32 protein-coding genes and 2 pseudogenes (1 of these 34 only partly in view) are annotated in these 41,862 nt (G+C 67.5%); 12 read left to right on the top strand and 22 right to left on the bottom strand.

What is annotated here, in order from left to right; genetic code table 11:
• Positions 1-105 precede the first annotated feature (105 nt).
• The gene (locus CEF10_RS13430) at positions 106-414 is read right to left on the bottom strand and encodes a hypothetical protein (RefSeq protein ID WP_101068685.1); all 309 of its coding nucleotides are present in this window, start codon (positions 412-414) and stop codon (positions 106-108) included.
• Between the two features lie 1,492 nt (positions 415-1,906).
• Between CEF10_RS13430 and CEF10_RS13425 the strand changes: the two genes are divergently transcribed.
• Both CEF10_RS13425 and CEF10_RS13420 read left to right on the top strand, forming a co-directional pair.
• A complete protein-coding gene (locus CEF10_RS13425) occupies positions 1,907-2,857 on the top strand; it encodes a response regulator transcription factor (protein ID WP_101068684.1) in 951 nt (316 codons plus the stop codon).
• Between the two features lie 17 nt (positions 2,858-2,874).
• The gene (locus CEF10_RS13420) at positions 2,875-3,231 is read left to right on the top strand and encodes an Hpt domain-containing protein (protein ID WP_101068683.1); all 357 of its coding nucleotides are present in this window, start codon (positions 2,875-2,877) and stop codon (positions 3,229-3,231) included.
• 45 nt (positions 3,232-3,276) lie between these two features.
• On the opposite strand, the gene CEF10_RS13415 is transcribed toward CEF10_RS13420, so the two are convergent.
• From CEF10_RS13415 to CEF10_RS13390, 6 genes are all read right to left on the bottom strand, one after another.
• On the bottom strand, positions 3,277-3,666 hold the full coding sequence (locus tag CEF10_RS13415) for a response regulator (protein WP_101068682.1): 390 nt from the start codon (positions 3,664-3,666) through the stop codon (positions 3,277-3,279).
• Positions 3,667-3,675: 9 nt separating this feature from the next.
• Positions 3,676-5,292: a PAS domain-containing sensor histidine kinase gene (locus CEF10_RS13410; protein ID WP_101068681.1), complete on the bottom strand. Its 1,617-nt coding sequence runs from the start codon at positions 5,290-5,292 to the stop codon at positions 3,676-3,678.
• Between the two features lie 255 nt (positions 5,293-5,547).
• Entirely contained in the window at positions 5,548-8,442 is a 2,895-nt protein-coding gene (locus CEF10_RS13405) for a sensor histidine kinase (protein ID WP_198586204.1), read from the bottom strand.
• 148 nt (positions 8,443-8,590) lie between these two features.
• On the bottom strand, positions 8,591-9,082 hold the full coding sequence (locus CEF10_RS13400; RefSeq protein ID WP_198586203.1) for a YbhB/YbcL family Raf kinase inhibitor-like protein: 492 nt from the start codon (positions 9,080-9,082) through the stop codon (positions 8,591-8,593).
• A gap of 65 nt (positions 9,083-9,147) precedes the next feature.
• Positions 9,148-10,866, bottom strand: a complete 1,719-nt coding sequence (polX, locus tag CEF10_RS13395) for a DNA polymerase/3'-5' exonuclease PolX (protein WP_101068679.1) — start codon at positions 10,864-10,866, stop codon at positions 9,148-9,150.
• 4 nt (positions 10,867-10,870) lie between these two features.
• Positions 10,871-11,266 (bottom strand): hypothetical protein, encoded by a 396-nt coding sequence (locus tag CEF10_RS13390; RefSeq protein WP_101068678.1) that lies wholly within the window; start codon positions 11,264-11,266, stop codon positions 10,871-10,873.
• A gap of 232 nt (positions 11,267-11,498) precedes the next feature.
• Between CEF10_RS13390 and CEF10_RS13385 the strand changes: the two genes are divergently transcribed.
• Both CEF10_RS13385 and CEF10_RS13380 read left to right on the top strand, forming a co-directional pair.
• Entirely contained in the window at positions 11,499-12,479 is a 981-nt protein-coding gene (locus CEF10_RS13385) for an efflux RND transporter periplasmic adaptor subunit (protein WP_101068691.1), read from the top strand.
• Complete coding sequence (locus CEF10_RS13380; protein ID WP_101068677.1) at positions 12,472-15,699, top strand: efflux RND transporter permease subunit; 3,228 nt, start codon at positions 12,472-12,474, stop codon at positions 15,697-15,699. Before CEF10_RS13385 ends, CEF10_RS13380 begins: the two co-directional genes overlap by 8 nt.
• Positions 15,700-15,708: 9 nt before the next feature.
• Here CEF10_RS13380 and CEF10_RS13375 read toward each other — a convergent pair whose 3' ends face one another.
• The 5 genes from CEF10_RS13375 to CEF10_RS13355 all read right to left on the bottom strand — a co-directional run bounded on the left by CEF10_RS13375 (position 15,709) and on the right by CEF10_RS13355 (position 23,415).
• Complete coding sequence (locus CEF10_RS13375; protein ID WP_101068676.1) at positions 15,709-17,769, bottom strand: dipeptide ABC transporter ATP-binding protein; 2,061 nt, start codon at positions 17,767-17,769, stop codon at positions 15,709-15,711.
• Between the two features lies 1 nt (position 17,770).
• On the bottom strand, positions 17,771-18,709 hold the full coding sequence (locus tag CEF10_RS13370; protein WP_232796509.1) for an ABC transporter permease: 939 nt from the start codon (positions 18,707-18,709) through the stop codon (positions 17,771-17,773).
• Positions 18,696-19,640, bottom strand: a complete 945-nt coding sequence (locus CEF10_RS13365) for an ABC transporter permease (protein ID WP_101068675.1) — start codon at positions 19,638-19,640, stop codon at positions 18,696-18,698. The genes CEF10_RS13370 and CEF10_RS13365 overlap by 14 nt, the downstream gene beginning before the upstream one ends.
• A 64-nt stretch (positions 19,641-19,704) precedes the next feature.
• The gene (locus CEF10_RS13360) at positions 19,705-21,270 is read right to left on the bottom strand and encodes an ABC transporter substrate-binding protein (RefSeq protein WP_157933034.1); all 1,566 of its coding nucleotides are present in this window, start codon (positions 21,268-21,270) and stop codon (positions 19,705-19,707) included.
• Positions 21,271-21,393: 123 nt separating this feature from the next.
• Positions 21,394-23,415: a CocE/NonD family hydrolase gene (locus tag CEF10_RS13355; protein ID WP_101068673.1), complete on the bottom strand. Its 2,022-nt coding sequence runs from the start codon at positions 23,413-23,415 to the stop codon at positions 21,394-21,396.
• A 137-nt stretch (positions 23,416-23,552) separates the two neighbouring features.
• On the opposite strand from CEF10_RS13355, the gene CEF10_RS13350 reads away from it, so the two are divergent.
• The gene (locus tag CEF10_RS13350) at positions 23,553-24,365 is read left to right on the top strand and encodes a helix-turn-helix domain-containing protein (RefSeq protein ID WP_101068672.1); all 813 of its coding nucleotides are present in this window, start codon (positions 23,553-23,555) and stop codon (positions 24,363-24,365) included.
• A gap of 7 nt (positions 24,366-24,372) precedes the next feature.
• On the opposite strand, the gene CEF10_RS13345 is transcribed toward CEF10_RS13350, so the two are convergent.
• The 8 genes from CEF10_RS13345 to CEF10_RS13310 all read right to left on the bottom strand — a co-directional run bounded on the left by CEF10_RS13345 (position 24,373) and on the right by CEF10_RS13310 (position 31,580).
• Positions 24,373-24,753 (bottom strand): Na+/H+ antiporter subunit G, encoded by a 381-nt coding sequence (locus tag CEF10_RS13345; RefSeq protein WP_101068671.1) that lies wholly within the window; start codon positions 24,751-24,753, stop codon positions 24,373-24,375.
• A gap of 9 nt (positions 24,754-24,762) precedes the next feature.
• Positions 24,763-25,032 carry a K+/H+ antiporter subunit F gene (locus CEF10_RS13340; protein WP_101068670.1) on the bottom strand — a complete coding sequence of 90 codons (270 nt, stop codon included), beginning with the start codon at positions 25,030-25,032 and terminating at the stop codon, positions 24,763-24,765.
• On the bottom strand, positions 25,029-25,520 hold the full coding sequence (locus tag CEF10_RS13335) for a Na+/H+ antiporter subunit E (protein ID WP_101068669.1): 492 nt from the start codon (positions 25,518-25,520) through the stop codon (positions 25,029-25,031). The genes CEF10_RS13340 and CEF10_RS13335 overlap by 4 nt, the downstream gene beginning before the upstream one ends.
• A gap of 3 nt (positions 25,521-25,523) precedes the next feature.
• Positions 25,524-27,065, bottom strand: coding sequence for a monovalent cation/H+ antiporter subunit D (locus CEF10_RS13330; protein WP_101068668.1), 1,542 nt, complete (start codon positions 27,063-27,065; stop codon positions 25,524-25,526).
• Entirely contained in the window at positions 27,062-27,424 is a 363-nt protein-coding gene (locus CEF10_RS13325; protein ID WP_101068667.1) for a Na+/H+ antiporter subunit C, read from the bottom strand. The genes CEF10_RS13330 and CEF10_RS13325 overlap by 4 nt, the downstream gene beginning before the upstream one ends.
• Complete coding sequence (locus CEF10_RS13320; protein ID WP_101068666.1) at positions 27,424-30,291, bottom strand: monovalent cation/H+ antiporter subunit A; 2,868 nt, start codon at positions 30,289-30,291, stop codon at positions 27,424-27,426. The genes CEF10_RS13325 and CEF10_RS13320 overlap by 1 nt, the downstream gene beginning before the upstream one ends.
• 501 nt (positions 30,292-30,792) lie before the next feature.
• Positions 30,793-31,062 carry an amidohydrolase family protein gene (locus CEF10_RS13315; protein WP_101068665.1) on the bottom strand — a complete coding sequence of 90 codons (270 nt, stop codon included), beginning with the start codon at positions 31,060-31,062 and terminating at the stop codon, positions 30,793-30,795.
• Positions 31,063-31,145: 83 nt separating this feature from the next.
• Positions 31,146-31,580, bottom strand: a complete 435-nt coding sequence (locus tag CEF10_RS13310; RefSeq protein WP_101068664.1) for an amidohydrolase family protein — start codon at positions 31,578-31,580, stop codon at positions 31,146-31,148.
• A 292-nt stretch (positions 31,581-31,872) separates the two neighbouring features.
• Between CEF10_RS13310 and CEF10_RS17455 the strand changes: the two are divergent.
• The 6 genes and pseudogenes from CEF10_RS17455 to CEF10_RS13280 form a co-directional block, all read left to right on the top strand.
• A pseudogene (locus CEF10_RS17455) lies at positions 31,873-32,361 on the top strand (4-hydroxyphenylacetate 3-hydroxylase N-terminal domain-containing protein); the annotation flags it as partial.
• Positions 32,362-32,703: 342 nt separating this feature from the next.
• Positions 32,704-33,978, top strand: a pseudogene (locus tag CEF10_RS17450) (flavin-containing monooxygenase).
• A gap of 59 nt (positions 33,979-34,037) precedes the next feature.
• Positions 34,038-34,463, top strand: coding sequence for a RidA family protein (locus CEF10_RS13295; RefSeq protein WP_101068663.1), 426 nt, complete (start codon positions 34,038-34,040; stop codon positions 34,461-34,463).
• Positions 34,460-35,287, top strand: a complete 828-nt coding sequence (locus CEF10_RS13290) for a DUF1028 domain-containing protein (RefSeq protein WP_101068662.1) — start codon at positions 34,460-34,462, stop codon at positions 35,285-35,287. Before CEF10_RS13295 ends, CEF10_RS13290 begins: the two co-directional genes overlap by 4 nt.
• Before the next feature lie 107 nt (positions 35,288-35,394).
• Positions 35,395-36,564, top strand: a complete 1,170-nt coding sequence (argE, locus tag CEF10_RS13285; RefSeq protein WP_101068661.1) for an acetylornithine deacetylase — start codon at positions 35,395-35,397, stop codon at positions 36,562-36,564.
• Positions 36,565-36,677: 113 nt separating this feature from the next.
• Positions 36,678-38,429 (top strand): PAS domain-containing protein, encoded by a 1,752-nt coding sequence (locus CEF10_RS13280; protein WP_101068660.1) that lies wholly within the window; start codon positions 36,678-36,680, stop codon positions 38,427-38,429.
• Positions 38,430-38,493: 64 nt separating this feature from the next.
• Here CEF10_RS13280 and CEF10_RS13275 read toward each other — a convergent pair whose 3' ends face one another.
• The gene (locus CEF10_RS13275) at positions 38,494-39,114 is read right to left on the bottom strand and encodes a TetR/AcrR family transcriptional regulator (protein ID WP_101068659.1); all 621 of its coding nucleotides are present in this window, start codon (positions 39,112-39,114) and stop codon (positions 38,494-38,496) included.
• A gap of 2 nt (positions 39,115-39,116) precedes the next feature.
• Positions 39,117-40,292, bottom strand: coding sequence for an acyl-CoA dehydrogenase family protein (locus CEF10_RS13270; protein ID WP_101068658.1), 1,176 nt, complete (start codon positions 40,290-40,292; stop codon positions 39,117-39,119).
• Between the two features lie 89 nt (positions 40,293-40,381).
• Here CEF10_RS13270 and CEF10_RS13265 point away from each other — a divergent pair, with 89 nt between their 5' ends.
• On the top strand, positions 40,382-41,862 hold the 5' portion of the coding sequence (locus CEF10_RS13265; RefSeq protein ID WP_101068657.1) for a carboxyl transferase domain-containing protein. The gene runs 61 nt beyond the window's last position; only the first 1,481 of its 1,542 coding nucleotides appear in the window; its start codon is at positions 40,382-40,384; its stop codon lies off the right edge, out of view.

The raw sequence follows: 41,862 nt of genomic DNA, 5'->3' as shown, positions 1-41,862 counted from the left end.
GGTTTCGAGTGTTGCAACCCGAACCTTTGCCGAAGATCGACGGTGGCCGCCAGCGTCACCACCGGCCGCGCGCCGCGCTACGCCGGGGGCGCCGCGCGCGGCCTCTTACACCAAGCGTTGGGACACAGCCTCGACGCTTGTAGCGGCGCGTAGAAACGAGGCCATGAAGCAAACCTGCTTCTCGATGTTCTCGGCTTTCGTCTTGCTCACCTTGAGTTCTTCGTCTTGGGTCGCTGGGATGGTCACGCCGTCCGGCAGAGTCCCTATCTCTTTAAGGAGTTGAAGGACGATTTGGCGGGTCTCCCGGTCCGCTGCGGTGTGCTCGCCGTTCACGAACAGTTCCGCTTTCCCAGTCGAGGCAATAGGAAGTTTGGCCCCGCGCGAGAGCGCAGGGTCGGGCATGATGTCGAGCATTGGAGGAATCCTCTTTCAACGACACCAAGGCAGACCCGAGAGACACTCCGTCTCCCGTCGGAATCCTTGGGCGGATACGTAGAGAAATCCCCCGGCCCCCTAGCGGGCCCGAGCCGATGCGGCCAAAAAAAACAGGGGCAAGCATTAGGTTGGCGACGCCAGCGCCTTCCGGCCCGCCACCTTGACCACAGCGCATCCGAAAACCTACCGGCGATCCACGCCTAGCCCTCAGCACGGTCGTTCTCACGTCTTCCCCCGTGGGCCCGCATCCCCAAAAGATCGACCATCATCACTGAACGAGCCCGCCGCCTTGGGACACGCTGAAGCGTCCCTGCGTCCCGGAACCGTAGGACAAACCGTAGGACAGAACGCGCCTGTTGACCGGGATTCTGAGGGACGATACCGCTTGCATTGCTGAGGCGTTCAACGGCGAAGGTGCCTGTGACAGGAACCGAACCAAGGGCAAAAAGCAGCCCCCGGGCACCATTTTCTGACCGTCGGGAACATTCATGGCTTTGACATGAGGCCCGTGCGAGAACAGCGCGGCAAGAATACGGGGGATTGCCGCGCTTTTTGCTCCACTTCGGGCGACACACGGTGAACCGCGAAGGCGGGCGACATGGCCTCTTCCTGCTCGCCTGCACCAGCCACTCGGAACGACGCCAGCACAGGTCGTCGGGATCAAGTCGGGTGCGATCGCCCATTGCGTCGATCAGCGCACATGATGGGCGTCACCGCGCACAGGCCGCGACGGCGACCTTGGCACGCAAAATCCCGCGTTCGACCAGCAGGCCTGAGCGGATCGACGACTTGAGCTTTCCGAACCGTCCATCTTCTCCAGGATCGCCATGCGCGCGTGATCCGTTGTTCCGGTTCGACCGTCGCATCAATGCAACCTATTGCGTCTGAAAAAGAAAACCTCGCTCGACACGCATGCCATCGATGCGCGGTTTGCTGTGGGTCTTCGGGAGTCATTTCACGGGTCGCGTCGTCTGCACGGCCGCCCGTCCATGGCTGGTTGGGAAACGGGACGTACAGGCGCCGCCAGCCTGATCGGAAGTGATCGCGCTTGGGGCGGCAACATCAAGAAAATCCGCGCGGTGGGGCGGGCAGGCGGAGCACCGGTGTGATGTGCAACCGGTCATGCCTGCGATGATGCCGGGAGTGCCGAACCGGGGGGCGCGACAAAGGGGCATTCACGCAGTCATCGACAAGCCGGGCGCCGGCCCGGTAATGGCGTCGTCAAGTCGAACACTTTGCCCCGAACGGGCGCGCGAGCCTGCGCACGCGGCGCGGTGGTCAAGATGTCGCGGGCCCCTGATGCCCGCGGCCCCGATCGCCATTATATTGGGGTTAACGGGTCATATTTCCGCCAGAATCTCCCTTAAATTGTAATTTGAAGACTAACGTGTGGCCGGCATCCACGCAGATAGAAAACGGCCGGTCCACACAGCCCCGACGACGGGAAAACACTGGGAACGGCAGTTGAGCCATGAAGATACTTGCGGTTGACGACGACGACATGATCATTCGTTTCCTCGACGGCTCCTTGCGGGGGTTGGGATACGACGAGTTGACCTTTGCCCAGAGCGCGCAGGACGCGCTGGAGAAGATCGACGCCGCGCCGGAGCCGTTCGAATGCTTCCTGCTCGACATCATGATGCCGGGCATGGACGGGATCGAGCTGTGCAGCCGCATCCGCTCCATTCCGCTTTACGAGAACACGCCGATCATCATGCTGACGGCCGTGAAGGAAAAGCAGGCGATCCATCAGTCCTTCGCGAACGGTGCCACGGATTACGTGACCAAGCCCTTCGACATCACCGAGCTTGGCGCGCGTATTCGGGTGGCGAACATGCTTTTCGTCGAACAGCGGCGCAGTGCCGACAAGGCCTTCGCGGCACAGACGCTGAAAAGCCAGCTTGACAAGGATCTGAGCTTTCCGCTGTCCGAGCCGGTGCTGATCCGCGACGTGCCCGGGTTCATCGGGGCCGTCCAGCTCGAGAACTACATGCTTCAGCTGTCGCACATCGGGATGTTCAAGAGCGCCGCGATCGGGTTCCAGATCAACGGGATCACTGACCATTACAACCGCACGACCCCGACCGATTTCTTCTACCTGCTCACCGACGTGGCCGACGCGATCTTCTCGAGCCTCGACGGCACAGAGGCGATGCTGTCCTATCTCGGCTTCGGCAGCTACGTCGCGGTCGTGCCGCGCGTGAACCGACTGTCGACGGAGGAGATGCAGGAGCGCATCCAGGTGACGCTGGACGATTACGAGCTTGTGGACAGCAATGGCAAGCCGATGCCGACCCATGTTACAGTCGGCCCGCAGACCCTTGGCTCGCTGTTCGGCAGCAATGCCAAGATGATCCTGAATCGCGCCGTGAACGCGGCGCAGGTCCACAGTGGCGAGACGGCCCTGCAGGAGGCCGGATAGAGTTGGAAGGAGACTGCATGGCACATGCAGACGCGATGCCCAGCGAACTGTCGGCCGCGATCGCCGATACCCGCGCCCGCTTCGTCGACTCGCTCATTTCCACCGTGAACGAGATCGAGGAACTGAAGAAGCATCTGGAGGCTGGGCCGCGCCCGGGTTCGGCATTGCGGGAACTGGCCCACAGGGTGCACAAGATCGCCGGCGTGGCCGGCATGACCGGGTTTGCCCGGATCGGCGACATGGCGCGCTCGGTCGAGACGGGCATGAACCGAGCGCTGCGCGAGGGCGAGTGCCGTCCTGCCCAAGCCACGCTGCAGCAACTCGAAAACTTGCTCGATATGCTCGAACAGGCCGCCGACGAGGCGGCCTTTTGATATCCCGCCGGTCGCGGCGCCGGCAATGCCGGTCGTGTCCCTTGCTCAAGCATCGGCCTGACGGCGCCAGATCTCCTTGAGTTGGTCGGGCAGGGCCATCGGGTCGAACGGCTTCACGATCACGTCCAGCGCACCCAGGCTGCGCAATCTTTCGTGGTTCTCCTGCGATGCCTTCGCCGTCATGAACACGACGGGAGTCTGGGCCAGCGTGTCGATGGCGCGCAGACGCACCATCGTCTCTTCGCCGTCAAGGTCGGGCATCATCACGTCCAGAAGAACGAGATCGGGCGCAAAGGCTTCCGCGCTCTCGATCGCCTCCTGGCCGCGCTCGTATTGCGCCAGGGCGAAACCGCCGACCATTTCCAGGGACATTTTCGCGATCTTCAGGATGTCGGGATCGTCCTCGACGTGGAGTATTCTGTTCAGTTCGCGCATGGGGTCACACTATTTCGACGCTTCGGTACCGCCAAGCGCCAATTCGGGCGCCGGGGCGGGTATGGCCCGCGACTGCCGCGGCCGCGCGGGTGCTTCGATGGTGTCGGCCGTCAGCCTGGGCAGCAGGACATAGAACGTCGTGCCCTTGCCGTGCTGCGTGCTGAACGTGATCGTGCCGCCGTGGTGTTCGACGATGTCGCGCGCGATGCTCAGTCCGAGACCCGACGCGTTGACCTTGCTGTTGCCGGGCTGGCGCGCCTGCTTGAAGCGGTCGAATAGCGTCGCTTGCGCGTCTTCGGGGATGCCGGGACCGTAGTCGCGCACCGAGATCTCGACATCCTTTCCGTCGCTGGTGGCTTTCAGCTCGACATTGCCGCCTTGGTGGGAAAACTTGGCTGCGTTGGACATCAGGTTCGACAACACCTGGCTCAAACGCCGATAGTCGCCCATCACCTTCAGCCCGGTTTCCCGGGTCAGGTCCTGGAAGCTCACGTCGAGTTCCACGCCGTAGCCCTGGTGGCTGCGCACGACGTCATCGAGCAGAGTCGGGATATCCACGGGCTCGGGATCGGTGCAGCCGCCCTCGGCCGCGATCTTCTCTATGTCCAGAAGATCGTTCACCAGCGACAGCATGCGTTCGCTGTTGCTTTCCGCGATCCCGACCAGGTCGCTGATCTCGCGGCTCATCTCGCCGACCTGGCCGGACCGCACCAGCCCCAGCGACCCCTTGATGTTGGTAAGCGGTGTGCGCAGTTCATGCGTGATGACGGAAAGAAGCTCCTTCTTCTCGCGCTCCGCTTCCTTGGTCTGCGAAACGTCGCGCACGATCGCCAGGATCCGGGGCTGGCCCTGCCCCATGAACAGGGTGTAGAGTTGCGCCTCGTAGAACCGGCCGTTCCGGCTGAGGTCCAGCGTCATGGAGCGGTCGGGGTTCTCGATCAGCTCCTGGCCGATCTCGGCCAGGCGCAACGCATCCAGATCGAACCCCATGTCCCGGATCGTTTTCGTCGCGGATTCCGCGCGATCCCAGCCCATCTGCTCCAGCGCGACGTCGTTGATGTAGCACACGCGGCCGGAATGCGGCTTGCAGATGATCGCGAAGGCGCTGAGCTTGCCGAAGGCCGCCTTCATGAGCTCCTGCGCGTCTTGCTCGCGCTGTTCGGTCACGTCCGTGCGCATCGTGATGTTCTTCACGTGCCGGCGCGACTCGTCAACCATGGGCACGACGGTGCACTGCGTCGTCGCGACGCTCCCGTCGCCGCGCAGCAGATAGGTGTCACCCGACCAGATCTCGCCGCGCCGCGTCACCCGTCGAATCCGGTCCGATGTCTGGCGGTCCCATTCGGGGTGGAGATCCCGGTGGAGACGTCCGATGACCTGGTCTCGGGTGTATCCGAAGGTTTTCAGGAACCCCTCGTTCACGTCGCGGATGACGCCGTTGGTATCCGTGACCGTGACGAGGGAATGTTCGTTGAGCGCCCGTTCCTGGAACGCCAGTTCCAGCCGCTGGCCCTGCAGGAGCTTCTTGCGCAGTTGCGCGGCTTCCCTGCTGCGCAGATACGCAAGGAACAGAACGGTAATGATTATGATCCCGATGCCGGTCGCGATACCGCTCGCAAGCCACATGGCGAAACCTCAAATTCCTTCCTCTCGGCAGGGCAAAGCCGGATCGGCGCGGCCCTGGCGCCGATGCGCGCTTCGGCCCTGCCCGGATTGGCCGGCCCCTCCCGAGACGCAAAATCCTGGTACGTTACCATATCTCAATGCACGAAGATTGCGTCACAATAATGCCGAAGCCCATGTAAGTCGGGCTGACGACAAGGCATTATTGTGGCGACGTTGCGACAGATCCGGTGCGCGCAGCCGGGTCGGCGCGGCAGGTCAGGCCGACCGTGTTGTCGGGGCCGTGCCTTGCGAGCGGCTTTCGTCCCACGCCGGAAGGGCGAAGGTAAAGACGCTGCCGCCGCCGGTCCGGTTGGTCGCGCGGATCCAGCCGCCCTGCAGTTCCACCAGCGATTTCGTGATCGTCAGCCCCAGCCCCACGCCGCCGGTGTTGCGCGTGCTGGAGCTGTCGACCTGGCTGAATTGCTCGAAGATCCGGTCCAGTTGATCGTCGGGGATGCCCTCGCCGGTGTCTTCCACGTGGAACACGACGTCCGGCCCTTGCCGTTCGGCCTTGATCCGAACCCAGCCGTTTTCCGTGAACTTGATGGCGTTGTTCAACAGGTTCATGAAGACCTGTTCCAGGCGCCGGTCGTCGCAGTAGACGTCGAAATCGTCCACCTCCACACGCAGTTCCAGCGCCTTTTCCGCGGCCAGCCCCTGCAACTGCGATGCAACCCGCTGCGCGGTCTGCGCGGCGGCGACGCGGTCGGGTTCGATGCGGATGGTCCGGGCCTCGATGCGGGCGACGTCGAGCACGTCCTCGATCAGGTGCATGAGTTGCTCGCCGGAGTCCTTGATCTTGCAGGCATAACCCTGGATTTCCACGATGGCCGCCTCGCAGGCGTCGGCCTGCGCATCGCCCGCCTCCGCCATTTGCGCGCGGACGGTCTGAACGGCCGGAAGCACCGTCGGATTGGCCAGGAAGGCGTTGTAGCCCAGGATCACCGTCAACGGCGTGCGCAGCTCGTGGCTGATGACGTTCAGGAATTCGGTCTTAGCGCGGTTGGCCTGCTGGGCCTGCTGCAATGCCTCGTAAAGCGGGGTCACGTCCGCCGCGACACCGCGGTACCCCTTGAACTGGCCGTTCGCGTCGAAGATGGGCCGACCGCTGGTGCGGACCCACATCTGGGTGCCGCGCACGTTGTCCGCCTGGTAGATCAGGTTGTCGAAGGGTTCGCGCGCCTCCAGTTTCTCGAGCAGCACGGCCATGTCGTCCTGCCGTGCCGAAAGGTCGTCATGTGCCGAGAAATCGGTGCGCCTCCGGCCGAGCAGGTCATCGGGATCGATCCCGGTGCTGCGCTGGAACCCCTTGGAAAAATAGCAGAACCGCAAGTCCGCGTCCTGTTCCCAGAACCATTCCGTGGCGATGTCGGAAAGATCCTCGAACCGCTTCTCGGCAGCCTCGCGCGCGGCGAGGGCGGCCGTGAGTTCGGCGTTGGAGTTCTTGAGCAATTCCTCGTAGCGCTTGCTTTGCGTGATGTCGATGCGAAAGCCGACGAGCCCGCCGTCGCTGGTGCGCTGGTCGTAGGCGCGCAGCCACCGCCCGTTGCCCAGCTTGAGGTCGCGCACGCTGGCATCCTGCTTGCGCAGGTCAAGGGTGCCCGAAATCCATTCCTCCTCGCGGCCCTCGATATCGGCGTACTGGCCGGTTCGCACGCCCTCGCGCACGATGTCGGCATACCGCGCGCCGGGATGAGCGAGATGTGCAACCTTGGAAAGCTGCGCGCGGCCCGTTCCGTTCACCATCACGAGCCTGTCGTCGGCATCGAACCACCAGAACCCGGCTGGCAACGCCTCGATCGCGTCCTTCAGGCGCCGTTCGGCCCGTTCGGCCCGCTCGCGGCTCTGCACCTGTTCGGTGATGTCGATGCGGATGCCCACGCGCCCCCCTTCGGGCGTCTTGCGTTCGAGGATGCGCAGCCAGCGCCCGTCGCCGAGCTTCTGTTCGACGGTGCTGTTCGCCTTGCGGTGCTCGTGCAGCCGCTCGGCCAGCCATTCCTCCTCGCGGCCCTCGGCCTCCGCGTACTGGCCATGCCTCAGGCCGTAGCGCAGGATGTTCTCGAAACTCTCGCCCGGCACCATCGCGGGTGCGCTCTTGTCGTAGATTTCCTTGTATTTCTGATTGCAGGTGACAAGGCGATCGTCCTCGTCGTAGATGACGAAGCCGTCCGCCATCACCTCGACCGCCGAGGTCAGCTGCGTATGGGCCATTTGCCGCGCGGTCTGAAGGCGGAACAGGTACCACGCCAGCAGAAGGGCCGCGATGCCCAGCGTGGCGAAAAAGCCGCGCGTCTGCCAAACGCCCGGAACATGGGTGGCCCAACCGCCGACCGGGACGGCCGCGAACTGCCATTGGCCCTGCGGAAGCTTCGTTTCACCGACGACAGGGTCTTGCTCGAACACCTCCGCGCGGCCCCGGAACACTGATGTACCGGTCCCTTCTGCCGGCAATTCGCGCGCGGCGAATTCGAGTCCCGCATCGCGCATCCGGCCTTCGGCCTGTTCGAAAAGTTTTTCCACGTCGACGACGACACTGATAAGACCCCAGAAGGGGCTGTCCCCCGGGCTGCCGTCGTGCACGAAGATAGGTTCGCGTATGATCAGCCCCGGCTGCCCCTGCAGAAGCTCCACCGGGCCATCCACGACGGGCATCTGCGTGCGCCGTGCCTTGCGGGCGGCCTCGATCTGCGCCGGCACCTCGCGCAGGTCGGTGCCGATGACATGCGCGTTCTCGACGAAGGGGTGCACGTACTCGATGGTGTAGTTGCGGTGCGCGGCGATGTTCACCACCGCCGCGTCGTTCTGCATCATCTCTTCGGCCAGGCGCGAGAATTCCGCCTGGTTGAGGTCAGGCTTGATCGGCACGACACTGGCAAGCCCGCGCGCGAGGAGAAGTTTCTCGGTCAGATCCGCCGACAGGTCGGCCGCGGTGTCGTGAAGACGGGCGCGCACCGCGTCGCGCTGTTCGTCCCTGAAGGTGCGCCGGTCGCCGCGTTCCGTGACGACGGCGATCACGAGCACGCCCGCCGCGATGGCGAGATAAACGAAGGTCCGGACCACCGTCTTCGCGATCTTCGGCCTCTCGGCACTGGCCATGCGGTCCTGTCTCACCTTGGCGTTCACACCCGATCCGCCCAGTAGAATCCATGTCGCCGGCCGAGACAAGACCCCCCGAAGGGCGATCCGTGCGCACCGAGATGACGTGCCGGTTTTCCGGTCGAGCGGCCGTGCGGGGCGGCCCCACACCGCTTCATTCGCCTCACTCGCGTGCGTAGTGGCCGACAAGCTCCGCGAACTCGATGACGTGCGGGCGGGCCAGCTCGATGATCTCGATGCAGGACGCGCCCGGCGCCGCAGAAGTCAGCGGCTCGCGCAGCGCGCTCAGGCGGAAATGATAGGCGTGCGGGGTGTCGCCCCGGGGCGGGCAGGGGCCGGCATACCCCGGCTTGCCGAAATCGTTCACCGCCTGCCTGAAGCCCGGCTCAATGCTTTCGGCGCCGAAACCCGCGTGCAGGAATGACCGGTCCGGCGCGATGTTGTAAGCCGCCCAGTGATGGAAGGTGCCGCCGGGCGCGTCCGGGTCGTCACAAACCAGGAGCAACTCCTGCGTGCCGTCGGGAACACCCGTCCAGCGGAAGGCGGGAGAGACGTTCTGCCCGTCGCAGGTGAACCGCTCGGGGATGTCCTCGCCCGGATTGAAATCGGGGCTCGTCAGGGTGAGCATCGTTTCCTCCGTCGTTGTCGTGGACATGCTGGCGAAATCCTGCCGTGGTGCGGCGCGGCCCGCATTGATCCCGCGCAAGGGCCGCGCCGGGGTCACCGCGCCATGGCCTCCAGCAGCGCGGCCACCGGGCGGGTGTTGAGTATGTCATCGGCTTCCAGCCAGCCCCTGCCGGCCTGCGCCACGCCGAAGCGCATCATCTCCAGCCCGTCGGTGGTGTGCGCGTCGGTGGACACCGCGATTTTCAGGCCCATGTCGCGCGCCATCTTGCAGCGGGCGTCGTCAAGATCGAGCCGGCTGGGCTGCGCGTTCAGTTCCAGGAAACAGCCGCGATCCGCGGCCGCGCGCATCACCCGGTCGAGGTCGATATCGAAGGGCGCGCGCCGGTTGATCAGCCGCCCGGTCGGATGGCCGAGGATCGTGAAGTTGGGGTTGTCCATGGCGCGGATCACGCGCTCGGTCTGCGTCTCGCGCGACAGGTCGAACCGCCCGTGCACCGAGCATACCGTGTAGTCCAGCCGCGCCAGCAGGTCGTCGGGAAAGTCCAGTTGCCCGTCCTCGAGGATATCGACCTCGCAGGATTTCAGGACGCGGAACCCGGCAAACTCGGCGTTGAGCGCGTCGATCTCGTCGATCTGCGCGGCAAGGTCGTCGGTGCTCATCCCGCCGGCGACCGTCTGGCTTCGGGAGTGGTCCGTGATGCCGAGGTAGCCGTAGCCGAGGGCCCGCGCGGCCTCGGCCATCTCGCGGATGCCGAACTTTCCATCGCTCGCGGTCGTGTGGCAATGCAGGTCGCCGCGGATGTCCGAAAGCTCCGCCAAACTGGGCAACCTGCCCTCGTCCGCCGCCGCGATCTCGCCGCGGTTCTCGCGCAGCAGCGGCGGGATGAAGGGCAGCCCGAGCTTGCCGTAGACCTCTTCCTCGGTCCGGCCGGCGATACGGGTGTCGCCGTCGAACAGCCCGTATTCGTTCAACTTCCAGCCGCGGGCGACGGCGCGCCGCCGCAGCGCGATGTTGTGGGACTTCGCGCCTGTGAAATAGTGCAGGGCGGCGCCATGGCTTTCCGGGGCCACGACGCGCAGGTCGACACTGAACCCCGAGCGCAGGACGACGGTGGCGCGCGTTGCGCCGCGGCCGACGATCTGCGCGACCTCCTCGTAGGCGGTGAACGCTTGCGTGACCGCGTCGCCGTCCTCGGCGACGACGAGGATGTCGAGATCGCCCACCGTCTCCTTGCGTCGGCGGTAGCTGCCGGCGACGGTGGCCCTGCTCACGCCATCGAGGTCGCGGATATGGGCCATCAGCGGCTCGGCGATGTGTTCGGCGTCGATCAGCCGCAGCCGGTCGCCCTCTCCTTCGAGCCGGTCGAGTTCGCGCCGGATGTTCGCCTCGGACTTTGCGCCGAAGCCGGGCACCTGCCGGATGCGCCCGCGATCGGCGGCCTCGCGCAGCGCGTCAAGGCTGTCGAGGCCGAGCGCGTCGTACAGCGCCTTGACCTTGCGGGCGCCGAGGCCGGGCACGCGTGTCATCTCGAACAGCCCCGGCGGCACGCGGGCCTCGACCTCGTCGAGCGCCTGCAGACTGCCGGTTTCGACCATCTCGGCGATCTTGCCGGCAAGATCCTCGCCGATGCCGGGCAGCTCCGACAGGTCCTCGCCGTCTGCCAGCATCGCAGCGGCATCGCGCGGCAGCCCGGCGACGGTGCCGGCGGCGTTCCGGTAGGCGCGCACGCGGAAGCGGTTGGCGCCCTCGATCTCGAGCAGCGCGGCCAGGCGGTTCAGGCGATCGGCGATCTCGGCGTTGTGCAGGGGCATGGGATCAGCCGAACCCGACCACAAGAAGCGCCAGCCCGAGCACCAGCACACCGGCCATGTAGACGCGCACCAGAACCGGGTGCCGCAGGATCAACGCCAGCCGGCCCAGGAACGACCGGCCCGCGACGATCAGCACGATCCCCTCGGCCAGGGCGAGCCAACCGAAGAGTGACGCGAGAATCTCCAGCGGCGTTGACCAAAGGTTGTGCACCGAGACGATCAGCGCGCCGACAGTGAAGACGAAGACACCGGTGACGTAGCGCAGCCCGGGGCGTGCCGTCAGTTCGTCCATGATCCGCGCCGCGTTCTGTTCGCGCGCCAGCAGGCCCGCCGCGGCGGCGACCATGTAGAGCCCGAGAAACCCGATGATGAGGTCCGTTGCCGAATGGGTCGCGATCATGACCCTGCCTTCCGTGCGCGGTGGTTGCATTTGCCAGCGTGCCATGCCTGGGCGCGGCATGCATTGACGGGCATCAAGCCGCGCGGCCGGGCGGCGAGGCCCCGCGTGTCGGGGGCCATGACGCCGGAGGGCGCGCCGGGGTCTTTCGTCCCGGCACGCCATATGCAATGTTTTGAAGGTTGAAGTGGCCGCGCCGCCCCGGCGCGGTGCAGGTGCAAGGATGGACAGGCGGATGCGTGGTTTCTTCGTGGCGGCGGCGTTCCTGGTTCTGGGCGTACCGGCCGGAGCCGAGTCGCTGAGCCTTTCGCCGCAATCCATCACCGAGTGGAAGGCCGTCTACGGCCAGGTCGAGACGCGCGACCGGGTGCCGGCCCGGGCGCGGATCGGCGGCACGGTGGTGGAATTGACGGTGTCCGAGGGCGATACCGTCGAGGCCGGCCAGCAGATCGCGCGCGTTGAGGACGACAAGCTCCAGTTCCGTCTCGACGCGATGGACGCGCGCATCGAGGCGCTCGAGTCACGGCTCGAAACCGCGCGGACGGACCTCGAGCGCGGCCGCACGCTGCTGGAGCGCGGGGTGATCACCACGCAGCGCCTCGACCAGCTTGAAACCGAGGTCAACGTCATCGAGGGCGAGTTGCGCGGCGCGCGCTCGGAGAAGCTCGTGATCGAACAACAGGTCGAGGAGGGCGAGGTGGCCTCGCCCGAGGCGGGCGTGGTGCTGTCGGTGCCGGTTTCGCGCGGCTCGGTCGTGACCCCGGGCGAGGCGCTGGCCGAGATCGGCGGCGGCGGTGTCTTCCTGCGCCTGGCCGTGCCAGAGCGCCATGCCGGCGACCTGGCCGAGGGTGACACGATCCAGATCACCGGCGGATCGAACGGCGACCCGGTGCGCCGTGGCGAACTGGTCAAGCTCTACCCCCTGATCACCGGCGGCCGCGTGCAGGCCGACGTGGAGGTGGCCGGCCTCGACGGCCGTTTCGTGGGCCGGCGGGTGCCCGTGCGTCTGCCGGTGGGCACGCGCGAGGCGCTGCTTGTGCCCGAGGCGGCGCTCACCCGCCGCGGCGGGCTGGATTTCGTCCGGGTGCAGACGGGCGAGGCCACGCTGCGGCGCACCGTGGTGCCAGGCCGCCGCGTGATGCGCGACGGCACGCGCTGGCGCGAGATCCTGACCGGGCTGAAACCCGGCGAAACCGTGGTCTGGGGCGATGAGTGAGGGGCCGCCGGACGGCGAGGGCGGCCCGCCGCTCGGTATCGCCGGACGCCTGACACGCGCGTTCATCGCGTCGCCGCTCACGCCGCTCATGCTCCTGGCGTCGCTGGCCGTGGGCCTGATCGCGCTGGTCAGCCTGCCGCGCGAGGAGGAGCCGCAGATCTCGGTGCCGCTGGTGGACATCCATGTGCGCGCCGACGGGCTGCAATCGCAGGACGCCGTGAAGCTGGTCACCGAGCCGCTCGAAACCATCGTGAAGGGTATCACGCAGGTCGAGCACGTCTATTCCGACACCCGCGACGACCGCGTGATGGTCACCGCCCGTTTCGAGGTCGGTCTGTCGGCCGACACCGCGATCCTTCGGGTCCACGACAAGATCCGCGCGAACATCGACCGGCTCCCGGTGGGCATCCCCGAGCCGCTGGTCGTCGGCCGGGGCATCAACGACGTGGCCATCGTGGCGCTGACCTTTTCGCCCGAAAGTCGCGATGGCGGCACCACCCGCGCGGACCTGACCCGGATTGCCCGCGAGGTGCGGGTGGAACTGGCCAAGATCGAGGACGTGGGCCTGACATACCTCGTGGGTGCCACGGACGAGGCGCTGCGCGTGGCCCCCGACCCGGAACGCCTGGCGCTTTACGGGATCACGCTGCAACAGCTCGCCGCGAAGGTCAGGGGCGCCAACAGCGCGGCGCCCGCCGGCGACCTGCGCGACGGGCGCGAGCAGGTCGGCCTCGTGATCGGCCAGACGCTGCACACGCCCACCGAGATCGCCAACCTCGAGCTCACCGCGCGGGACGGGCGCACGGTCTACGTCCGCGACGTGGCGGACGTGGGGTTCGCGCAGGACATGGACGAACGGCATGTCTCGACGCTGGCGCATGACGCGGACGGCGGCGTGACGCGCAAACCCGCCGTCACGCTGGCGCTGGCCAAGCGCGCGGGTGCCAACGCCGTGACCGTGGCCGACGAGATCCTGCACCGCGTCGACGCGATGCAGGGCGGGCTGATCCCCGACGGCGTGGGCGTCGAGGTCACCCGCGACTACGGCGAGACCGCCAACGAGAAGGCCAACGAGCTGCTGTTCCACCTCGGGCTGGCCACCGTCTCCATCGTCGCGCTGGTTCTGGTGACGATCGGCTGGCGCGAGGCGCTGGTCGTCGCCGTGGTGATCCCTGTGACGATCCTGCTCACGCTGTTCGCCGCGTGGGTCATGGGTTACACGCTCAACCGCGTGTCGTTGTTCGCGCTGATCTTTTCCATTGGCATCCTCGTGGATGACGCCATCGTGGTGATCGAGAACATCGCGCGGCACTGGGGGATGCGGCCCGCGGGCAAGGGCCGGCGCCAGGCGGCGGTGGAGGCGGTGGCCGAGGTCGGCAACCCCACCATCGTGGCCACGCTGACGGTGGTGGTGGCCCTGTTGCCGATGCTGTTCGTGTCGGGGCTGATGGGCCCCTACATGAGCCCCATTCCCGCCAACGCCAGCGCCGCGATGATCTTTTCGTTCTTCGTGGCGGTCATGATCACGCCGTGGCTTATGCTCAGGATCGCCGGCCGTGCGCCCATGACGCACGACGCGCATGCCGCGGGCCACCCAGGCGGCCCGTTCGGTCGGGTCTATGCCGCGCTGGCCCGGCCGCTGCTGCGCGGCAAGGGGCGCAGCGCGCTGTTCCTTTTCGTCGTGGCGGTGCTGTCCTTCGGTTCGCTGGGCGCGCTCTACACCCGCGACGTCACGGTCAAGCTGCTGCCCTTCGACAACAAGTCGGAACTCTCGGTCGTGGTGGACCTGCCCGAGGGCGCCAGCGTCGAGGCGACCGACGCCGTGTTGCAGCGCGTGGCGCGCTCCGCGCTGGACATGGACGCGGTGCATTCGGTCCAGACCCACGCGGGCACTGCCGCGCCCTTCAACTTCAACGGCCTGGTGCGCCACTATTACCTGCGGGAAAACCCCGAGATGGGCGACGTGCAGGTCAATCTTGCCGCCAAGCACCACCGCGACCGGGTCAGCCACGAGATCGCGCTGGAGCTGCGCGAAAGGGTGGCGGGGCTGGAGGTGCCCGAGGGTACCGTCGTCAAGGTGGTCGAGCCGCCGCCGGGGCCGCCGGTGATCTCGACCCTTCTGGCCGAGGTCTACGGCCCCGACGGCGAGACGCGCCGCGCGGTTGCCGCGAAGGTCCGCGCGGCGTTCGAGGCCACGCCATTCGTCGTGGATGTCGACGACAGTTACGGCACCCGGGCACGGCGCTTGCGCGCGCGCCCGAAATCCGACGACATGGATTTCTTCCGCGTGCAGGAGCGCGACGCGCTGGAGACGCTTCGCCTGCTGAACACCACGACGACCGTGGGGTATTCGCATCGGGGCGGCGGGCGTCGGCCCATTCCGATCATAATGGCGCGCGACCGCGCGGACCGCGTGATGGACGCGCGTACGTTGTCCACGCCGGTGCCCGCCAACGCGCTGCCTGGCGGGCGCGGGGTGGTGGAACTGGGCGACGTGATCGAAGTGACCGAGGAACGTGCCTCCTACCCCATCTTCCGGCACAACGGCTACGACGCGGTGATGGTCACGGGCGAGCTGGCCGGCGATTTCGAGGCGCCGCTCTACGGGATGCTGGCGGTGCAGGAGCGGCTGGACGCGATGGACTGGCCGGAGGGGCACAAGCCGGCCATCCGGCTGCACGGCCAGCCCCCGAGCGTGGCGGAGCCCGTCCTGCTGTGGGACGGCGAATGGGAGGTGACATGGGTCACGTTCCGCGACATGGGCGCGGCCTTTGCCGTGGCGCTGCTGGGCATCTACATCCTGGTGGTCGCGCAGTTCGGCAGCTTCCGCCTGCCGCTTGTGGTGCTCACCCCGGTGCCGCTGACGTTCCTGGGCATCATGCTGGGGCACTGGCTGTTCGGCGCGCCGTTCTCGGCCACCTCGATGATCGGATTCATCGCGCTGGCCGGGATCATCGTGCGAAACTCGATCCTGCTGGTGGATTTCATCCGCCACGCCGACCCGAAACGCCGCGTGACCGTCGAGACGCTGATCGAGGCGGGCGCCACCCGCTTCAAGCCGATCCTGCTGACGGCGGTGGCCGCGATGATCGGCGCCAGCGTGATCCTGTTCGACCCGATCTTCCAGGGGCTGGCGATCTCGCTGCTGTTCGGGCTGGCCTCGTCCACGGCACTGACCGTGCTGGTGATCCCGGCGATCTACCGGCTGTTCAGGACCTGATGCATCGTCTCAGTTCAGCGGGAACAGGCAGGCGTGCTTGCGCCCGTCGGGGCGTGTTTCGTGCGGTGGCTTCTCCTGCCGGCACCGGTCCTGCGCGTAGGGGCAGCGCGTGGCGAAATCGCAGCCCTTGGGCCGGTTGAGCAGGCTGGGCACCTCTCCGGTGATCGACACATGCGTGCGCCGCCGGTCCGGGTCGGGCTGCGGCACGCCGTCGACCAGCGCCTGGGTATAGGGGTGCAACGGCGCGCGGAAGATCGCCTCGGCCGGGCCTTCCTCGACGACGCGGCCCAGATACATGATGGCCAGCCGGTCGCTGACGTGCCGCACCACCGGCAGGTTGTGGGTGATGATGAGATACCCAAGCCCGTGTTCGGCCTGCAGGTCGGCCATGAGGTTGAGGATCTCGCCCTGCACCGACACGTCGAGCCCCGCCGTGGGTTCGTCGGCGATGATGAGCTTGGGGTTGAGGGCAAGCGCGCGGGCCACGCCGACGCGCCGGGCCTGCCCGCCCGACAGCTCGTGCGGGTAGCGCGACAGGAACGGCTTGGGCAGGCGTACCATCTCGGCCAGGCGCTGGGCCTCGGCATCGAGGTCCACGCCGGTCACGTTGTGGATCTGCAGCGGTTCGGTGATCAGCGCGCGCACCGACTTGCGCGGCGAAAGGGACCCCACGGGATCCTGGAACATCATCGCCATGTCGCGGCGCAACGGCTTGAACCGCGCCTCGGGCATGTTCCGGATCTCGCGGCCCTCGAAACGCACGGAGCCGTCGTGCGCGGGCAGAAGGTTGAGAACGGTGCGCCCCAGCGTGGTCTTGCCGGAGCCGCTTTCCCCCACCAGCCCCACGGTTTCCCCGGGCCGCACGCTCAGCGAGACGTCGAGCACCGCGTCGACGAAGGGGTCATCCATCCCGCGCAGCCGCGCGCGCAACGCGCTCAGCGTGCGGAACCGCACGTTCAGGTCGGACACGTCGAGCAACGGCGCGTCGCGCGCGGTGCTTTCCGAGGCCGCCTTCGGGATCGCGCCGCGGCCCACCGTCACGACGTCGTGGGGTGGCGGCCAGTCGGGATCGCGCATCGGTCCTTCCAGCAGGTGGCACCGGGCGTGCCCGCCGGGCGTTCGCGCGTCGGGCGGCGGCGTGGTGCGGCAGATCCCCTCCTCGACGCGCGGGCAGCGCGGGGCGAAGATGCAGCCGTGCCGCTGCCGCGTAAGGTCGGGGATGTCGCCGGGGATCACCGGCAGCTTGCGCGACACGTCCGAGATGCGCGCGGGGTCGCATTCCAGGAGCGCGCGGGTATAGGGGTGCCGCGCGTCGTGGAAGATCGAGCGGACGTCGCCGGCCTCCACGATCTCGCCGGCGTACATCACCACCACGTCGTCGCACAGCTCGGCGATCAGGCCGAGGTTGTGCGACACCAGCACGATGGTGGCGTCCAGATCGCTCTGAAGTTCCTGCAGCAGGTGGATGATCTGCGCCTCCATCGTGACGTCCAGCGCGGTCGTGGGCTCGTCTGCCAGCAGCAGCTTCGGCCCGGTCAGCAGCGCCATCGCGATGCCGGCGCGCTGGCGCATGCCGCCCGAGAAATGGTGCGGGTACTGGTCGATGCGCGATTCCGGGTCGGGGATGCCGACCTTTTCCATCATCTCGATAGCCATGCGCCGCTTTTGCGATGCCGATAGGTTGGGCCGGCGGTAGAGGATGTCGAACATCTGCCGCGCGTAGGTCAGCACCGGGATCTGGCTGGTCATCGGGTCCTGGAAGACGACCGAGATATCCTCGCCACGGGCCGCGCGCAGCCCCGGTTCGCCCAGCCGCAGCATGTCGCGTTCGTCGAACATGATCTCGCCGGCGGTGACCTCGGCGTTGCCCGACAGCAGGCCCAGGATCGACCACAGCACCGTGCTCTTGCCAGAGCCGCTTTCGCCCACCAGCCCGACGATGCGGCCGCGACGGACCGGGAAGCTTATGTCGCGCAGCGCCTGCACCCGGCCGCGCGGCGTGCGGAAATCGACCGACAGGTTGCGGATGTCCAGCAGCGTTTCGGCGTCCGGGCCGAGGTCCTTGGCCATGTCAGCGTCCCTTTCCCATCCGGGGATCGAAGATGTCGCGCAGCGCCTCGCCGAGGAAGGTGAAGCCCAGCGTCGTCAGGATCAGCGGGATGCCGCCCGCGATCACCATCCAGGGCGTGTCGCGGATCACCAGGTAGCCCTCGTTGAGGATCGTGCCCCAGCTGGCGGTCGGCGGCAGCACGCCCAGGCCCAGGAAGCTCAGCCCGGCCTCGATTGTCACGACAACGGGGACCTCCATCGCCGCGAGGATCATCAGCGGCCCGATCACGTTGGGCATGATGTGGTGCCACAGCATCCGCACCGTGCCGGCGCCCAGTGAGCGTTCGGCCAGGATGAAATCCGAGTTCTTGAGCGACATCGTCGCCGTGCGCGCCACCCGGGCATATTGCGGAATCGCGGTGACGATCACGATCGTCAGCACGATCCACAGGCTCGGCCCCGTCAGCGCAACGGTGGCCAGTGCCAGAACGATGGTCGGAAAGGCGCGCACCGTGTCGAAGATCAGCAACAGCAGGTTGTCGAGCCAGCGCGGCCCGAAGCCCGCGATCATCCCGAGGATCAGCCCCAGCACCAGCGACACCGAGACGCCGATCGCGGCCACCTTGAGCGCCACCCGCCCCCCGTAGAGAATGCGCGAGAACGTGTCGCGGCCCAGCTGGTCGGTGCCGGCGGGATGCTCCAGCGTCGGCCCCGACAGCCGGGCAGGGATGTCGATTGCGTTGGGCTCGTACGGCGCAAGGACCGGCGCGAAGATCGCCGAGGCGAAGAACAGTGCCACGAGGATCAGCCCCGTCAGCCCCTGCCAGTCGGTGACGAACTGGCGCAGTTTCTCGCGCCGTTCGCGCGCAGCGGATTCGCGGATCTCGGCCTCCGAGACGTGATCGGGCAGGCCTTCGGAGTCGACGGCGGGCACGCCGGTTTCGGAGTCAGAGCGATTCACGGACACGGGGATCAAGCCAGGCTATGATGAGATCGGAAACGAGGACGACGAAGATGTAGAGGCCGGTGGCCACCAGAACGCCGCCCTGCACGACGGGGAAGTTGCGCGCCATGACGCTGTCGAAGATCAGCTTGCCGATACCGGGGCGCGAAAAGATGATTTCGGCGAAGACGGTCGACGAGATCAGGCCGCCGAAGCCCATGCCGATCAACGTGATCGTGGGCAGGATCGCCACGCGCAGCGCGTAGCCGTAGACGATGCGCCTTGGCCGCAGCCCGAAGGCCCGCGCCGAGCGGATGTAGGTTTCGCCCATCACCTCGAGCATCGAGGCGCGCACCATCCGCGCGAGGTATCCCACCCAGCTCAGCCCCACGGCGAAGGCCGGCAGGACAAGGTGGATCGCCTGGTCGCCCAGCTCGCCCGGTTCACCCGCGCCGATGGCCGGCAGCCACTTGAGATGGACCGCGAAGATCAGCAGTGCCCAGATCGAGACCAGGAAAGAGGGCACCGCGATCGTGCCCACCGACAGGACGCCGGTCACCCGGTCGAGCCAGGTGTTGGGGCGCACGGCGGCGAAACACCCCAGGGGAATGCCCAGAAGCATCGCCCACCCCATGCCCGCGAACACCAGCGACAGGGTGAAGCCGATGCGTTCGCCGATGATCGCGGTCACGGGCCGGTCGGAAAAGACATCGACGCCGAGGTCTCCCGTCAGCGCGTTGCCGACGTAGATCAGGAACTGCATCCAGACGGGTTCGTCCAGGTGCATCTTCTCGGCGTAGCGCTGGATCGCCTCCGGCGTGGCGCGTGGCCCCAGCGCGATCGTCGCCGGATCGCCGGGGATCAGATACAGCAGCGAGAACAGTACCGCGACCACCAGGAAGATCACGGCCAGCGACAGGCCGATGCGTTTGACGAGGTAAAGGGTCATGGTTGGCGAACTCCCGGGGCCGCGACGCCGCGCGCGGCGGGATGCCGCGCGCGGTGGCACCGCGTCATGCGGGTTTGCACCGGCGGTAGTTCAGCTCGCCCGAGGGGGCGGCGTTCACGTCCACGGCCGAGGAATGCACGAATGCCTCCGGCTCATGGTTGATCCAGACGTAGGCGCCGGTTTCCTCCATGATCTCCTGCATGCGCACGTATATGTCGCGGCGCTTGTCCGGGTCGGTCTCGCGGATGCCTTCCTCGTACAGGCGATCGTATTCCGGGTCGGTCCAGCGCTCCCAGTTCCACACGCCCACCTGATCGGAGACGAACCATTGCGTCGCCTCGTAGGGGTCCGGCGTGGTGCCATAGCGCATCAGCCACAGCTGCAGGTCCTTCCAGGTGTCGCCCTTGGATTCCTGCCCCATCTCCCAGAACGGACCGGAATCCAGCGGCAGCACCTTCACGCTGATGCCGATCTGGCCAAGGTTGGCCTGGATGATCTGTGCGGCGAGCATGCGCTCCTGGTTGTTCAGGGTGCGCAATGTCAGTTCCAGCCCCGAAACGCCGGCCTCGGCCAGCAGGGCGCGCGCCTTTTCTGGATCGTACTGGTAGTACCTGGTACTGTCGCGGTTGCCGACCAGCCCCGGGCAGATGATCCCGTACGACTTGGCCGTCGTGCCCGAGTATGCGCCCTGCAGGATCGAATCGACATCGACGGCGTGCTGGATCGCGCGCCGCACCGTCTTGTCCTTGAGCTTGGGATGGTCGGTGTTCATGCCCAGCCACATGTATTGCAGCTCGCCGGCGACGGTGATCTCGGCACCTTCGGGCATGTCCGCGGTATAGCGCGCCAGCGTGTCGGCGCCCACCTCGGTGCAGTCGATCTCGCCGGCCTCGAAGGCCAGTTCCGCCGCCTTGACCTCGGTGATGATGTTCGCCTCGACCCGTTCGTATCCCGGCGCGGGGCCGCTCCAGTTCGGGTCCAGCTCGAACACGACGCGCTGGCCCGGCGTGGCCGCATAGGTGTAGGGGCCGCAGGTCGCGGGGAAGTTGGTGGTGAATTTCTCGCCCACGTCCTTCATCGCCTTCTCGCTGAGGATGGCGCCGGGACCGTGGCACAGCGTGACCATGATGAACGGCGCGAACGGCTTGTTCAGCACGATCGTGCCCGTCCGGTCGCCCGTGACCTCGACGTGATCCAGCGCGTCGAAGTAGCCCGACCAATCGGTGCCGGTCATCCGCTCGAACGAGTACTTCACGTCCGAGGCCATCACCGGGCCGTACCCGTCGGACCATTCCAGCCCCTCGGCCAGCTCGAAATCGATATGGGTCGGGTCGCGCTGTTCCAGCTTGTTGACGAAGACGGTGGGTTTCCAGGTGATCGTGTCACCGTCGCGGTGATAATCCGCGAGGAACGGCAGGCATTGTTTCTGGCTCTCGATCTCGATGCCGCCGGACATGTAGCCGGGGTCGAGAACGTCCGGGTCGCCGTCCATCCTCAGGCGCAGCACCTTGCCCATCTCGGCGCGGCCCATCGCCGGGAAGCTCGATATCATGCCGGCCGCGCCCATGGCGGCACTCGACGCGAGGAATCCGCGCCTTGATAGCTTCGGTGAAACCTTTCGATCGGTCATGTCAGTCTCCCTGTGCGTTGTCGTGTTTTGATGCGTGTTGCCGCCATTTGGCCACACGGCGAACGCGCGATCCATTTCGCAATCCTTCGCAAGGTGAAGCATGAATCGCGAATTCGAGCGTCATTATGTCAGATCACGCGGAACGCTCTCGTGCCAGTCGATCTCTTCGACCAGATCGTCGCCCTCCCACGCCTTGAGCCGCGCCTGGATGTGGAAATCGGTCTCGTCGGCGGTCATGCGCGTCCAGGTTTCCGACCACGCGTGCCAATCGGCCCGCGCCACGCCGTAGATCCAGCGCGTCTCGGCCTCGGCCGAGGTCGGATCGTCGCCGGCGATCGTGTAGCGTTCGTATCCCTGCTCCTGAACGGTGATCCCGGTGTCCGGATGGTACACCTTGCCCTGACCGTTGGCGACCCGCATCTCGGCCCGGCCGGTAGCGGCGTCCTCGACGATCTCGAACCAGCGGTCGGGCGGTTCCTGCGGCTCGGTGCGCATGGGGGTGGCGTGGCGGACGTCCTGGAACCCGCCAATGGCGGAATCCTCGGGGGCGGCGTCGCGCACCGGCAGTTCCAGGTGGCTGCCCTCGGCGTGTACCGTCACGGTCACCGGTTCGGGTGCGGGCCAGATCATCGGGAAATAGCTGGTCGACAGCGCCAGCCGCAGCTTGTGACCGGCCGGGAAGTGCTGGGCCACATGCTTCATCGGGATCGTGACGTCGTAGACCCTGCCGGGTTCGAGCGGTTCGGGGGTTTCATGCCCGTTTCGGTGGGTGAGGTTGAACACACCGAAGGACACCCGCGTCGACGCGCCGTCGGGGGCAACGTCGCACATCCGCGCGGCAAGCTGGGCCACCGGCCTGTCCACCGACACCCGCAGTTTCACGTTCGCGTCGCCGGCCATCTCCAGGGGGGCCTCCAGCGGGGCGGTGTCGAAGCACAGGCTGCCCGCGTCCTCGCGTCGCTGGTCGACGGGGGAATCGCCTGCGGTGGCGTAGCCGCACCATTTTCCGGAGGCCATCCCGACCCACAGCGGCGAGCGATGCGTGCAGGGGCCGGGTGCCCGGCCGGGTTGCGTGTCGAGGCTGCCGTCCGCGCCAAGGTGGAACGGGGTGCGTGTCACGTTGGGCGACGGCCAGGCCGGCTCGGCGATCCAGCGCCCCGGGCGCTCCAGGTGGTGCCCCCGCGGCGGTGCGCTGTCCTGCATGAACAGTTGCAGCCGGGGTTCCTCCATGATCCCGGTGGACTGCCCCTTGAGCCAGTGATCCCACCAGCGCAGCTCTTCCTGCAGGAAACCGATCGCCGGCCCCGGTTCGCCGACGTGCGGATACCGGTGCGCCCACGGCCCGATCAGCCCCTTGGCCGGTGCCTGCAGGTTCTCGACGATGCGGAACACAGACCGGCAATAGCCGTCGGCCCAGCCCGAGATCGCCCAGACCGGCACCTTCACGGCCGACCAGTCCTCGCATATCGAGCCGTGCTTCCAGTAATCGTCGCGGCGTTGGTGCGCGGTCCAGGTCTTGAGCCACAGGCCGCTGCCGCGCAGGCGCCCGTGCCATAGCTCGCGCCAGCGGTCGCCCACGTTCTCGGGATCCGGCGCAAGCGTGTTGCGCCCGAACATGATCGAGGCCCAGCTGATCTGTTCGCCCAGCAGGCAGCCGCCCATGTAGTGCACGTCGTCGGCGTAGCGGTCGTCGGTCGAGCACAGCGTGATGACCGATTTCAGCGCCGGGGGCTGCCGCGCGGCGATCTGAAGGCCGTTGAAGCCGCCCCACGAGATGCCGATCATGCCGACGTTGCCGTCGCACCAGTCCTGTGCGGCGATCCACGCGATGGCCTCGCAACCGTCCTGCAACTCCTGTTCGGTGTATTCGTCCTCCATCACGCCTTCGGAATCGCCCGCGCCGCGCAGATCCAGCCGCACCGCGGCATAGCCGTGGCCCGCGCGATAGGGCTGCATCGTCATGTCGCGTTCGGCGGTGAAGTCGTTCTTGCGGTAGGGAATGTATTCCAGGATCGCCGGAACCGGCACCGCGTGGGCGTCGCTGGGCATCCAGATCCGCGCCGCCAGCTTGCAGCCGTCGGCCATCGGGATCTCGACGTGCCGCATTTCCGTGATCTCGCAGGGAAAGCTTTCCACCTGTGTCATTTCTGCCCTCCGCCGGTGGGGTGGTTTTCCGCCCGTCGGGGCGTGCCGCGCACGAGCCTTCCTGCCATGCGGGCGGATTTCAATTGCGCAGACCTTCGCGACCTGACACCATATCAGCGTCAAATGGCGGCAAGTTCATGGAAGACGGATTCAAGACCAACCTGTCCCTGCTGTGCAGCTACCACCGTTCGGTGGCCGAGATCTGCCGGCAGCTGAAGATCAACCGGCAGCAGTTCAACAAGTATCTCAGCGGCCAGACACGTCCGTCGCGCAGCAACATGCGGCGCATCTGCGATTTCTTCGGCGTGACCGAGGCCGAGCTTCTGCTGGAGCCCGGGGATTTCGAGGATCTCATCGTGCTGCGGCGCAAACCCGTGCAGAACGCCGAGCTGCGCAAGCCGCTGCAGCATCTCGAACGCCTCTACCGGGAAAGCCAGAACCTCGACAAGTATCGCGGCTACTACTTCAGGTATTTCTATTCCTTCGGGAATACCGGGCTGATCATGCGGTCCGTCGCCTCGATCACCCGCGAGGACGGCAAGTATTACTGGAAGAACATCGAGATCCTGCGCGACCCGGACACCGGCGTGGCCTTCGACCTGAGCAAGTACGCGGGCGTCGTCTTCAACCTGGCCGACCGGATCCAGATTCTCGAGTACGAGACGATGGAATGCGGCTCCATCACTCAGGCCACCCTTTACCCGCGCCACCGGCCACGCGTGGACCGGCTGGTAGGCATCCAGACGGGCGGGCCGACGGGACGCGGGCGCAAGCCCGCCGCCGCGCGGGTTGTTCTGGAATACCTGGGCCGCGACGTCGACCTGCGCTCGGCGCTGAAACGGGCGGGGCTGTTCCACCCCGACGGCGGCCGCATCCGCCCCGAGACGTTGGAGCTTCTGGAAAACGTGATCGCGCCGGACTCCTGCGTGCTGGAGGTCGACGAACCCTAGGCGGGGCTCACTTGCCCGCGGTGTCCGGCTCGGGCGGCGGGTCGTCGTAGACCGACCAGCCGTAGTCACGCTCGGTGTCCGGCAGGTCCTCGTGGCGCACGTTGGCCTGCATGAAGGTCTTGGCGACGAAATGCGCGCTGATCGGCGCGGTGAGGAACAGGAACAGCGTGATCAGGAGTTCGTGGAAGGAAAACGTGCCCTTTACCAACAGGAAATAGAGCATCGAGGCGATGAGCACCCCGCCAACCCCAAGCGTCGTGGCCTTGGTGGGCGCGTGCAGCCGCTGCATCGTGTGGCGCAGCTTCAGCAGGCCGAACGAGCCCACGAACCCGAATATGCCCGCCACGACCAGGAAGAAGGAAACAAGTATCTCGGATGCCAGTGCCATGTCGCCCCCTTATTCGATGATGTCGCCGCGCAACACGAAGCGGCAGTAGGCCACGGTGGAGACGAAACCGACCATCGCCACCAGCATCGACGCCTCGTAATAGACGGCCGTGCCCTTCCAGACCCCGTAAAGGATCAGGAGCGCGATCACGTTGATGACCATGGTGTCCAGCGCGAGGATTCGGTCGGCCGTGTCGGGGCCCGTGGCGATCCGCCACAGGTTGAAAAGAAGGCCCAGCCCGAAACAGCCGAAGGCGAAGATCAGGGCGTAGGTGATCATTGGAAAATCTCCCTCAGGCGCCATTCGTAGCGGTTCTTGATGGTGGCGCGCACCCCGTCGGGGTCGTCGGTGTGCAGGCAATGGACCAGGATGCTGCCGCTGTCGGCCGACAGCATCGCCGACAGCGTCCCCGGCGTCATGGTGATCGTGCCCGCCAGCGTGGTGATCGCCTCGGGCGAGGTGATCTCGAGCGGGATCGTGATCCAGTGCGAACGGATGTCGGCATTGCGCCGGAAGAGGATGATCAGCGCCACCTGCACGTTGGCCACGACGATGTCCCAAAGCACGATGGCGGCGTATTCCACGACGCGCAGCGGGCGGCCGACCTTGGGCCGGCGCGGCCAGTAGGGCGCGGTCAGGATCGGCACGATGATCCCGAGAATGCCGCCCAGGATCAGGTTGCCCAGTGTCACCTTGTTGACCAGCGCGAGCCAGACAACGGTCAGGGTCACGCTCAGCAGGGGGTGGGGAAAGACACGTTTCAGCATCGCTCAGCCCTCCGTGCCCTGGCCCAGCACCGCCTCGATATAGCCGGTGCTGTCGTAGAGTTGCGCCGCGGCGGCCTCCATGTAGCCCGTGACCGGCCCCGCGAAGGCGGACAACCCGGCAAGGGCCGCGACGGCCGCCATGGTCGGCGCCACCTCGAGCGCGCCGGCGCCGCGCGCCGCCCCCTGTGCTTGCTGGTCGGTGCCGCCGGCCCGCGTGGCCAGCGCGGTGGATTTCCAGAACAGCGTGCTGCCGGCACGGGCGAAGCCGACGATGATCAGCAGAGAGGCGACAAGAATCGCCGCGAACGCCGTGGCCATCTGTGGCGTGGGCTGCATGGCGTCGAGGATCACCAGCTTGCCAAGGAAGCCGCTCAGCGGCGGCATGCCCGCCATCCCCACGGCCGCGGCGAAGAAGAGCGCCGCGAACAACCCGTTCTGCACGGTGGGCACCTGCGTGGACAGCCGGTCGCCCGCCGCCCTGCGCGAGATCACCAGATCCGCCAGCAGGAACAGCGCCGCGCCGGCAAAGGTGGAATGCACGACGTAGTAGAGCGCGGCGGTGGTCGCGGCGGGCGTGAAGGCCGACACGGCGATCATCATCGTGCCCATCGACCCGACGACGGCAAAGGACACAAGCGGCATCAGCCGCCGTGCCCCCAGCACGCCCAGCGCGCCCACCGCCAGCGTGACCACGGCCGCAGGCATGAGCCATGTGCCGATCAGGTCGCCAAGCGCCGCGGTGTCCGGCCCGAACACGATGGTGTGGATGCGGATGATCGCGTAGCCGCCCACCTTCGTCATGATCGCGAACAGCGCGGCCACCGGCGCAGGCGCGTTCGAGTAGGTGCCCGGCAGCCAGAACTGCACGGGAAACAGCGCCGCCTTGATCGCGAAGACGATCATCAGAAGGATCGCCGCGACGCGGACCAGCGCGGCCTCGTCCACCGGCATCTCGCCCACCTTGACGGCAAGGTCGGCGATGTTCAGCGTGCCGGTGGTGGCATAGAGCGTGCCCAGCGCGAACAGGAACAGGGTGGACCCGGCAAGGTTCATCACCACGTATTGCAGCCCCGCCTGCAGCCGCACGCGCCCGCCGCCGTGGATCATCAGCCCGTAGGAGGCGATGAGCAGCACCTCGAAGAACACGAACAGGTTGAAGGCGTCGCCGGTCAGGAATGCGCCGCAGATGCCCATCAGCTGGAACTGGAACAGCGCGTGGAAATGCCGACCGCGCGCATCCCACCCCGAGGCGGCCGCGTGGGTCAGCACGATCAGCGCAAGGACCGATGTCAGCAGCAGCATCATCGCCGACAGCCGGTCGAGGACCAGCACGATCCCGAAGGGGGCCGGCCAGTCGCCCAGTTCGTAGACGAAGGTCTCGCCACCGGCCGCGGCGACCGTCAGCCCGACCGCGATCGCCGCCAGGGCCACGGTGCCGGTAAACGAGGCCGCGCGCGCCAGCACGATGTCGTGTCGCATCACGAAGGCGATGATCGGCGCCAGCAGGGCCGGCAGAACGACCGGTGCGATGATCCAGTGACTCATGCGCCGCTTTCCTTCTCGGCTGCCTCCGCCTCGTCCTCGCCCATATCGATGCGGTCATGATCCGCCTCGAGGTAGGCGCCCAGCGCGATCATCACCAGGACGGCTGTCATGCCGAAGGAGATCACGATCGCCGTCAGCACCAGCGCCTGCGGGAGCGGGTCGGAGTAGGGCACGTCGGCGTACTTGTTCAGAACGGGTGGCGCGTTGATGGCCAGCCGCCCTGTGGAGAACAGGAACACGTTGACGGCGTAGGTCAGCAGCGACAGCCCGATGATGACGGGGAAAGCGCGCATCCGCAGGATCAGATAGACCCCGGCGGCCGTCAGCACGCCCACGGAACTTGCGACAACCACTTCCATCAGCCGTCCTCCCGCGGTGTCTTGATGTTGCGTTTCAGCGACGGGTCGTAATCCATCGGTTCGACGTTCACCGACTCGCCGGCGTAGCGCGCGATGCGCGACAGGCTGTAGAGCATGAGCATCACCGCGCCCAGCACCGTCAGGAACACGCCGAGGTCGAAGGCCATCGCCGAGGCCAGTTCGAATTCCTCGATCGGCGGCCAGTGGACATACCCGAACGTGCTGGTCAGGAAGGGTTCGCCGAACAGCCAGGCGGCCGCGCCCGTCAGCCCGGCGATCACCACGCCCCAGCCGATCATCAGGTGGTACTCGATCCGTTTGCGCGTCTGGGTCCAGCCGAAGCCCGATGCCATGTACTGCATCAGCAGCGCGATCGAGATCACCAGCCCGGCGACGAAGCCGCCGCCCGGCTGGTTGTGACCGCGCAGGAAGATGTAGATGCCCACCATGGTGGCGATCGGCAGCATCGCGCGCGTGCCCACCACCATCATCAGGGGATGCCGGTCGCGCGACCGGTCCCGGCTGAAGTCGCGCGCGCGCAGGCGCCGCGCGGCCGGCCCGTTCAGCAGCGCCTCCATCAGTGCGTAGATGGTCAGCCCCGCGATCCCCAGGACGATGATCTCGCCGTAGGTGTCGTAGCCCCGGAAATCCACCAGGATCACGTTGACCACGTTGGTGCCGCCGCCGCCCTTGTAGGAATTGGCGAGGTGGAACTCCGAGATCGACGAGAAATCGCGCGTCAGGAACATCATGGCCAGCGTCGCGACCCCGCCGCCGGCGATCACCGCGATGGCCCCGTCGCGCAGTCGGCGGGCCGGCGCGCTTTCGCGCGGCGAATGCTTGGGCATGAAGTGAAGCGCCAGCAGCAGCAGCATGATGGTCACCGTCTCGACCGAGATCTGCGTCAGCGCGAGGTCGGGGGCCGACAGGTAAACGAATCCGCCCGAGATCATCAGCCCGATCACGCCCAGCAGGACCAGCGCCCGGAACCGGTTGCGGTGGTTCACGACGATCAGCGCCGTCGCCCCGATCAGCAGCAGCCAGCCCGCCGCCGCCACCGGCGGAATCGGCAGCAGCGCGCGCGTGGCCGGTGCCAGCCCGCCGTCAAATACGGCGATCGCCCCCAGCGCGACCGTCGCGACGACGAAGATCGCGAGGTAGCGGCTGATCGCGCCGTCGTGCAGCGCCTCGCTGACCCGCCGGGCCAGCCCCGCGGCGCCACCCACCAGCGCGTCGAAGATCACTTTCGCCTCGGGGCGCGGCGCGTCCTGCCACGCGCGGTCCAGCGGACGGTGGATCGCCAGCAGCACCGCACCGCCCAGCACGGCGACGATCGACATGAACAGCGCCGGCGTCACGCCATGCCAGATCTTGAGATGCGGGTGCAGGTCGGCCCCGGTGACCGCGCTGGCGGCGACGGTGACCACCGGCTCGGCCACCCAAGGCAGGATGCCGATCAGCATCACCAGCACGCACAGAAGGGCGGGCGCGGCATACATGCCGAACGGCGGATCGTGCGGCTTGGCCGGGTAGTCGTCGCGCGGCGGCCCGGCGAAGACGTGGAAGATGAATCGCAGGGAGTAGGCCACCGACAGCAGCGCGCCAAGCGTCGCCAGGGCCGGCACGATCCAGGGGTTGCCGAACCAGCCGGTGTGCGAGGCCTCCTCGAGCATCATCTCCTTCGACAGGAAGCCGTTGAAGAACGGGATGCCCGCCATCGACAGGGCCGCGACGGTGCCGATCAGGGCGGTCACCGGCATGAATTTCGCCAGCCCGCCCAGCCGCTTGATGTCGCGCGTGTGGGTTTCGTGGTCGACGATCCCGGCGGTCATGAAGAGCGCCGCCTTGAACGTCAGGTGGTTGATGATGTGGAACACCGCCGCGACCGCCGCCTTGTCGGTCCCGAAGCCCAGCAGCATGGTCAGAAGGCCCAGGTGCGAGACGGTCGAGAACGCCAGCAGCGCCTTCAGGTCGTCCTTGAACAGCGCGATCAGCGCGCCCAGCACCATGGTGACCAGCCCGACGATCGACACGATGTAGAACCACGCCTCGGTGCCCGACAGCACGGGCCACATGCGCGCCATCAGGAAGACGCCGGCCTTCACCATCGTGGCCGAGTGCAGGTAGGCGCTGACCGGCGTCGGCGCGGCCATGGCATGCGGCAGCCAGAAGTGGAACGGGAACTGCGCCGACTTGGTGAAGGCGCCCAGCAGGATCAGGACAAGCGCGGGCAGGTACCACTCGGACGCGCGGATCGCCTCGCCCTGGTCGAGGATGTCGGTCAGGTTGTAGCTGCCGGCGATGTCGCCGAGGATCAGCATCCCCCCGATCATCGCCAGCCCGCCCGCGCCGGTCACCGCCAGCGCCATGCGCGCGCCCTGGCGTCCCTCGGGCAGGTGTTTCCAGTAACCGATCAGCAGGAAGGACGACAGGCTGGTGAGTTCCCAGAAGATGAGCAACAGCAGGATGTTGTCGGAAATCACGATGCCCAGCATCGCCCCCTGGAACAGCAGCAGGTAGACGTAGAACTGGCCCATCGGGTCCTCGCCCGACAGGTAGTAGCGGGCATAAAGCGTGATCAGCAGCCCCACGCCCAGGATCATCGCCGCGAACAGCAACCCCAGCCCGTCGAGGAAGAACGCCACCGACAGGCCCAGCTGCGGCAGCCACGCGATCTCGGTCTGGACAACCCCGCCCTGCAGGACCTGCGGCGCGAGCACCGCCAGCATCACCAGCGCGATCAACGTGGGCAGGGCCGTGAAGGTGGCACAGGCCGTCCGGCCGGCACGGATCATGACCCCCGGGATCAGGGCCCCGAGAAACGGCAGGATCGCGATGATGGGAAGTAGGCTGCTGCTGTTGCTCATCACGCCCCCGTCTCTTGTCTGCCCGGTCCGACCGGCGAGGCGGGTACGCGCGCCCTGCACTCGGCGTAGGACCGCGCCGCGCGGCCCACGCCCTGCGTGCGGCAGGAGCCGGCGCCTGCCGCTCCGTCGCTGTCCCCGTCCGGTTGGATGTCCGCCCTGTCCCGTCGTTCGTCGCTGCAAGTTCCGAGACTATAATCGGAACACCCGAATTGCCAAGAGCCCTGTGTTCCCGGCGCGCACCGGCCTGCACCCGTTGCAGACGGGGTGGGTTTCCCCGGTCTCGTTTGCCGCGTTCACCTGTCATCGGCGGGCTGCCAAGAAATTGATTTGCAAGTGAATATCCTTACGGGCGGACAGGGCGCGCGACGGCAACGGAGGCCGTCGACAGCCCGGTCCGCCGGACGCGCCATCGCCGTGAATGGCCCGGGGGCGTGGGATGTCGTGCCGGGGCAGATTCGCCACCGCCCGTGTTGCAGGGCGCGGTGCCGGCGCCTCGGACCCTCAGGGCGGGGTTTGCAAGGATGTGCCGCTGCGGGCCGTCGCGCGGCCGCCCTTGACCACCGTCAGGCGGGGTGCCCGGTTCACGACAGCGTCGGCCAGCGTCCCGCCCTCGGCCAGGACGAAATCGCCGGGCGCGCCGGGGCCGAGCCACCGGGCACGGCGCCCAACGCCTCCGCTGCCCCCGCCGCTTGCCGCGTGCAGCGCGCGGGCGATGTCGTCGTCGCGCCTGAAGCCGTTGCGCAGGCTGACGCGCACGGCCCGTGCCAGCATGTCGCCGTTGCCGTAAGGGCCCCATGTGTCGCGGATGCCGTCGTTGCCTGCTCCGACCTTTATTCCGTGATCCCGGAGCGTCTTCAGCGCCGGAACGGGGCAGGCGGGGGCGCTTTGGTCATGATCCGCACGTCGTTGCGGGCCAGTCTCTCCAGCAGCCCCTCCACGCGCATCTGGTCGGACATGCCGAGGCAAAAGGCGTGCGAGACCGTGACACGGCCATGCATCCCGTGGGTTTCGGCCAGTCCGATGATGCACTCGAGGTGCCCCCTGGGGTCGCGATCGATTGCGCGGGGACCGATCCCGCCGACCAGCCCCGCGCCCGCGCGCAGCGCCGCGTCCATCAGAGCGGCCGTTCCGGGCCGCGTCACCAGCCCCGGCAGCGCAAGGGCTGCGCCCGCCGCCTTCACCGGCTCGCCCCGGTGTTCCAGGCCGGGGCCGATCTCGGTGATGCGGCCATCGGCGTTCCGGATGTCGGCCGGGCCGCCGCCCATGGGCCGGGCGTTCGTGATCGGCATTCTGCACATCGCGGCCGTCCTTTCCGTGGCGTGCTCCGGGCCGGAGCCTACGCGCGCGCCGCGCCGCCGGCGAAGGAGGTCATGCCGCAGGTTCGGTTAGCCAGATCCTCATCCGGGATAGCCCGCCACGGGCTGGGGATTTCGGACTGGCATACGCCGACGCCCGCCCGGCTTAGGGCGTGGCTAATCCGTGCTGAAAAAGGGCGTTCTTTCGCCCGGCGTCCCGGCTGCCCGATGATGCCCCCGTGACGTGGCACCCGATGCGGTGCCGGCACGGAAACCGGAAAAGTCCATGATCCGCACAGGCGACGCATACCGAGAATCGATCCGCGCGCACCGCGGAATCCACGTCGGGGGCGAACGGGTGCAGAACGTGACGACCCATCCCATTTTCAAACCCGTCGTCGATATCCGCGCGGATGTCTACGACATGCAGCACGACCCGGCCACGCGGGACATCATGACCCATACCCGCGATGGCGAAACCTCGGCCATCGGCAGCAAGTTGCCCTACAGCCAGAAGGATTGGTGGGCCAAGCGGCGTGCCACCGATGCCGTTCTCGACCGGATCGGCGGCGTCGTCGCCCGCACCGGGGACGAGACGGTGGCCGAGATGTGGTCGCGGCACGACGCGCGCGAGATGCTCAACGGGATCGACCCGCGGTTCGCCACGAACATCGACCGCCACATTGCCCGGGCCGTGCACGCGGACGCGTTTCACGTGTCCGCCAACACCGACCCCAAGGGCGACCGCGCCGGACTGCCGCAGGACCGGGATCCGGACATTCTGCTGGCCTTCGCGCGCGACCTGCTGAACTCGGACTACGCCGGCCACCGGCTGAGCCTCCAGCTTTTCGGGCAGGCGCCGCCGTTCACGCATCTCGCGCCGGTCTACCGCAATTTCGACTGGGACGGCCCGCTTGCCTTCGTTCGAGAGGCCGCCGGCCTGTCCGACCGCGTCATGGGCCCGCGCGCAATGGCCACCGCCGACAGCGGGATCAGCCGGTGGTTTTCCATGCAACCCGCCGGCAGCGCCAGGGGGCGGCGCCGGAGGCAGGCCCCGACGGGGCGGTGCGCAATGATCGGTCAGAGACACGACAGGAACGCCAGAAAGGACCCAGACATGTCGATTGAAGAAGTGGATACCCTTGTGGTCGGCGGCGGCCAGGCCGGCGTGGCCATGAGCGAGCATCTCGGCAACGCCAGTGTCCCGCATCTCGTTCTTGAGCGCCACCGCATCGCCGAGCGCTGGCGGTCGGAACGCTGGGATTCGCTGGTGGCCAACGGCCCCGCCCGGCACGATCGTTTCCCGGGCATGGAGTTCGACGACACCGATGCCGAAGCCTTCGCGCCCAAGGAAAGCGTGGCGGACTACTTCGTGGCCTATGCCAATCGAATCGGCGCGCCGATCCGCTGCGGCGTCGCGGTCAGGGAGGTGCGCAAGGCGAACGGCCGCCCCGGGTTTCGGGTGACCACCTCAGAGGGCGTGATCCACGCCGCCCGCGTCGTGGCCGCCACCGGCCCCTTCCAGAAACCCGTCATCCCGCCGGTCGTGCCCGGGGATGCCGGGCCCGCGCAGATCCATTCCAGCGCGTACCGCAACCCCGCGCAGCTGGCCGAAGGTGCCGTGCTCGTGGTTGGCGCGGGGTCCTCGGGCGTGCAGATCGCCGAGGAACTGATGCGCGCGGGGCGCCGCGTCTACCTCTCGGTGGGCCGCACGACCAACCGCCGCGGCGCTACCGCGGGCGCGATTTCGTCTGGTGGCTGGGTGTTCTGGGTCAAGTGGGACGCCGCCGCACAGGACCCGGACACCGAGCACGTCACGATCTCGGTGAGCGGCGCGCGCGGCGGTCACACGGTGGCTTTCCGGCGCCTGGCGGAACAGGGCATGACCCTTGTCGGCCGGACCGAGGCATACGACGACGGCACGTTGCGCTTCGCGTCGGACCTGGCGGACAACCTCGCGCGCGGCGACGACACCTACCTGTCGCTTCTGGGCGAGGCCGACGCCTAAGTCGCGCGCAACGGCCTCGACCTGCCGGAGGAGCCGTAAGCCTGGCAGATCGACCGCGATCCCGGGTGCGTGACCGATCCGCTGCGGCAGCTCGACCTCGCGCGCGCAGGGGTAAGCACGATCATATGGGCCACGGGATTTTCCCTCGACTACGGTTGGCTGAAGGTGGACGCGTTCGACGACTCCGGCCGGCCCGCGCACCAGCGCGGCATATCGACGGAACCCGGGGTCTACTTCCTCGGGTTGCCCTGGCAGTCCCGACGGGGGTCCTCCTTCATCTGGGGGGGCTGGCACGACGCCAGGTTCATCGCGGACCACATCGCGACGCAGCGCAAGTATCTGGCCTATCATGACGCGGCCCGCCCCGTGCCCGAGGGTGCGTGACGGCCACGCCAGAGGCCGGATTCCCGGGCAGGACGACGGAAAATCAGGACGAACGCAAAATGGCTCATACCCGTATCCGCAAGTTCAACACGCGCGACACCTACCCCGAACAGAACCTCGACAACGACCTGTGCCAGGCGGTCGTCACGCGGGGCGGGCGAACCGTCTGGTTGCGCGGCCAGTGCCCCCAGAACCTTGACGATGCCGCCAGCATCGCGAGCCACGACCCGGTCGAGCAGACGCACAAGGTGATGCGGAACATCGCCCAGCTCATCCAGGAGGCCGGCGGCGGCATGGAACACCTTGTCAAGCTCGTGGTCTGCCTGACCGACGTGCGCCACCGCGAGGCGGTCTATCGCACGATGGGCGAATACATCCGGGGCGTGCACCCTGTCTCCACCGGGGTGGTGGTGCAGGCGCTCGCGCGGCCCGAATGGCTGGTCGAAATCGACGCGACTGCCGTGATCGCGGAGGATGACCGATGACCTTTTCCCTCGTGGCCAGGTGCGCTGACACCGGCATGTTCGGCGTGGCGATCTCTTTGTCTTCGCCTGCGGTCGCGGCGCGCTGTGCCTACGCGCGTGCCGGTGTCGGCGCCGTCGCCAGCCAGAACGTGACCGACCCGCGCCTCGGCCCCGCGACGCTCGATGCGATGGCCGAGGGGCGGCCGGCGGAGGCCGCCGTCACCGCCGTGCTGGAAGGGCGGGACTGCACCGAGTACCGCCAGCTTCTGGCCGTGGACGCGGACGGGGGCACCGCCGTGCATTCCGGGCCAAGGGCGCTGGGGCTGTGGTCCGCCGCGCAGGGCCGCGACGTTGCCGCGGGCGGCAACCTGCTGGCCGACGAACACGTCCCGCAGGCGATCGTCGATGGGTTCGAGGCCGCCAGCGGGCACCTCGGCGACCGGCTTCTGGCGGCCCTGCGCGCCGGGCTGGCCGCCGGGGGCGAGGCCGGGCCGGTGCACTCGGCCGGAATGACGCTGGTCGATCGGGTGCCGTGGCCCGTGGCCGACCTGCGATGCGACTGGACCGAGGATTGCCCCGTCGCCGCGGTCGAGCGGGCCTGGGAGGTCTACAAGCCACAACTCGACGATTACGTGCAGCGCGCGCTCGACCCATTTCATGCGATCCGGTGCGCGCTGAAGCGCAAGCGCTGGGCCGAGGACATGCCCGACCAACGGCTGGACCTCGACGCCTGTCTTGCGGCCTACACCCGCAACGCCGCCATCGCGGCCTTCGAGGAAAACCGCCTCGGGCGGCTGGCGCCGGGGGTGCTGGCGGACCTGGTCATGGTTGACGGCGACCTGTAACGGCTGCACGAACCGCGTGATCCCGGCGTCCGGGCGGCGCTGACCATAAGCGACGGGCAGGTGACGCATCTCGCGGACGCCGCCGACGCCCCCGGAAAGGCAACTGCATGAGCGCAAGAACCCTCGACCTTCTGGACCGGCTGGTCGCTTTCCCGACCGAGAGCGGCTCGGGCAACCTCGACCTGGTGGCCTTTGCCGAGGAGTTCCTGCGCGCCCGCGGCGCGATAACCGAGCGGTTGCCGTCCCCCGACGGGGCGAAGGCCGGGCTGGTGGCGCGCCTCGGGCCGGCCGAGCGGCCCGGGGTCGTGCTGTCGGGCCACACCGACGTGGTGCCGGTGGCCGGGCAGGACTGGACGTCCGATCCCTTCACGCTGCGCCGCGCCGGCGATCGCGTCTACGGGCGGGGCACGACGGACATGAAGGGGTTCGTCGCCGCGATGCTTGCCGCGGCCGACCGCGCCGCGGCGCGGTCGCTGTCCGAGCCGTTGAAGCTGGTCCTTTCCTATGACGAGGAAGTCGGCTGCAAGGGCCTGCGCGAGATGCTGGAGGCACTGCCCGCGCTTCTGGGCGCCCCGCGTGCCTGCATCGTCGGCGAGCCGACGTCGATGCAGGTCGCGCTGGGCCACAAGGGCAAGGCGGCCTACCGCGCCCGCTTCCACGGCACCGGGGGGCATTCCGCGATGGCGCCGATGCACCTGAACGCGTTGCACATGGCCGCGGATTTCATCCAGGGGCTGCGCGCCTTGCAGGCCGAGCTGGCCGAGACCGGGGCGCAGGACGCGCATTTCGCCGTGCCCCATTCCACCATTCACGCCGGCACGCTGGCGGGTGGGCACGCGCTGAACATCGTGCCCGACGACACGCGGCTTGGCTACGAGATCCGCGCGGTGCCGCAAGAGGCGATCTCCGGCATCGCGTCGCGCGTTCAGGCGGTGGCCGACGAGATCGCGGACCGGTATCGCGCGCGGTTTCCCGAGGCCGCGATCACCATCGAGGAAACCACCCGCTATCCCGGCCTGTCCACTGACGCGGGCAGCCCGGTGGCCGGCTGGGCGCAGGCGCTGGCGGGGCAGAAGGGAACCTGTCACGTCGATTTCGGCACCGAGGCAGGCTTTTTCGCGGGCGAGCTCGGTATTCCCACGGTGGTGTGCGGCCCCGGTTCCATGGACCAGGGGCACAAGCCGGACGAGTTCGTCGCGCTCGCGCAACTCGACGCCTGCGACACGATGCTGACCCGGCTGGTCGATCGGCTGTCCGAGGGGGAGCCGGGCCCGTAAGCGTGCCCCGGCGATGGGTCGCCACTTCTGACGTTGGTATCGCATTTTTGACATTTCCATTGTTTGCAATACACGTCTAACATGGGCGACTATCCGACGAATGCGTGGTCTTGATGAGCTTGCCCCGCCTGACCCTCGGAACGAAGCTGGCGCTTTGCTTCCTGCTTTTCGGCGGGCCGTGGGTGATCGTCGGGGATTACCTGGTGTCCGTGATCGGCGTCTCCGGGGCCTACCAGCCCGCGCAAACCTTCAAGGGAATGGTCTTCGTCGGGCTGTCGTGCGTGTTGATAAAGGCCTTTGGCGACAGGTTGAATTCGGCGCTGCAACGCGCCTACCGGCGCGAAAGGCGGCTTCACGCGATGCTGAAGCACGCCGAGTTCCTCGGCAAGGTCGGCAGTTGGCAGAAGGACATCGATACCGGCGAGGCGCGGGTGAGCGATGCGCTCGCCAGCATGCTGGGAGGCCGCCCGAGGCAGGGCGAGGACATCACCGACCTCCTGTCGCGCGTCGTGCACCCGGAGGACCGCGAAACGGTGCTTGCGGCGCACCGAGACTGGTTGCGCGACGGTGGGACGCTGTCGCACCAGTTCCGGATCTTGAATTCGGCCGGTCAGACGAAATGGATGGAGGAAACGGCCGGCTTTTCGACATCGGAGGACGGCACGCCGACCGCGATCGGCAGCGTCACGGATTTCACCGATCTCAGGCAGGCCCGCGTCGCCTATGAAAAGGCGCAGTCGCGCGCGAACAACCAGCAGGCCCTCATTCGCATGGCCGCCGAGAAGGCACGGTTCGGCGGCTGGCGCTACGAGGTGGGCATCGGCGCCGAGATGTGGACGGACGGTGCGGCGACCGTGCGCGACCTTCCGGCCGGAACGGTCGTGTCCGCGGACGAGGCGATGAGCTATTACGCGCTGGAGGACCAGCAACGCCTGAGGCAGCTTTTCGCGAATTGCCTCGAACACGGCGCGCCCTTCGACGAAACCTTCCGTCTCGTCACGGCCAAGGGTCGGGAATTGACGGTCCGCACCACGGGCGACCCAGAATACGACCAGTCGGGCCGCATCGTCGCGGCGCAAGGCGCGATCCAGGACGTGACCGACCTGGTCGAGGCCCGCCGGGAAGCCGACCGGCGCAATGCGCAAATCCGGGACGTGGTCGAGTCGATCGGCGGCGGTTTCATGGCGGTCGGCACCGACGGGCGCTGCGCCTTCGTCAACCGGCGCGGCCTCGAGCTTCTGCAGGTGTCCAAGGACAGCATCGAAGGCCGGCCGATCCGGGATGCCTTTCCATCCGGGCCCGGTGGTGAGTTCAACAGGAACCTCGCGCGGGCTGTCGAGAACGGCGAGAACCGGACCTTCATCGAGTATTGCGCGTCGGCCGGGACGTGGCTGGAGGTCCACATGCATCCGGCTACATCGGGTCTCGGGATCCGCTTCTCGGACATCACCGGGGCGTATGAGACGCATGACCGGGTCGGGCTGCTCGAACAGGCGGTTCTTCACATGGATGACATGGTCATCATCGGGATACAGCGGCCTGGCGACGCAGACGACGATATCGAGGTCGTTTTCGTCAACCCCGCCTTCGAAAACGGGTCCGGCCGCGGGCGGGCCGAGGTGACCGGGCGGTCGCTGCGGGATCTCGACGGCGCGGGGTGGGACAGGGCCGCGTTGCAGCAGATCCGCGCGTCCGTTGCGGCGCGGCAGGCGGCAACGCATGACGTTCCGCTGCGTCACGCGGATGGCAGTCGCAAACGTATCGAACTCGACACGTTCCCCGTCCCGGGCGGAAACGGCGATGCGGTGCACTGGATATTCGTCGGCCGGGACGTGACCGACGAGAAAGTCCTCAGGGCCAATTGACTGCCGGGGTCCCGGCACGGTGTCGTTCTGCGGCCCACGTCCGGGCGCCTGCGTCGGATGGGGTTCAGCCCTTTCCGGGGGGCAACAGGCGCATCAGGGCGCGCAGGAACGCCTCCGGGTCGTCGCGCCCGGGGGAGTACCATTCAAGCGCCCCGTTCATCGCGCCGATCAGGGCCAGGCGCAGGTAGCGGACGTCCTCCGCCGCGGCATCCTCGCCCAGCATGTCGCGGATCACGCCGGTCCACAGCCGGTCGTAGTCGCGCCGCACGGCCACGAGGCGGCCGCGGACGGTCTCCGGCACGAAAGGGTAGCAGCGAATGTGGGCCGAGGAGAACTCGCTGGCCGACAGCAACGTGTGCAGATGCACGCGCAGCGCCGTCTCGAGCCGTTCGCGCGCCGGCCGGTCCGCGGCCGCGTCGAGGGCCTCCGAAACCGCGTCAGAGACGGTCTCGACGCCCAGCCGCATGACCTCCACGGCCAGTTCCTCCTTGGACGCGAAGTGGTAGTAGAGGCTGCCCGCCTTCATTCCCACCTGGGCTGCCAGATCGCGCAGCGACATTTCGGAATAGCCGCGGTCGCGCATCATGCGCGCGGCCGCCTCCAGGATCTCGGCGCGCGCCCCGGCCGCCCTTGGTTTCGCGGGGGCCGCGCGGGCGGCGTTTGGGTTGCGGGCCTGCCTGGGCATCGTCACATGCGCTTGGCGACCTCTTCGAGCATCACTTCCGTCGCGCCGCCGCCGATGGCCTGCACCCGCGCGTCCCGGGCCATGCGCTCGACCGGGGTGCCCACCATGTAGCCTGCCCCGCCGTGGAACTGGAGGCAGTCGTACATCACCTCGTTGACCAGCTCGCCGCAATAGGCCTTGATCATCGAGACCTCGCGCACCAGGTCCTCGCCCGCCGCAAGCCGCGCGGCCGTGGCATGGACCATGTTCCGGCCGGCTTCGACCTTGCCTGCCAGCATGGCAAGGCGCTGCCGAATGGCCTGCTTGTCCCAAAGCGGTGCGCCGAAGGCCTTGCGGCCCCTGACATAGTCAACCGTCAGTTCGATGGCCGCCTGCGCCTCGCCCATGGCCATGGCGCCAAGGACCAGGCGTTCGTTCTGCAGGTTCTTCATGATCTCGTGGAAACCGCGCCCTTCCTGCCCCAGAAGGTTCGCGGCGGGCACCTTCACGTCCTCGAACGACAGCTCGGCGGTGTCCGAACTGTTCCAGCCGTGTTTCTTGAGGGTGCGGGCGACGGTGAAGCCCTCCATGCCCTTTTCCAGGATCAGCATCGAGGTGGCCTGCGTGGGGGCGACGGCGGTATCCGTCTTGGCCGCGATACAATAGACATCGGCCAGGACCCCGTTGGTGATGAAGGTCTTGGAGCCGTTGAGCACGTAATGATCGCCGTCGCGCCGCGCGGTCGTGCGGATGCCCTTAACGTCCGACCCCGCATCGGGTTCGGTCAGCCCCACGGCGGTGATGACCTCGCCCGAGATGACGCGTGGCAGGTACGTCTCCTTCTGCGCCGTGGACCCGGCGTTGAATATGTGGACCGACGCCATGTCGGTGTGCACCAGCGCCGAGATCGCGACGCCGCCGAAGGTCGACCGGCCCAGTTCCTCGGCCAGGACCACCGTCGCGCGCGCGTCCATGTCCGAGCCGCCGTAGGCTTCGGGATAGCGGATGCCGAAAAAGCCCAGTTCGCCCATCCTGCGAAGCACCGCGCGCGGGGTCGCGCCCTCGGCCTCCCAGGCATCGGCGTGGGGCTTGATCTCTTCGTCGACGAACCGGCGGATCTGCGCGCGCAACATGTGGTGTTCCTCTTCGAAGAACAGGTGGCTGCGGGTCGTCCTGTCGAATGCGGTCGTGTCGGTCATGCGCGTGCCCTGTCCGAAGAAGCTGTTGCCGGATTTTCTAACGAACGTTAGGTTGAATGGCAAGCGGGCACAGGTGAAAGGCCGGAGGCATGGACACGATCGAAGACCTGGTCGCGGGGCTGCGCGCGGCGCATGGCGCCGCCGCGCAGGGCGGTGGCGAGCGGCTCAGGGCGCGCCACGCGCAGCGGGGCAAGCTGTTCGTGCGCGACCGCATCGAGATGATCCTCGACCCCGGGACGGCGTTCCTGGAGCTGTCGCCGCTGGCAGCACACGGTCTTTACGACGGCGAGGTGCCGGGGGCGGGGATCGTCACCGGCATCGGGCTGGTGCACGATCAGCCCTGCGTCATCATCGCCAACGACGCGACCGCAAAGGGCGGCTCCTTCTTCGCCGAAACCGTCCGCAAGCACCTGCGCGCGCAGGAAATCGCCGAAGAGCACGGCCTGCCGTGCCTGTACCTGGTGGATTGCGGCGGCGCCTACCTGCCCGAACAGGACCGCGTCTTTCCCGACCGGGATCATTTCGGCGGCACCTTCTGGCAGCAATGCCGCATGTCGGCCATGGGTCTGCCGCAGATCTCGGTCGTCTTCGGCGGCTGCACGGCCGGCGGCGCCTATATTCCCGCGCTGTCCGACCAGGTCATCATGGTGGAGGGAACGGGCCGCATCCACCTGGGCGGGCCGCCCATCGTCAAGGCCGCGATCAACGAGGAGGTGGATGGCGAGACGCTGGGCGGGGCGGCGATGCATTCGCGCGTCTCGGGCACCAGCGACCACCTTGCCCCCGACGAGGCAACCGCCCTTCAGAAACTGCGCGAACTCGTCCGTCACCTCGGCGCCCGCCGGGTTGACCCGCCGCCTCGCGCGCCGCGCGCGCCCGATCCCGCGTTCGGAACGCCGCAGGACTACGCGCCGGTGGATCTCAAGCGCCAGGTCGACATGCGCGCGCTGGTCCGGTCGATGGTGGACGCATCGGAACTGTCCGAGTTCAAGCCGGAATACGGTTCCAGCCTGATCACCGCCTTCGCACATCTGCACGGCTACCCGGTCGGGATCCTGGCCAACGACGGCGCGTTGTTCACTCAAAGCGCGCTGAAGGGCGCGCATTTCATCGAGCTTTGCGACCAGAGGCAGATCCCGCTGCTGTTCCTGCAGAACATCACGGGCTTCATGGTCGGCTCCGAGGCCGAGCGCGAAGGGATCGCGAAGAACTCGGCCAAGCTGGTCTATGCCGTCGCCAACGCGCGGGTGCCGAAATACACCGTGCTCGTCGGCGGCTCCTTCGGGGCAGGGAACTACGGCATGTGCGGCCGCGGTTTTAGGCCAAGGTTCCTGTTCTCATGGCCCAATGCGCGCATCGCGACGATGAGTCCCGACGTCGCCGCGACGGTGGTGACCGACCTGCGCCGCGGGTCGTTGAAATCCGATGCCTCGGAAGACGAGATCGCCGCGCTCGACGCCCGGACACGGGCCCAGTTCGAGGCGCAGTCGGACCCCTACTATGCGACCGCGCGCCTGTGGGACGACGGGATCATCGAACCCGACCAGACGCGTGACGTGCTGGGGCTGTG

It is taken from the genome of Roseovarius salinarum (assembly GCF_002834145.1).
In the GTDB taxonomy this organism is placed as follows: Bacteria; Pseudomonadota; Alphaproteobacteria; order Rhodobacterales; family Rhodobacteraceae; genus Roseovarius; species Roseovarius salinarum.
This window is presented reverse-complemented; position numbering and strand designations above follow the sequence as displayed.

Excerpts from the sequence above, each read along its gene's own strand:
- CEF10_RS13420 (WP_101068683.1), top strand. The coding sequence starts at position 2,875 with ATGGCACATGCAGACGCGATGCCCAGCGAACTGTCGGCCGCGATCGCC.
- CEF10_RS13315 (WP_101068665.1), bottom strand. The coding sequence starts at position 31,062 with ATGCTGGCACGGGCCGTGCGCGTCAGCCTGCGCAACGGCTTCAGGCGC.
- CEF10_RS13365 (WP_101068675.1), bottom strand. The coding sequence starts at position 19,640 with ATGACCCTTTACCTCGTCAAACGCATCGGCCTGTCGCTGGCCGTGATC.
- CEF10_RS13290 (WP_101068662.1), top strand. The coding sequence starts at position 34,460 with ATGACCTTTTCCCTCGTGGCCAGGTGCGCTGACACCGGCATGTTCGGC.
- CEF10_RS13350 (WP_101068672.1), top strand. The coding sequence starts at position 23,553 with ATGGAAGACGGATTCAAGACCAACCTGTCCCTGCTGTGCAGCTACCAC.
- argE (WP_101068661.1), top strand. The coding sequence starts at position 35,395 with ATGAGCGCAAGAACCCTCGACCTTCTGGACCGGCTGGTCGCTTTCCCG.
- CEF10_RS13425 (WP_101068684.1), top strand. The coding sequence starts at position 1,907 with ATGAAGATACTTGCGGTTGACGACGACGACATGATCATTCGTTTCCTC.
- CEF10_RS13375 (WP_101068676.1), bottom strand. The coding sequence starts at position 17,769 with ATGGCCAAGGACCTCGGCCCGGACGCCGAAACGCTGCTGGACATCCGC.
- CEF10_RS13400 (WP_198586203.1), bottom strand. The coding sequence starts at position 9,082 with ATGTCCACGACAACGACGGAGGAAACGATGCTCACCCTGACGAGCCCC.
- CEF10_RS13295 (WP_101068663.1), top strand. The coding sequence starts at position 34,038 with ATGGCTCATACCCGTATCCGCAAGTTCAACACGCGCGACACCTACCCC.
- CEF10_RS13330 (WP_101068668.1), bottom strand. The coding sequence starts at position 27,065 with ATGAGTCACTGGATCATCGCACCGGTCGTTCTGCCGGCCCTGCTGGCG.
- CEF10_RS13410 (WP_101068681.1), bottom strand. The coding sequence starts at position 5,292 with ATGTGGCTTGCGAGCGGTATCGCGACCGGCATCGGGATCATAATCATT.
- CEF10_RS13310 (WP_101068664.1), bottom strand. The coding sequence starts at position 31,580 with ATGCCGATCACGAACGCCCGGCCCATGGGCGGCGGCCCGGCCGACATC.
- CEF10_RS13335 (WP_101068669.1), bottom strand. The coding sequence starts at position 25,520 with ATGCTGAAACGTGTCTTTCCCCACCCCCTGCTGAGCGTGACCCTGACC.
- CEF10_RS13325 (WP_101068667.1), bottom strand. The coding sequence starts at position 27,424 with ATGGAAGTGGTTGTCGCAAGTTCCGTGGGCGTGCTGACGGCCGCCGGG.
- CEF10_RS13275 (WP_101068659.1), bottom strand. The coding sequence starts at position 39,114 with ATGCCCAGGCAGGCCCGCAACCCAAACGCCGCCCGCGCGGCCCCCGCG.
- CEF10_RS13385 (WP_101068691.1), top strand. The coding sequence starts at position 11,499 with ATGCGTGGTTTCTTCGTGGCGGCGGCGTTCCTGGTTCTGGGCGTACCG.
- CEF10_RS13380 (WP_101068677.1), top strand. The coding sequence starts at position 12,472 with ATGAGTGAGGGGCCGCCGGACGGCGAGGGCGGCCCGCCGCTCGGTATC.
- CEF10_RS13340 (WP_101068670.1), bottom strand. The coding sequence starts at position 25,032 with ATGATCACCTACGCCCTGATCTTCGCCTTCGGCTGTTTCGGGCTGGGC.
- CEF10_RS13430 (WP_101068685.1), bottom strand. The coding sequence starts at position 414 with ATGCTCGACATCATGCCCGACCCTGCGCTCTCGCGCGGGGCCAAACTT.
- CEF10_RS13355 (WP_101068673.1), bottom strand. The coding sequence starts at position 23,415 with ATGACACAGGTGGAAAGCTTTCCCTGCGAGATCACGGAAATGCGGCAC.
- polX (WP_101068679.1), bottom strand. The coding sequence starts at position 10,866 with ATGCCCCTGCACAACGCCGAGATCGCCGATCGCCTGAACCGCCTGGCC.
- CEF10_RS13280 (WP_101068660.1), top strand. The coding sequence starts at position 36,678 with ATGAGCTTGCCCCGCCTGACCCTCGGAACGAAGCTGGCGCTTTGCTTC.
- CEF10_RS13360 (WP_157933034.1), bottom strand. The coding sequence starts at position 21,270 with ATGACCGATCGAAAGGTTTCACCGAAGCTATCAAGGCGCGGATTCCTC.
- CEF10_RS13270 (WP_101068658.1), bottom strand. The coding sequence starts at position 40,292 with ATGACCGACACGACCGCATTCGACAGGACGACCCGCAGCCACCTGTTC.
- CEF10_RS13390 (WP_101068678.1), bottom strand. The coding sequence starts at position 11,266 with ATGATCGCGACCCATTCGGCAACGGACCTCATCATCGGGTTTCTCGGG.
- CEF10_RS13415 (WP_101068682.1), bottom strand. The coding sequence starts at position 3,666 with ATGCGCGAACTGAACAGAATACTCCACGTCGAGGACGATCCCGACATC.
- CEF10_RS13345 (WP_101068671.1), bottom strand. The coding sequence starts at position 24,753 with ATGGCACTGGCATCCGAGATACTTGTTTCCTTCTTCCTGGTCGTGGCG.
- CEF10_RS13320 (WP_101068666.1), bottom strand. The coding sequence starts at position 30,291 with ATGAGCAACAGCAGCAGCCTACTTCCCATCATCGCGATCCTGCCGTTT.